The following is a 57012-nucleotide window of genomic DNA, read 5'->3' as shown; positions in this document are numbered from 1 at the left end:
CCGTCGATCTGGCGGATGTCGCGGCGCGGCTGTATGTCGCCATGGCCCAGGTGATGCAGCACCAGCGAATTGACTACCGGGTGCGATTCATACATGCGGTAATCCGGGTCCGGCAGGCCATAATCAGAGGGTTTGCCGATGATCATGCGGATCATGGCTGCATCCAGGCGCTGCTTCAGTGGGCGCGGCAGCTTGAGCTTGCCGCCGAGGGTGTCAGTGGGCCGACCCTTGATGAATTTGGGCAGGAAGTAGTAACCGCGGCGCAGGCTGATATCCACCGAGGCGGCGTGGTGGACCGCATCCACGGCAATGTCTGCACCGGAGTTGCCGCAGCCGACGATCAACACGCGCTTGCCGTTGAATACTGCGGGGCTGCGATACGCGGACGAGTGCATCAGTTCACCGGCAAACTCACCAGGCAGTGCTGGCATGTTCGGCGTATGCAGGGTGCCATTGGCGATCAGCACGCCGTCGAACAGGCGTGATTGCTGCTCGCCGTTGCATTCACTGACCACTCGCCAGCCGCTGCCTTCGGGTTCCATGCTGATGACGCGGGTGGAAAATTCGTAATGGGCCTTGAGGTAGAAATGCTCGGCGAAGTCGCGAAAGTAACGGCGCAGTTCGCTGTGATGCGGATAGAAGGCCACCGATTCGCGCATCGGAAATTCGCTGAACTCGGTCATGCGTTTGGAGGAGATCAGGTGCGCGGTGTCGTACATGGTGCTGTGCGGGTTATCAATGTCCCACAGCCCGCCGACGTCGTCGTGCAGCTCAAAACCGATGAAGGCGATGCCCTGCTTCTGCAGATTGCGGGCGGCGGCCAGGCCCATTGGGCCAGCTCCAATGACAGCGTACATGGGTGTTTCCTCTTGTTGTTCTTGTTGTTGTGGCTTTGGCGCGTATGGGAAATGCTGATTGGAAGGCTCGGGTGGTGGCGCTATTGCCCACCCGCTGTTCCAGACGCGCTACAAGTACATCCCTGTTCGCTCGGCGATGACCATCCCTGGTCATCGACGGTCTGAAACAGCGGGTGGGCAACAGCGCTTGTCTGGCTCCGTACATATCAGCATTTCCCCATCCCTGAGCCTTGTGCAATCAATCAACGTTCCCTGCATCTTTGTGCAAGGTTATGATCCTGAGTCTAGTCGAACGCCTGCGGGCGGTATCGCACCAAACGGGACAAAGGACCAGCAATTCAGGCCATGACGGATTCCGCCGAACAGAGTGTCACCCCGCGCTACGGCCAGGCCATTGTGCAGAGCGCCGAGCGTATGGGGCTGGTATTGCCTATTGAGTTGACCGAGCGTTTGCGGCATGCCGAGCGCGTGCCCTTGAGCTGGCAGGATGAGTTGTGGGAGGCGTTTTGCAGCGCTAGCGGCGACCCGCTTGCCGGGCTGCGCCTGGGGTTGGAGATTCAGGTCGGGCATCTGGATAGCGTCGGCATGCTGCTAGTGACCTGCGACACTCTGGGCGAGGCACTGGAAGAGTTGATCGAATACGCGCCGGTGATTGGTGATGGCGGTGAGTTTCAACTGCATCGAAAGGCTGAACAGGTATACATCGACTATCAACCGCACCTGTCGGTGCGTCAGCCTGAGCGGGTCGAAGCGGTGATGGCGAGTATGTTTAAGCTGACGCGCTGGGCCACGGGCGGGCGCTTTCAGCCGAGCGGCATCTGGTTCGCCCACAGCCCCCTTGCGCCGTTGGAGGACTATCGGCAACTGATCGATTGCCCGCTGTATTTCAATGCGCCCTGCAATCATCTGGGCTTTCCCGTCCGGCAACTGGCGCTGTCGCAGATACAGGCCAACAGCGCGCTGCGCGAGCATCTGCGCCGGCTGGCCGATCAGACGCTTAGTGCCCTGGGGCAGCACAGCCTGAGTGCGCGTGTGCAGCAATTGGTCAGAACGCATCCGCGCTGGGGCAAGGAACGTATTGCCGAACAACTGGAGCTCAGTGGCCGGCATTTGAACCGCAAGCTGGCCGAGGAAGGGCTGTCATTCAAGAGCCTGCGCGAGAGCGTGCAACAGCAGATTGCCTGCGATGCTTTGCAGGCGGATCGACGTGTTGCAGATATCGCCGAGCAACTGGGCTTTTCCGACGAGAATGCCTTCGTCCGTGCCTTCCGTCGTTGGCAGGGTGTGACGCCGGCGCGCTACAAGGCCCAGGGCGTTGATCGGGACTGACCCGCCCGCTTGAGTGGCGTGTCCGAACCGCGCTACCAGAAACCCACGTGCATCTGTGCGGATTCCTCCTCAAGCAAAGGACCTATGACCTCCACTTCCCGCTGGCCGGCGCCGAATACCACTCGGCAAGGTAAATCCAGTGTGGGGTTTTCCGGGTGGTTGCCGGTGAGCTCTTTTAAACGTTTCTCGCTGGCGCCATAGACCACTCGACCGATACCGGCCCAGTAGGCAGCGCCGGCGCACATGGCGCAGGGCTCGGCGGAGGTGTACATGGTACAGCGGCCCAGCAGTTCAGCCGGGTAAGTGGTGCTGGCGCGGGTCATCAGTACGCGTTCGGCATGGCCGGTCATGTCTTTGTCGGGCAGATAGGCATTGATCTGCTGCATCAGCACTTCGCCCTGATCGTCGACCAGAATGGCAGCAAAGGGATGGATGCCCTGGCGGCCGGCTTCTTCGGCGAGGCGAAAGCTCTGGCGCAGGAAGGCGATATCGCGTTCGGTTGCGGTCACGGTTGAGTCCTGTTGGTTCGTTTGAGTCATCATTTTTTCTTCGGCAGGCTCCAGGCGAAGAAGATTTGCTGGGTCCACTGCACCGATTTGAATAGCAGCAGGCTGACTGCGGCGAGGAAGAACAGCCCGGCAAAGGCTTGGGGAATCTTGAAGAACGAAGTGGAGAACTGGATGAAGTAGCCCAGGCCTTTTTCGGCGGCAACGAACTCGGCCACCACGGCCCCAATAATGGCCAGAGTAATAGCCACCTTCAAACCGCTGAAAATATGCGGAATGGCATAGGGGATACGGATTTGCCAGGTTTCCCGGCGGGTTGGTGCATCCAGTGAGCGGCTCAGCTCGATCAGCTCGGGTGGCGTTTCATTGATCCCGGTGGCAGTGGAAACCACCAGGGGGAAGAAGGTCAGCAGGCAGGTGATCAGCACGCGTGAAGGATCATCCGAGCCCATCATCACGATGATCAGCGGCGCCACCGCGACTACCGGCGTAGCCTGAATTACCACCAGCAGCGGGTACAGGGTGCGCGACAGCAGCTCCGAGCGCATCATCACAATGGCCAGCGGAATGCTGATTGCGATGGATAGCGCAAAGCCCATCAGCGCGACGCGCAGGGTGGCCCAGAGGTGATCCAGCCAGCGGCTCATTTCCACCTCGAAGAAGGCTGCGCCAATGGCGCTGGGTGCTGGCAGTACGTAAGCGGGCAGCTCGAATAGCTGGCAGACCAGCTCCCAGAGCAGAATCAGCCCGGTGAAGAACAGCCAGGGTGAAGCATTCATCATCATCTTGCGCATAGCCACCTCAGGCCTCACTCGCCGGCTCGTAAATATGCTTTCTGATCCGGTCCGTCAGGGCGCTGAACTCGGGTTGTTTGATCGTATCGGGGGAACGTGGGCGCGGCAGATCGATATCGATCAGATCGAGTACGCTGCCGGGACGCTTGCTCATGACCAGGACCCGGTCGGACAGCAGCACGGCTTCGGATATGGAGTGGGTAATGAACAGCACCGTCTTGGGTTGCTCGTCCCAAATCTTTAACAGATCGAAACCGATCTGCTCGCGGGTCATGGCATCCAGCGCTGAAAAAGGCTCGTCCATCAACAGAATGTCCGGATTAAGCAGCAGGGCGCGGACGATGCCGACCCGTTGCTGCATACCGCCAGACAACTCGTCAGGCATCTTTTCGGCAAAGGCATCCAGGCCGGCCATGGCCAGCAGTTCGTTGGCGCGTTGCTCATCGGCGCGGCCATAGCGGCCGTACTTGTGCTTGAGCGGGAAGAGCACGTTCTTGCGCACATTCATCCAGGGCAGCAGGGTCGGCTTCTGGAACACGATGCCAACATCATCGCGCGGACCGGTGACCGGCTTGCCGAACACGCTGACCTGCCCCTCGCTGGGCAACAGCAGGCCGGAGACCATGCGCAGCAGGGTCGACTTGCCGCAGCCGGACGGGCCAACCACCGCGACAAACTCGTGGCGATGGATTTCCAGGTCGATGTTGCGCACGGCCAGCGGGCTGTCTGGCGCCGGATCATAGCGGTGTCCGACGCCATCCAGCCGAACAAAAGCGCGCTCGGTGGGTTGATTCATGTTACTTCGACTCCGGCATGAATCCGCGGTTGATGATGCTTTCCGGGTCCAGCGAATCGGTGCTCAAATTGTTCGCCTGGGCTACCCATTCCCAGGTACTGGCTACGCGCTCGGGGGTCAGGGCGCCTACGCCGTCAGCCGCGCTGATTTCGTTGTCGATCAGCACCTTGGTGTCGTTGATCTGGCCCACAGCAACGGCGGGATCAACCTCGGGTACCATTTTGTGCAGGTCCTGGGCGGCCGCTTCAGGATTGGCCAGGGTGAATTCCAGTGACTTGGCATAGGCCTGCATAAAGCGTTTGGCTACATCGGGACGCTCCTTGAGGAATTTATCACTGGCGACCACCGCGGAGCTGTATAGCGACAGGCCCGCGTCTGACCAGGGTAAGACGCGAATGTCTTTGCCGGCACTGGCTGCCTGATCACGGAACAACGCCACGTTGGTAACCCAGGCGATAATCGCATCGGTATTGCCGGTGATCAGCATCGGGCCCAGCGCGCCAGGGTCGGATTTGGTCAGGGTTACCGCATCTTCGGGCATGCCGTTTTCTTTCAGTACCAGTGGCAGGAAGGCGTTGGATGAGGTGAAGGGCGAGGTGGCGACTTTTTTGCCCTGAATGTCGGTGATGCTCTTGATGTCGCTGGTCGAGAGCATGAAGAAGGCATGCGGCGCCTGGTTGAAGATGGTGTAGATGGCGCTGACGGGTACATCCTCCTGAGCCCGGGCAGCCATCAGCGCGCCGATGTCAGCGCTACCCAGGTCGGACTGGCCGGTGGCGATCTTGGTAATGGCATCAGTGGAGCCGCGTCCGCTGGCGATGCTGACCTCCAGATCCTCATCGGCAAAAAAGCCCTGCTGAATGCCGACGTACACCGGCGCCTTGTCGCCACCCGGCAGCCAGTCCAACTGATAGGTTACCTTGTCTGCAGCAGCGGCCAGTCCACTGCCCGCGATGGCGAGGGTGATCGCCAGAACCTTGAACGTGTTCTTCAACATGGGTTATTTCTCCGGGTAGATAATGTCGCTGGTCAAATATCCTGACCAGTTAGGCAGGTTTTAATTAGATGAGCAAAATATGGGCCAGCTTTCGCGGCACCAAGTGCTCTGACCGGTAAGCCTGCAAGCCAGGGGCCAGCACAGGCTTGCTACGCAGTTCCGCGAGATTGTGGGCAGGGTGTAGACGAAGGGTGCGGATGGATGCTGTGCGCAAAATCGGTGCAGGGCGATGGTTATCGCCCGAGTGGGGTGCGCGAGGCGCACAGAATGCTGTGATTACCTGGTGGTCAGGGCGGCGAGGTTTCGCGGGCAACTGCGGCACGCGAGCGAGCCGCCTGGCGACGATCGGCAAGTCCGACGACGAGGATGCCTGCGGCGATCAACAGAAAGCCGAGAACATCGGTTTGGCTCGGCCGTTCGCCGAGAAACCAGGCCGCCGACAGCAGACCCACGGCCGGCACAGAAGCTGAGCTGAGCGACAGGCTGACTGCTGGCAGAGAGCGGATTGCGGCCACTTGAGCGGCCACACAAAGCCCGGAAGCGACAGTGCCACTGAATAGCAGAGGCCAGAGGAAGGTGGTGTCCCAGATGATCTCGGCCGGGTCTTCCATCAGCAGGGCTATGGGCGTCAGTACCAGTACGGATATCAGCAACTGCCAGGGTATCAGCGAGAGGACTTCGCCATGCCAGTGATGGCGGCGGACGTGGATCAGCCCGGCCGTCCATACCAGGGTGCCGAGCATGATTAGCCCGGCACCCAAGAGTACATCGGGATTCTCCCAGCCCAGCGACAAGGGGTTGAGCACCACCAGCAGGCCGGTCATGCCCAGCCCAACGCCGATGGCTCTGGGCAGGGTAAAGCGTTCGCCCAGAAACAGTGCAGCGGCGGGCACCACCCAAATCGGCGTGGTATAGGCAAGGATCGCGGCGCGGCCGGCGGGCAGATATTGCAGGCCCAGGGTCACTAAGGAAATAAACGCCATGTTCTGCAGCACGCCGACGGAAAACAGCACCGGCCAATCTCCTCGCGCTGGCCAGCGTAAAATGCCCATGGCTGCAGCGATCAGAAACATCGTCAGGGTTCCCAGCAGCATGCGCAGGCTGGTAAACAGCAGCGGTGGGCTGTTTTCCAGCCCTAGCTTGAGGATCGGAAAATTCAGGCCCCAGCCCAGGGCGGTGCCCGCCAAAAGCAGGTAACCAAGGCCCCAGGCGTATTGCGGTGCGGGACGGGAACCGCTCGGCTGCACGCTTAATGCTCCACTTTCATTGCACTTTCATGCCAGTTGCGCAGCGCCCGGTCTGACAGCCAGACCATCAGCGCGAACAGCGCAATACCGGTTAGCGTAATCAACGCCAGCGCGGCAAACATGCGCGGAATCTGCAGGTTGTAGCCCGATTGCAGGATCATGTAGGCGAGTCCCGCCTTGGCCCCGCCGGTACCGGCGACAAACTCCGCGACCACCGCGCCAATCAGCGCCAGGCCGCTGCTGATGCGCAGCCCACCAAAGAAATACGGCAGCGCGCCGGGAATACGCAAACGAATTAGCTCCTGCCAGCGGCTGCTGCGGTACATGCGGAACATGCTCAGCAAGTTTGGATCGACGCTACGCAAGCCCAGGGTGGTATTGGAGATGATCGGGAAGATGGCAATGATCACCGCACAAACGGTCAGCGCCCAGGTGGTGTCGTCAATCCAGATGATAATCAGTGGCGCGATGGCGACGACGGGCGTCACCTGCATCAAAACCGCGTAGGGGAATAGACTCAGCTCGATCCATTTGCTTTGCACAAACAGTAAAGACGCCGCCACGCCGAGTACCACGGCAATGGCAAAGGCCATGAAGGTGACTTTCAGCGTGATCATCAGGGCCGCCAGCAGCGGGCGCCAATCATTGACCAGCGAGTCGAAAATCGCCGAGGGGCCGGGCAGAATGTAGCGAGGTACTTCCATGGCAACCACAGCCGCTTCCCAAAGCAGCAGAAACAGCAGACCGACGGCCAGGGGCGCGGCGATCTTGACGAAGTTTTCGTTCTGGATCAGGGGAGTCTTCATCAGTGAGCCTCCTGCGGCGTCGGCTCGCCCATCGTGCTGGCCCGCTCGAGCGCCTGCGATACCTGACGGCAATAGCCGGCGAACTCGGCGGATACGCGAAAATCTGCACCGCGCGGATAGGGCTCGTCGATAGGAATATCATCCACAATTCGGCCGGGCCGGGCGGCCATCACCACTACGCGGCTGGACAGATAGACGGCCTCATAGACACTGTGGGTGACAAAGACGATGGTCCAGCCGTTTTTCTGCCAGAGTTTGAGCACGTCATCGTTGAGCTTGTTGCGGGTCATCTCGTCGAGTGCGCCGAAGGGTTCGTCCATCAGCAGCAAGTTGGGTTCGGTGATCATCGCCCGGGCGATCGACGCGCGCATTTGCATGCCGCCGGACAGCTCCCGGGGGAAGGCATTATCAAAGCCGGTGAGCCCGACCATTTCCAGCGCGCGATCGATTCGCTCTTCGATATCGGGACTCTTGTGGCCTTCCAGATCCAGCGGCAAACGCACATTCTTGCGCACGCGCGCCCAGGGCATCAGCGTTGCGTTCTGGAAGACGAAGGCCAGTTTGCGGCCCTTGTCACCGATTACGTTGTAGTCATGCTCCCACCAGTTGACGGTGCCGCTGGTCACATCGCCGAGGCCGGCCATGATACGCAGCAAAGTGCTCTTACCGCATCCAGATGGGCCGAGCAGGCTGACAAATTCGCCCTGGCGCACCGTGAGGTCAGCGCCCTTGAGCGCGACGGTGCCGTTGGCGTAGATCTTGTTGACGTCGCTGACCTGCAGTACCGGTCTGCTCGTCTGGCTGGTATCGGCGGCCGTGCCTGGTGCCGGATCCGCTGCCATACCGGGGGTAGTCGGCGTAATGGGCGAAGAGTGCATGCTGTGGCTCCCAGGGTGACCTGCTGGCGCAGGGTCACCCACTCGATAGATAGGCTCAGGTTGGCTGAAGAGAGAGGTGAGGTTGAGCGCGTGCTTTACTCGATCACCGGTTCCGCAGGCAGGAAGTCCAGGGTGTAGACATCCTTGATGTCCAGGTCGGCAGACACCAGTTCGGCTTTCAGCATGAAGTCGTGCAATGCCTTCCAGCGCTCATCGGTCATTACGCCGATGCCTTGGGTTTCGGCATCGCCGCCGGTGACCAGGCCATGCTCCTTCATCTTTTCGATGCCGTAGGCGATCTGCGCATCGGTCATCTGCGGATTTTCCTGTTTAATCAGTTCGTTCCCTGGTGCTGGATCGGCAAAGTAGCTGGCCCAGCCTTCCATGCTCGCCTGCACGAAGCGGCGTACCAGCTCCGGGTTTTTCTCGATCATGGCGTCGGTTGTTTCGATGGTGGTGGCATAGGCGGGATAGCCGTAATCAGCCAGCAGGAATACCGAGGGTTCAATACCGCCCTGCTTGATCGCGTAGGGTTCGGAAGACAGGTAGCCCTGTTGGACGATCTTCGGATCAGCCATGAACGGTGCCACACTGAAGGTGTAGGGGCGGGTTACATCGTCGGTGAAGCCGTACTCGGCTTTCAACCAGGGCCAGAAGGTGGTGTGGGCGAAGGCGGCCAGGTAGACCGGCAGGTTCTCTTCCTTGATCTGCTCTATGGAGGTGACATTGGGGTGGGCGATCAGGGATTGCGGATCGCCCTGGAAGGCTGCGGCGACCGTCTTGACTGGCAGACCTTCTTCCCGGGCTTTGATATTGCCGATTGGATAGCCCATCGAAAAGTCGCGACGCCCGGCCGCCAATAGCTGCATGCCATTGACCTGTGGACCGCCCATCTGGATAGATACGTTGAGGCCGTGCTTCTCGTAGATGCCGGTGGCCTTGGCCTGATAGAAACCGCCGTGTTCGGCCTGGGCGTACCAGTTGGTGCCGAATACGACGCGGTCCAGCTCTTCGGCAGTTGCCGCAGGGGCAATTACAATGCCTGTGAGCAGCAGACCTGCGATGGTTGATAGGGAACCTTTACTGGCGGCAGAGGCCGGCTTCTTTCCGTAACGCATAAGACGCACTCCTGGTGATTTAGTTTTCTGACCAATTAATCGATATTTCGTATAGAGCAAGCACCGTGCCATAAGGCCTAATCCGCTTGTTCTCTATTTCCTGATCGTTTGGTCAGTAAATTTGTGCACCGGATTGTGTCGGCTTGGTTTGCTCATGCACTTTGATTGAACATGAATCGAGCCATTCTTGTGGCCAGACCAGGCATTTCAGAGCTGGTACAGAAACTGCTTGTCGGTTGGCAGGGAATTTCCGGGCCGAGAGAACCTCCTGGATCAGACTCCTGAGTCAAGATGACACTCCTCTGTCATAACACCGCCCTGGTGTACGGTTCTCACCTTCCGTGAAAGAGGAATAACCATGTCTGCGTCAAACGCATATTTGGTGTTGCAAGGTGGCCGGGTGATAGACCCCGCGTCGGGGCTGGATGCAGTCGCCGATGTTGTGGTGCAGGACGGACACATTATCGACTTAGGCGTAAACGCTGCGGCGCGTTATCCCGGTGCGCAGATCCGTGATGTCAGCGGCCATCTGGTGACGCCGGGCCTGATCGACATTCACACTCACTGTTATCCGGGTCTGGGCGACTTTTGTCTGCCCACTGATTTGATGGGCGTGGATTCCGGGGTGCCGGTGATCGTCGATGCGGGCACCGCCAGTACCACCATCATCGAGCTGGCCCGCCGTGCGGTCATTGACCACCCGGATACCAAAACCAAGGTCCTGGCCTTGATGGATCCCTCGCAGATCTATCTGGCCAACAAGACGTTTATCTGCCATTACCTGCGTATTGCCGACGATGAGCGCAATATTGACATTGAATCCGCCAGGCAAGTGGTGGATGCCAACCGGGACGTGATAGTCGGCTTCAAGGTCCGGCCAACGATCACCAGCAATCCGGATCGCTCTCCCTTTCTCGATGCGGCACATGAAATCGCCAGCGATCTGCCGATCATGATTCACCTTGGCTCGTTCCCGCATACTCCGGTCCTGGACACCAACAAGCTGCTGTATCAGCTGCGTGAAGGCGACATTATTACCCACGCTTGCCGTGGCGGCGGCGGTCAGTTGGATGACAGTGGCGAGCCCAGTAAACCTTTCATCGATGCATACGAGCGCGGCGTGCTTCTGGACATTGGTCACTCTGCCGGGGACTTCCACTTTCGCACCGCGCGGCGTTTGATCGAGCGCGGTTTTATGCCCAATACGATCTCCACCGATCTCAACGTGTTCAACGTTGACGGACCGGTGTACTCGCTGTCGACTACCATGTCGAAGATCTGGGCTTTGGGTGTGCCGCTGGCGCAGGTGATCAAAATGAACACGGTTAATGCCGCGAAAGCGATCCGCCGCAGTGATCAGTATGGCGAGTTACGTGCTGGCCGCTCGGCGGAAGTCAGCGTACTGCGTATCGAAGAGGGCCGCTTCACGCTGTCCGACGGGCATGAGTCGATTGAGACCAGCCAGCGCTTGCGCGCTGTTGGCTGCCTGCGTGGCGGTGTCTGGTATGACGCAGTGCACGATCTGAAAGGTGTGACCGCGGTGCTAAAGGAGGCGGTATGAGCATGTTGGTAGAGAATGCAGCCTCGACACTGGAGTCGGTACAATTCTACGACCAGTTGGTGGCAGCTCTGACTTCGCGCCGCAAGGAACTGTCCGAAGCCGAACAAAGCTTTGGCGGATATGCGCCTATGGGCCAGGAGGAACTGGTCGAGTGGCTGCAATTTCAGTGCTGGTACGAACGCGAAGCGGCGGGCTTCATCGGTTCCTGGCTGCGCGATACGCCGGAGACGGAGGTGTTCATCGGGCTATGTCGGCAGGTGTCAGATGAGGGCCGGCATTACAAGCTTCTACTCTCGCACCTGAAGTCGTTGGGGGCCTCAATGGAGGGCTGGCAGCCCGAGCCCGAGTGGGTAGCCTGGGTCAGCGAGTTCTATGCTGCCGGTGACGATACCCTGGAGCGGGTGGCGGCGCACAACATTACCGGTGAGCTGGGGGCAATGAACGCTTTCGAAGGTTTGCTGCCTCGGGTACCGCAGGAGACCCGCGAGGTGCTGGGTAAAATTATTCCCGACGAGAAGTTTCATGTTTCCCTCGGACGTATGGCGGTTCAGCGTTTTGCCACCACAGCAGATCGTCAGTTTCGAGTTGAGCAGCGGGTATGGGATGCGTTCGAGCTCGAGCAAAAGGGCCGCCTGGCCTTCGAGCGCCGCCTGCGCGAGCGCAGTGCGGTTGCCGAGCCTGCTCCGCCAGTGTTTGAAAGCAAGCCGCAGTGGATATGTCAGGTGTGTGGCTGGATCTATGACGAAACCCTCGGTGACCCAGACTCCGGCATTGCGCCGGGCACGGCTTTTGAGGATATTCCCGATGACTGGATGTGCCCGGAGTGCCTGGTGACCAAGCTGGACTTCGTCAAGCTCAGCGTCTGAGCCGCCAAGCCAGACAAGGCGGCCCTCGGGCCGCCATTTACTTCATGGCGTCAGCTCCCGATGTATTGCGTACGGCCCCCAGGCCTGACATACCGGCACTACTTCCAGACGGTTGATGTTCATGTGCGCAGGCAAAGCAGCGATGTAGGTTACCTGCTCGGCTACGTCGTCAGCCGAGAGCGGGACGGTATTTTGGTAGACGGCCTCGGCTGCACTTTCGTTACCGGCATTGCGTACCAGGCTGAACTCGGTTTCGGCTATACCCGGTGACAGGTCCGTCACACGCACACCGGTACCCTGCAGGTCACAGCGTAGATTGAAGGAAAACTGCTGTACAAAAGCCTTGCTGGCGCCGTAAACATGGCTGCCGGGATAGGGATTGCCCGATGCGGTGGACCCTATGTTGATGACGCTGGCTCCTGCGCCCCAGGCGATCAAGCGTGGTAATACCGCATGGGTGACGTTCACCAGACCGGTAATGTTGGTGTCGATCATGGTATGCCAGTCGTTCAGATCAACCGCCTGCGCCGGTCCCGGCGCCAGCGCCAAACCGGCGTTGTTTACCAGTAACTGAATCTTGGCGAAGGCCGCTGGCAATTCATCGATGGCGCGCTTCACCGCTGTGGCATCGCGCACATCCAGTTGCAGCGCCAATACCTGAGTGCGCGGCGCCAGCTCGCTCGCTAATGCGTCGAGACGTGCCTGACGGCGACCACAAATAATCAGTGGCCAGCCCTGGGCGGCCAGATGGCGCGCGCTGGCCGCGCCAAAGCCAGAGGTGGCACCGGTAATCAAAGCTACACCTTGCATGCATATATCCTGTTGTCTGTTCTCGGAGCGCAAGCGTTTTTCAACGGCGTTCCTCACGAATGAAGGGTTCACCGAGCGCACCCGGCTGGCTACTGTTGTCACGGCTGACAATGGCCACCCAGACCATTACACCAAGGGTGACCGCATAGGGCGTCATGAACACAAAGTACTGCGGCAGACGAATGCCCGAGGCCGCCAACTGCGGAATCAGCGCCTCGATACAGCCGAACAGCACGGCGCCGGCCAGCGCCTTCCATGGAGCCCAACGGGCAAAAATCACCAGCGCAACGGCGATCCAGCCGCGACCACCGACCATGTCGGCAATCCACATTTTGGTGCTCAGTACCGATATATAGGCGCCGGCCAGCCCGATCAGCGCCGAGCCTGCGGCAATCGCTGCGCAGCGGTAGGCGAGTACCGGAATGCCGGCAGCGTCGGCGGCCTGGGGGTTTTCGCCGACGGCGCGCATGCGCAGACCCAGCACACTCCGATTGAGCATCAGGACCACCAGCAGGAAAATGACGGGCGTCAGAAACACCACTGGATTCTGCACGAAGAGCTTGCCTACCACCGGCAGTTCTGACAGCGGCCAGAACGACAGTGATTGCAGTCCGGGCACTGGCTTGTTGGTCCAGTTCATCAGCGTGCCTAGCAACCCCGTCAAGCCCTGGCAGAAGAACACCAGCGCCAACCCGGCGATGACCTGATTGATGCGCATCACCAGCACCATCAGCGCAAACAGCAGCGACACTATGGCCGCAGCAGCCATGGCCATGACCAGTGCCCAAGAGGTAGAGCCACCGGTTAGCAGCGAAGCACCGATGCCGGACATGGCCCCCACCAGCATCAGCCCCTCGGCGCCCAGGGCCAGTACACCTGTACGCTCAATGATGATCAGACCCAGGGCGGCAAGCGCAAAGGGCACGGCAAAATCGGGGATGTTGCCGATCCAGCTTGCAATAATAGTCATTAGCCCTGCCCTCCCTGAATACGGCGAATACGGTGGCGGATGAAGAACTCCGAAGAGGCCACGCAAATCACCAGAATCGCCTGGATCAACTGCACCATCGAGAAGGGAATCTGATAGAAAACCTGTAGGCTGCGCCCGGCCACAAACAGCGTTGCTACCAGTAATGCGACTGCCGTTGCTGCAATCGGTTGGTTGCGCGCCAGAAACGCAATCAGGATGCCCGAGAAGCCGTAGCCGACATAGAACGAGTGGGTAAGGCGGCCCTCCTGGCCCGCCGTGATCATCAGTCCGGCCAGACCAGCCAGCGCGCCAGAAAGTAGTACCGTGCCGAGAATCACCCGCTTTACCGGTACCCCGACTGCCCGTGCGACACCCGGGCTATTGTCGACAAAGCGCAGGTACAGACCGGCGCGCGAGACGCCGGTAAACCAGAGCACAAAGAGTGCTACCAACATAGCGATCACTACCGCCAGGCTGAAGCCGTCAAACAGGTCAGGCAGGCGTTCGAAGACGCGGTACTGCGGCGAATAGGGGAAGGAGTCACGCGGGTCCTTCCAACTGCCGTAGACCAGATGCAGCAGAAAGTTCAGAGCAATGTAGTTGAGCATCAGGGTCGAGATGATCTCATTGACCTTCAGATGCAGTTTCAGCAGCGCAGGCGCCAACGCCCAGAACAGGCCGCAGGCCAGCGCACAGAGAATCATCAATGGCAGACGTAGCGCTGGCGGCCCGATCTCGAACAGAGAGATGGCGGTGGCGCCGATCGCGCCCCAGATCATCTGGCCCTCCAGCCCGAGGTTCCAGAATCGCGCCCGAAATGCCAGACAGCCGGCTAGGCCGACCATGATCAATGGCGCCGCCTGGAACAGCACGGCCCGCAGACTCTGGGTGTCAAACAGGGTCAGCACGACAAACTCGTTGAGCAGTTCGCCGGCCGGCACACCGGCGGCGACCAGAATCGCTGCCGAGATCAACAGGCCCACTAGCAACGCCAGGGTGATGATCAGCGCCTGCCAGTGCCAGGCCATCTGCTGACGCATTTCGAGCGTATAACGCCGCGCCAGCAAGGGTTGAAAATCAGTCGCATCAAACATGGTTCACCATGGCTTGTCCTATCGCCTGGCGGTCTGCCGGTTGAGCAAACTCACCGATAATACGTCCCGCCGACATAACGCCAATCCGGTCAGCCAGGGCCATCACTTCATCCAGGTCTTCGCTGATTAACAGCACCGCGGCCCCGGCATCGCGTGCTCGGCGCAGCCGCTCATGCACCGCCAGGGTGGCGCGCACGTCCAGTCCGCGACTTGGGCTGTGGACGAACACCAGTTGCGGTTCGCGGTTGAACTCACGGGCAATCACCAGTTTCTGGGCGTTGCCGCCGGACAACAATGCGGCTTTCTGCTGCAGTGAGCGCACGCCCTGTACGTCGAACTCGGCCACCGCCGCGGCCGTATCGGCCTCAATGCGTTTGCGGCGCAGATACCAGAAGGGGCCGTAGCGGCCGCTGTGGATCTCGCCCATGGCAAAGTTGTCGCTGATTGACAGCGGGGCTGCCAGTGCCGCGCTGTAGCGGTCCGCCGGAATACAGGCAATCCCCAGCTGCCTGCGGCGTGCCGGACTCAGCGTGCGCAGGTCACCCTCGCCGGTTAATTGCATGACCCCCGTCACGGGTTCCGGCATGCCCATCAGCGCATTGGCCAGCTCGCTCTGACCATTGCCGCCGACGCCGGCGATACCATAGATTTGGCCCGCCCGCAGACTCAAATTGACACCCCGCAGCACTGGGGCGTGGCCAGCACTGGAGCGCAGGTCACGTATCTCCAGTCTGACCTCGCCGGCCTCCCGGCTGGCGGGGATCTGGGCCGGTGTGGGCGCGTCGCCGACGGTCAGTTTGACCAGCTCGCCGACTGACACCGATTGCGGTTTGAGGCTGGCTACCGTGCGCCCGCTGCGCATTACCGTTACCTGGTCGGCGTAGCGCATGACGTCGTTCATCTTGTGCGTCACCAGAATCACCGCAGCGCCTTCCTGGTGAGCAAAATTCTGTACCGTGGTCAGCAGGTTTTCTGCTTCCGCATCAGTTAGTACCGCAGTAGGTTCATCGAGAATCAGAATGCGCGCGCCAGCTAGCAGTACCTTGAGGATCTCGACTCGCTGCTGTTCGGCGACCGATAGCTGATCGACCCGCGCAAACGGGTCGATACTGAAACCCAGCTTCTGCGCTGTGGCTTTGATCTGCTCGGCGGTTTGTTGCAGGCGCTGGCGAAAACTGCCTGTCTGTTGTGTACGCAGGCCAAGCAGGATGTTTTCCGCCACGCTGAACGGTTTAACCAGCTTGAAGTGCTGGTGCACCATGCCAATGCCCTGGCTTGATGCGTCCAGCGGACCCCGCAGGCGGATCAGGTTGTCATCGATAAACAGCGACCCGGTCTCTGGTGCGTACAGCCCTGCGGCAATGTTCATCAGTGACGACTTGCCCGCACCGTTCTCGCCCAACAGGGCGTGGACTTCACCCCAACTGGCGGTGAAGTCGGCTTCGGACAGTGCTTTGAAGCCGTCAAAGGACTTGCTGACGGCCTCCAGTCGGATCGCGTTCTGGGTACTCATTGCTGGGTAACGACTCCCTTGACGAACCAGTCCATCGACCAGAGTTCGCCGTCGGACAGTGCTTCGCCTTCCGCTGCCTTGAGGTTGCCATCACGGTCGGAGAGGGGGCCGGCGTAGATCAGTTTCGCGCCCTTGAGCAGCTCGTCGCGGGCGGCCATGATCTTGGCCTCGTTTTCCTCACTTACCGCCTTGCCGCAGCAGCTCACGTCGGTGCCGCCCTGTTCCATTGATAGGAGCGCGCCATTCTCAGTGGGCTTCCAGTTACCGGCCATGATCTTCTTCAGCTCGGGAGCCAGAAAACGATCCCATACCCAGACTGATGAGCAGACGGTCGCTTCCGACGCAAACTCGCTCATGTCACGGTGGTGACCGGTACCCTGTACACCGCGCTCCTGGGCAACGATCTGCGGAGTTGGGCTGTCCACGTGCTGACCGATGACATCGGCGCCCTGATCAATCAGGGCGGTAGCGGCAGCACGCTCTTTGACCGGATCATTCCAGGCACCGGTGTAGATCACCGTCACTGTGGCGTCAGGGTTGATCTGCTGCGCGCCCATGGCGAACGCATTGACGGTCCAGTTCACCTGACCGAAGGGGTTGGCTGCGACAAAACCCAGCTTGCCGGTCTTGGATGCTGCGCCCGCGGCCATGCCGCACAGATACTGGCTCTCGTAGGTGCGGCCATAGAAGGACTCGAGGTTGTCCGAGTTGGTGGTGCCGGAGCCGTTCAGAAAGGCGACTTCCGGGTACTTGTCAGCCAGTTCCTTGAAAGTATCGGAGTAGCCAAAGGCGGTCCCGATGATCACGTTTGAACCGCGCTGAATCAGCCGCTCGACCGTCGGGCGGATCGCCGAGGCGGTTTCCGGCACGCTTTCCACATACTGGATCTTCTGATCCAGTTCGTCCTCCAGGCGCATGCGTGCTTCATCAAAGGCTTGAGTCCAGCCGCCGTCGTTGCGCGGGCTGATGTAAAGCATGGCGATCTTTGCTGGTCCCTTGAGGGTAAAGCCGTCTTCGGCAGCCGAAGCGGAGGTCGTCAGGCCGCACGCGGCCAGGGCACATAGTGTACCCGTGAGCAGTTTCTTCATTGCCAAAATCCTTCTTGCGGTGGGTCGTGAGGGTTAAACAGGGCTGGAATAGTTAAAGCATGTGATTGATTCGGAACACGTTGCCTTCCGGGTCCATCAGTACCGCCTGATACCAGTCGTAATACGTCTTGTACGGCGGCTTGACCAAAGTGGCGCCGGCCTCACAGGCAACCGGCACCATGCGGTCGACTTCTTCGGGACTGTCGACGTCGATGTTGAGCAGGAACTTGCAACCGTGGGTGTCTGCATGCTCGTTTAGATGCAGCAGCTCATAGGCATCCGGCGCGTTGAAACCGATGCAGCAGGTACCGGCATCCAGGCCACGGAATATGGGGGAGCGAATTGCTTCCACCTCCGGGAAGCCAAATACCCGCTGATAAAACCCGCTGAGCGCTTCTATGTCGCGGGCAAACAGGTTCACATAGGAGAGTTTGCTCATCTCATGCCACCTTGCTGCCGCCAAAGGTGGTCTGGCGCACGAACTTTGACTGCAGGTGGTCACCCGAGGTGACTGGTGCATAGCGAGGCTGTTTGCCCTCGGCCACGCAGCTGGGCAGACACTCCACCACAACGTCATAGTTTGGCTGGTGGAAGAACACCAGTGACTGGCGTTGCTGGTCGCCGGCGGCGTCTTCCGGAGGGTTGACCACCCGGTGCAGGGTGGATATCCACTGATCGTTGGTCCATTGCATCATCAGGTCACCGATGTTGACTACGAAGCCGTCTTCTACAAAGGGTACGTCAACCCATTCGCCCTCGCGGTTGCATACCTGCAGACCCCCTAGCGCGCCGTCCGGTTTGACGATGGTCAGGCTGCCATAATCGGTGTGCGCGCCGGCACGCAGTTGGCCTTCCTCGATGCCGTTCCGAAGGTGTGGATAGCGCAGGCTGCGAAACATGCTGATGTGTTTGTCGATCTTGTCATCGAAGAAGCTTTCCGGCAGCTCCAGGGCTAGTGCGAAGATGCGCATCAAGCTGCACGCCAGGTCACCCATGGCCTCGAAGTACTCAGCGTAGGCCTGTTCAAAGCCTGGCACTGCGGTCGGCCAGACGTTGGGGGCAAAATGCGGGCCGGCCAACGCTTCGGAGTAATATGGTTCATCCGGGATATTCTGCGGCCCGATCGAAAAAGACTCTTTCAAATCACCCGGCGCCGCTTCTTCCATCGAGTATGAAAGGCTTTCTTCGGCCACCGCACTGTATCCGCGCACCATATCCGGGCGCGGCCTGTTTGCTTTGCGTTTTTCGTCCATGGGCAGATCGAAGAATAGGCTGGTCAGCCTGCTGACCCGTTCAATCAGCTCAGCGGGAATCTGGTGTTGGGTGATCACCAGAAAGCCGATATCGCGGCACGCCTGATTGACTGCCTTGGCCACGCCGGCCTTGCCTTCGGCGCTGCCATCGAAATAGGGGCCAAGATCGATGATGGGTACATACTGAAGTGTCATACGACTATCACCTCCGATTGAATATCGGGAAACGGCTCAGCGGCGCGCCCGACCTGAAGAATCCGTAGGCGACTCAAAATCGCCCGGCATTCCAACGGAGGAAATATTTGCAGCAACTATGCCAATACCGCTTTTTTATTGAATAACAATAGGTTGGCGTTTCAGGCAGGCTTAAATTTGATCAAATGGTCTGGTTCAGAGCACCTGGTTTGGGCGCGTAGCCCAAAAACAGGGCGGCCACCCGCGATCAAGGACGCGGGCGTATACCCTGCAGTACCAGCAGCTTGAGGTTTGCCAGGGTCTCGGCAAAGAAAGCCGGATCATCCAGGGTGCGACCGGACACCGCCTCCACCTGTACACGAAAGTCGGCATAGTGCTGGGTGGTCGCCCAGAGCGAGAAAATAAGATGATGGGGCTCAATCGGGGCCAATTTGCCCGCAGCGATCCAGGCATTGATGACCGCGACCTTGGACTCGACGATCTCGCGTAGCGACGAGCGCAGCTCATTCAGCAGCAATGGCGCGCCCTGAATCACTTCAAGGCAGAACAGGCGTGACTCGGCCGGGTGGTCGCGGGACAGTTCCAGCTTGACCTGCAGGTAATCACCAATGGCCTCCATCGGGTCCTGCTCAACGCTGAAAGCCTGCAGCGGTCGCAGCCATACCTCCATTAACTGTCGTAGCACGTTTATGTACAGCTCTTCCTTGGAGGCGAAGTAGTACAGCAGATTGGTCTTGGACACATCCGCCTGACTGGCTACCTGATCGAGGCTGGTACCGTGCAGGCCGTAGCGCGAGAAGATATCCAGCGCGGCCTCCATGATCGCGCTGCGCTTGGTTTCCATCAGTCGCTTGCGTCGGTTCAGCGTCGCTTCGCTCGGGACCCGGCTGCGGGCCTTGGGCTTTTTTGCTGGCGTACCTGGCCGCCGTATCTGTTTGCTCACTGGATCATCTGCCTCGTTCCCTGGTGTGCGCATTCTACCCCTGTTGATGCCTCGCAGCTCAAGCGCCTGGGCGTGCCCCAAAACGCACCGGCGTGCACAAACCAAGTGCTCTAATTCAGACTAGTTGGTCTGCTATAAAGCGTGATAATTTCCCAAGATGTTGAAATTTAACAATAAAGCAAACATGGCCTGCTTTGTGCTTTTGCCTGTTCAATGGTCGGCGGTGATACCGATCACCCTGTTAAACGTACCTCAGAGGGCAATCCAATGAATGTAGGCATCTTCATACCTATCGGTAACAACGGCTGGCTGATCTCAAAAAACGCCCCCCAGTACATGCCGACCTTTGATTTGAACAAGGCCATTGTGCAACGTGCCGAGCACTACGGCTTCGAGTTTGCGTTGTCGATGATCAAGCTGCGCGGCTTCGGTGGTGAGACCCAGTTCTGGGAACACAACCTTGAATCCTTCACCCTGATGGCCGGCCTGGCCGCCGTGACCGAACGCATCCAGCTATTCGCCACCGTCGCCACCCTGACCATCCCGCCCGCGATAGTGGCGCGCATGGCCTCGACCATTGACTCCATCTCCCATGGCCGCTTCGGCGTCAACCTGGTCACCGGTTGGCAGAAGCCGGAGTACTCGCAGATGGGCCTGTGGCCCGGTGACGAGTTCTTTGCCAATCGCTACGAGTACCTTAGTGAGTACGCTACCGTCCTGCGCGATCTGTGGAGCACTGGTACCAGCGACTTCAAGGGCGAGCATTTTAAGATGGAAGATTGCCGTGTGAGCCCTAAGCCGCAGGCCGATATGAAGATCATCTGCGCTGGCCAGAGCGAAGCCGGCATGGCCTTTACCGCCAAGTATGCAGACTACAACTTCTGTTTTGGCAAAGGTGTGAACACGCCCAAGGCCTTCGCGCCTACCGTGGAGCGCCTGGAAAAGGCCACTGCCGAGAGCGGGCGCGATGTCACCTCGGTTGCCCTGTTCATGGTCATCGCCGACGAAACCGACGAGGCTGCACGCGCCCGTTGGGAGTTCTACAAGGATGGCGTAGACGAAGAAGCCGTGGCCTGGCTGGGCCAACAGGGCGCCGCAGACACCAAGTCCAAGGGCGATACCAACATACGGCAGATGGCCGATCCCACCTCGGCGGTCAATATCAACATGGGCACGCTGGTGGGCTCCTACGAGTCGGTCGCGCGTATGCTCGATGAAATCGCCGAGGTGCCGGCCACCAGCGGCGTCATGCTTACCTTCGATGACTTTGTGCAGGGCATCGAAGACTTCGGCCAGAAGATTCAGCCGCTGATGAAAAGCCGCAAGCATGTGACCGACATGCTGGAGAGCGCCTGATGAGCTGCCTGAGCAAGCCGATTGTCGGGTATGCGCCGAACCGCAGCCAGGACACTAGCGTGATTCTCCCCGCGCGCCCCGAGTCGCTGGCAATCAATACCAGCGATACGGCGCTGATCGTGGTCGACATGCAGAACGCCTACTCCACCAAGGGGGGTTACCTTGACCTTGCCGGATTTGATATTTCCAGCACCGGTCCGGTTATCGCCGCTATCGCTAAAGCGATCAAAGCCGCACGCGCGGCCGGCGTACAGGTCGTTTTCTTCCAGAACGGCTGGGATCCGGAGTACACCGAAGCCGGAGGCCCTGGCTCGCCCAACTGGCACAAGTCCAATGCCATGAAGACCATGCGCAAGAATCCCGAACTGATGGGCAAGCTGCTGGCCAAGGGCACCTGGGACTATGATCTGGTGGATGAGCTGCAGCCCCAGCCCGGCGATTTGGTGGTGCCCAAGCCCCGTTACAGCGGCTTCTTCAATACCGCCTTCGATAGCCTGTTGCGTAGCCGTGGTATCCGCAATCTGGTGTTTACCGGTATAGCCACCAATGTCTGTGTGGAATCCACGCTGCGTGACGGATTTTTTCTCGAGTACTTTGGCGTGGTTCTCGCCGACGCCACTCACCAGGCCGGCCCGGATTACGTTCAGCAGGCCTCGCTGTACAACATTGAAACCTTCTTCGGCTGGGTCAGCACTGTGGATGATTTCTGCAGCAGCCTCGCTGCTAACGCGATTCCCCAAGGAGCAACTGCATGAGCAAACAGACCGTACTACCCGCCGGCACCGGGAAACCCCTGGCGCCCTACGTTCCGGGCTCAATGGCCGATGGCATTCTTTACGTGTCCGGCACCCTGCCCTTCGACAAGGACAACAATGTGGTCCATGTTGGCGACGCTGCAGCGCAAACCCGCCACGTTCTGGAGACCATCAAGGGCGTGGTCGAGGAAGCGGGCGGCAGCATGGATGACGTCACTTTCAACATGATCATGTTGCGTGATTGGAGCGATTATGCCGCCATTAATACAGTCTACGCCGAGTACTTTCCTGGCGAGAAGCCGGCGCGCTACTGCATTCAATGCGGACTGGTAAAGCCCGACGCCTTGATCGAAATCGCCAGTATTGCCCATGTCGGCTGAGACGGCAGCGGGGATGCATATCGAAATCCATGGCCGGTGTGACGCGGCCGCCCCGACGCTGGTCTTCAGCTCGGGGCTTGGCGGTACCGCGCAGTTCTGGACACCGCAGCTGGCTGCACTGGTAGATGATTATCGGGTGGTGCTGTACGACCAGATGGGTACCGGGCGCAGCCCTGCCGTGCTACCGGACGATTACAGCATCGCTGCCATGGCCAGCGAGCTGCGCGAGCTGCTGGCTGCCAAGGGTATCGACGAATATCACCTGATCGGTCACGCATTGGGTGGGCTGATCGGGCTGGAGCTGGCGTTGCAGAAGGCTCCAGGCCTGCGCAGCCTGACGCTGATGAACGCCTGGGCGGTGGCCAGCCCGCATACCGCCCGCTGCTTTTCAGTACGCAAGCAGCTGTTGGTCGCTGCCGGACCTGCCGCCTACGTTGAGGCGCAAGCGCTGTTTCTCTATCCACCGAGCTGGATTGCCGAGCACATCACGCAGCTGGAGGCCGAGGATCGGGGGCACGTCGAGGGATTTCCGCCAACCGCGAATCTGTTGCGCCGTATCGCCGCGCTGTTGGCTTTTAAGCCCGGCTCAGAGGCGCTGGCTGGCATTCGCCAGCCTACTCTGCTGATCGCCAACCGCGACGACATGCTGGTGCCCTGGACCTGCTCGCAACAATTGCAGGAGCAACTGGCCAACGCGCAACTGGAATGCTTTGAGTACGGTGGCCACGCCTCGAGCGTGACTTGCCCCGAAACGATCAACACGACGCTGAAGCGCTTCCTCCTCAGCGTTTTCACGATACCCACTACGGCGCCTGAGTGAGGGCAACCATGCACGATTCACTGGATCAAAACGCATTGCAGCAACTGTTTACCGAAGCACGTAGCCACAACGGCTGGGTTGATCAGCCGGTGCCGGACAGCTTGCTTGAAACGCTCTACAACCTGACCAGAATGGGGCCGACCTCAGCCAACTGCAGCCCGGCTCGCTTCGTTTTTGTGCGTACCCGTCAGGGCAAGGAGCTGCTCAAGCCGTGCCTGTCTTCGGGCAATCTGGAGAAGACCATGAGCGCGCCGGTGACCGTGATAGTCGCCTATGACAGTCGCTTTTATGATCGCTTACCCGAGCTTTTTCCGCACGCGGATGCGCGCAGCTGGTTTACCGGCAGCCCGGAGATGATCCACGAAACCGCCTTCCGTAACAGTTCCATGCAGGCGGCCTATCTGATCATGGCGGCGCGGAGCCTGGGCTTGGATACCGGCCCCATGTCCGGCTTTGACGCCAAGGCGCTGGACGCAGCCTTCTTCAGTGATAGCCACTGGAAATCCAATCTGCTGATCAACCTCGGTTACGGCGACAGCAGCAAGGTATTCGACCGTTTGCCGCGTCTGAGTTATTCCACAACCTGCATTCTGACCTGAAGGAGTAAGCCATGTTGGCCGCCCAAGCACCTGATTCAATAACTATGGAAGTAAGCCGCGAGGCTTTTCGTAATGCCATGTCGGTCCTTGCTGCTGCGGTCAACGTGGTCACCACCGACGGGCCGGCTGGCCGTGCCGGCTTCACCGCGACCGCAGTCTGCAGCGTATCGGATGAGCCGCCCAGTCTGTTGGTGTGCCTTAACCGCAGTGCTTCGGTATACGAAACCTTCTGCGCCAACGGGCATTTGTGCGTCAATACCCTGACCGCCGATCAGCAGGCGCTATCGAATCTGTTTGGTGGCAAAACCTCCATGACAGAGCGTTTTGCTACCGCTGACTGGAGCACTGAATGCACCGGTGCGCCGCTGCTGGATGACGCATTGATCAATTTTGACTGTCGCATTACCAATCGCGTAGCGGTTGGTAGTCACGATATTCTCATCTGCGAGATTGTCAGTATTCGTCAGCGCGAATGCGGCGATAGCCTGATCTATTTCCAGCGCAGTTATTGCAACGCCATACAACTCATGTCAGCGCAGCATGGATAACGAGAGATTGCTGCTCTGCACTGGGGCGCGATCATAAAGGTGACAGAGCTCCCTCCTCATGCTCAGCCAACCAGGCAGCGCGGCGCTCGAGCAGGGCGCGGCAGGCGTGCTCGGCCTCGTTCATATAGCGTGGCAGGTCGCCGTTGAGTAACTGCTGGTTCTGCATCACGATGCGTCCGGCGACCATGGTCATACAGACATCACCGCCCAGCGCGCCGTGTACCAGATTATGATGCACGTTCATGAACGGGCCTTCTGTAAGGAAAGGCGTCATGCGCGGCGTATCCGCGCGCACGGCGATGATGTCAGCCTGCTTGCCTGGCTGCAGCGAGCCTATCTGGTCATCCATGCCGATCGCGCGGGCGCCCTCAATGGTGGCGCTACGCAGTACGTTCCAAGCGCCATAGGCCGCGGCATCCATACAGCGTAACTTGGCCAGCAGCGAAGCAATCTTGATTTCCTCGAGCATGTCCAGATTGTTGTTCTCTTTTTCACCGTCAGTACCGATGCCAACCGCAACGCCGGCGGCGATCAATTGCTCGATAGGTGCCGAGCCGCTGGCCAGCTTCATGTTGCTGGACGGATTATGCGCAACACCGATGTTTTTCTCGGCGAGCAACGCGATTTCGTCCTCGTCCAGCCAGACGCAGTGCGCCAGTAGCACCCTCGCTGGTTCCAGTAGCCCAAGACGCTCAAGCGCGCGGATGGGGCTGCAACCGAAACGCTTCATGGCTTCGCCGATTTCCGCCTCGGCTTCGTTGGAGTGGGTGTGCAGGCCGGTGTTGTAGCGTGTACAAAGCGCGACTGCGCGGCGGCAGGCTTGCGGCGTGGCATAGTACATGTGCTCCAGGCCGACCCAGACGTTGATGCGGCCGTCTGCCTTACCGTGCCACTGCTGGATCAGCGCTTCGTTGTCATCTAGCGTGTCGAAGTAATCGTAGCCTTCCGCCTCGCCGACATAAGGCACCATGACTACCCGGTTGCCGAGGGTTTCTGCGGCGCGCGCGGACCCTGCCATGTGCCGCCACATGTCGACCGAGGTGGTGGTGCCGGAAAGCAGGCTTTCGGCGTAGCACAGCCAGGAGGCAATTTCTGCATCCTCGGCGGTGAGTACCCGGTGCATGGGGTCGATGTACAGGCGCAGCCATTCCCAGACCGGCAGGTCTTCGGCGGTGCCACGTAGAAAACCGGAATGGCTGTGGGTGTTGATAAGGCCAGGCATCAGTACGGCGCGGCCATAGTCGTGCCAGACCGCCTCCGGCGCCATCGCCATTATCTCTTCCCGGGTGCCGGTGGCGATGATCTTCTGCCCCTGCACCAATACAGCACCTTGCTGGATGACCGGGTTATCGGCGGTCATAGGCAGAAGAATGTCGGCTGTCAGTACCTGCTGTTCGCTGGCCGTTGTTGCCTGAGTCTGCATGATATTCCTGAGCGTGGGGCTGCCGCAGCCAGCTACTGACTGCGACAGCGGTTGCGGTTAGTTAGCTGCCGACGCGGCAACCGCCGGGTATTTGGCCACTAGCGCCTTGATCGTATCGGTACCGATAAATCGGGTAGTGAAAGCCTTGGTATAGTCAGTGTCCGGCTTGACCAGGCCAATACTTTTCAGCTGCTCACTGGCGGCTTTCCAGCGCGCATCGTTCATGGAACCGATGCCGTTCTCCAGGGCGTCTCCGGAAACCAGGATGCCGCGGTCGCGCATCTCGCTCAGTGAGTTGGCCATCTGGCCTTCGGTCTGGCTTTCATTCAACTGGTTGATCACCTTATTGGTCGCGCTGGGATCACTCAGGTACTGATACCAGGCATCAATGGAGGCCGTCACAAAGCGCTCAACCAACTCGGGTTTGTTTTTCACGGTATCGGTGGTGGTAACGATGAGAGTTGAATAGGACTGCCAGCCATAATCGGATAACAGGAACAGATTAGGGTCGATATCGGCCTGCCTTACCGCATAGGGCTCCGAGGTGATGTAGCACTGCTGGCTGAGGCCGCTGTCGGCTATAAAGGGGCCCATCTGGAAGGTATAGGGACGAACCTGATCATCGGTGTAGCCATACTTCTGCTTAAGCCATGGCCAGAATGATTGATGCGCGTCCTGCGAGAGCAAAATCGGTTGGCCCTTGAGATCTTCCAGGCGATCATGCCCTACACCCTTGTGGGTCATAATCGCCTGCGGATCCTTTTGATAGAATGCGGCAACGGCGACTACGGGCAGATCCTCCTCAATGGCTTTCAGTACTTGCCCGCTGGAATGCAACATGACGAAATCGGCGCGGCCGGAAACCAGCAATTGCAGATTATTGATCTGGGGGCCACCAGGCTGCTGATCTACTTCCAGGCCGTATTGAGCATAGATGCCGGCGTTGGCCGCCTCATACCAGCCGCCGTGTTCGGCTTGCGGAAACCAGTTGGTACGATAGCTGATCTTTTCCAATGCAGAGGCCGCTGTCGGCAAGGCCAACATAGCTGACCCCAAGAGAACGACACCGGCCTGCTTGAGCATCCGGCGGCTTAGCGCAACTGGTTCATGGAATGCCTTGTTCATCAATTACCCCTTTCTGGTTGGTATAAAGGTGGGCGGGCGTTGATGGAACCTGAGACAGGTTCAGTTGTTCATCGCCATGAACTTGTTATTCTGCTTCCAATAAGCTGACCGAATAATCAACTTTCTGGATGGCGAGGCAATAGCGAAAGCAATAGGCATGCCATGGATTGCAGGGGCTCTGTTTTTCATTTCCTGATCAAAGGGTCAGCTAAATGCATGCACTGCCTTGCAGCGTTTTCGTCGCTGCTGCACTGCAAAGGTTCAGAATGCAAGCGGCCACGACGTGGCGCGGCTCAGTGCAACTGGCTGGCGGCTAAGTCCACTGAGGCCGGTTCCGGGATCACCTGGCCTGCTATACGAGCCACCCGAGCCCCCAGCGCGTAGCCGATAGCCAGTTCTCCCGGGTCCACACCCAAGCGTCCGTCAAAGCCGGTTACCACCGAAGCACCATAGGGCGAGCCGCCGCTGCGGGTGTGCACCAGTTCGGGTACGCTGTGGGGCACGCCGATGATGATCATGCCGTGCTGCATAAAGGGCATCAGCAGCGACATCAGCGTCATTTCATTGCCTGAGTGCATGCCGCCGGTCGACGTGAAAGCCGCGCCGACCTTGCCTATCAGCGCACCTTGGCGCCACAAGGGTGCTATCTCGTCGATAAAGGCGCGCAGCGGCGTGCTCATCAAGCCATAGCGGGTCGGCGAACCCCAGATGATCCCGGTAGCCCATTCAAGATCCTCTGCACTGGCCTGCGGCAGTGCCTGGAATTCGGCCTGGGCGGCGATAAAATCTGCCCGCGAGGTATCGACACTGAACTCGGGATCGCTCAGCGCCACACGACACAGGCGCACTTCGGCGCCCTCAGCCAAAGCACCCTCGGCAATTGTCCGGGCCAGGGTCAGGGTGCTGCCGTAGCGCGAGTCCACTATCACGGTGATGCGTGAGGTCATCAGTTGCTCCAGTTATTCAACAAGGGGTTGGTCAATAAGCAGAATTTGCAACCTGCATGCCATGAACTGGCATATATCGTGAATATCTGACCGTTCGGACATGAATTTAATGGGAGGCACGAAATCATGCTGGTAACTGATGCGCCCTCGGCGCTACCGGTGATCGATCTGTCAGCGTTGCGTGGCGACGTGGAGGCGGACAAGTTGGAGACCGGGCGACAATTGCGCGATGCCTGTCTGCACACCGGGTTTTTCTATATTGCCGGGCACGGCATTCCCGACGCGCTGATCGATCAGGTGTTTACCGAGTCGCGGGCGTTCTTCGAGCAGTCTGTGACGGAAAAGCAAAAGGTCGACAAGGCCAGCTCTGCGGCCAATCGCGGCTACGAGATGCTCGGTGGGCAGACGCTTGAGCCCGGCATGCCGCCGGACCTGAAGGAAGGCTTCTATATCGGTGAAGAGCTGCCTGCGGATGACCCCAAGGTGCTGGCCGGCGGCTTTAATTTGGGCCCGAATCAATGGCCGCCCGCGCTGTCGGGCTTCCGTCCGGTCATGCAGAGCTACTTCACCGCCATGCTGGCGCTGAGCGAGCGCATCATGGCGGGTCTGGCGCTGTCGCTGGATCTCCCGGAGGCTTTCTTCGCAGATTTTTGCCAGGACCCTCTGGCCACGCTGCGTCTGCTGCACTACCCGCCGCAGCCGGCAAAACCACTGCCAGGGGAAAAGGGGTGCGGCGCCCATACCGATTTCGGCGGCATCACTATCTTGCTGCTGGATGATAAACCCGGCTTGCAGGTCTGGGATGCGGCACATGATCGCTGGCTGGACGCGCCGCCCATCCCCGGCGCCTTTGTGGTCAATCTTGGCGATATGATTGCGCGCTGGACCAATGATCGCTACCGCTCAACCCTGCACCGTGTGGTCAATACCTCGGGCACCGAACGCTATTCGGTGCCCTTCTTCTACAGCGGTGCGCTGGGTCACGAAGTGCGTTGCCTGCCGGTATGTCTGGCCCCTGGCGAGACGGCAAAATATCCGTCCACCACTGTGGGTGAGCACCTGAAGGAGATGTACCGGAGGACCTATGTCTGAGTGCAGACCGACGCTGTTATTGATCCATGGTGCTTGGGCCGGCAGTTGGGTATGGGCGCAACTGACGCCGTTGTTGCAGGCGCAGGGGTATGCGGTGCTGACGCCGGATATGCCGGGCTCGCCCCAGCACCCAGCGGAGCCAGAGAAGGTATCGCTGCAGGGCTGCGTTGATCATGTGGTGGACTGCTGCGCCGGGATCGCCGGACCAATCATGCTGGTTGGGCATTCCGGTGGTGGCGCCATCGTCACCCAGGCGGCGGAGCGTATGGCGGAGCGGGTTGCAGGGGTGGTCTATATTGCCGGCATGATGCTGCCTTCCGGCAGCGGATTTGCCGGGCTGGTCGCTGAGCTGGTCAAGCGTGAGCCCGCCGCTTCGGGCATAGGCCCTCACCTGCAATGGTCCGCTGACCGCAGCGCCTCCTGGGTGCCGGTTGAGGCCATCCGCGAGATATTTCTGCAGGACTTGCCTGATGATCTGGCCCTGGCGGCGGCTGAGCGCTTCTCCTTGCAGCCCGAAGGTGCGCGTACCCTGGTGCCGGTCTGGACGCAGGAGCGTTTCGGGCGCTTGCCGCGCTTGTATGTTGAAGCGCTGCAGGACCGCTCGGTGGTCCTGGCCGCGCAGCGGCGCATGCAGGCGCTGGTGCCCGGGGCCGAGGTGGTCAGTCTGGATACCGGCCACGTGCCCCAGGCATCAGCGCCCGCTGCGTTGGCCAAGGTGATGGTCGCTTTCGCTTCCCGGCATGCCGGAGCGGACTGAAGGCAATCCATCGAGCTGGCTGGCGCGCTATGGCCGGGCGTCAGCACAGCGTTCAGCCGCAAATACGGGCAATTTACGCTGCCCAGCGGTCGGCCCTGGCCTGGTATGAAAGCTACTCTGCAAGGTTACCCAACACGCCTGAACTGGCCATACGCGGCCAGGGGCATCGCCAAGGAATTCACTCATGAGCAAGACCCTGTTACTCAAGAACGCGCGCCTGGTTGCGACCATGGACAATCAGCAGCGCGAGATTGCCGGAGGCTCGGTACTGATTCGCGGCAATCGCATTGAGGCGGTTGGCCCCAGCGCCGACCTGCCCGATACGGCTGACCGGGTGATTGATATGAGTGGGCATATTCTGCTGCCTGGCCTGATCAATACCCATCACCACATGTTCCAGTCACTGACCCGAGCCCTGCCAGCGGCGCAGAATGCTGAGCTCTTTGACTGGCTGACGGCGCTGTTTCCGGTCTGGCAGAACATCACCCCGGCGATGCAGCGCGCCGCAACGCGTACGGCTATGGCCGAGCTGATGCTGTCGGGCTGCACCACCGCAGCCGACCATGCCTATCTATACGTCAATGGCACGCGGCTGGATGACAGCGTTCAGGCCGCGCAGGAAATGGGCATGCGCTTTCATGCGGCGCGGGGCGCAATGAGCCTCGGCCAGAGTCAGGGTGGCTTGCCGCCGGATGCGCTGGTCGAGCAGGACGAACAGGCGATTCTGCGCGAGATGCAGCGGGTCATCGAAGAGCTGCACGACGCCCGCCCCGATGCGATGATTCGCGTGGCGCTGGCGCCCTGCTCACCCTTTACCGTGACCACCGATCTAATGCGCGAGGCGGCCAGCCTGGCCCGCTCCTACGGCGTGGGGCTGCATACGCACACTGCGGAAAACAGCAAAGATCTGGCTTTCAGCAAGGAGCGCTACGGGATGACGCCGACCGAGTACACCGAGTCGGTCGGCTGGGTAGGCCCGGATGTCTGGCACGCCCACTGCGTGCATCTGGATGAGCCGGGTATTGCCCTGTTCGCCCGCACCGGCACCGGGGTCGCCCATTGCCCCTGCTCCAACATGCGTTTGGCCTCGGGCATTGCGCCGATCCGCAGAATGCGCGATGCCGGCGTCAAGGTGGGGCTGGGTGTCGACGGCAGCGCTTCGAATGACAGTAATCATCTGCTCGACGAAGCGCGTATGGCAATGCTCTCGGCTCGCGTAAGAGATGAAAATCCCGGCGCGATGACCGCTCGCGAGGCGTTGTATATCGCGACCAGAGGCGGTGCCGAGGTGCTCGGCCGTGATGACGTGCTTGGCCGCATCGAGCCGGGCTACTGCGCCGATATAATCGCTTTTGGTACGGATGACATCAGCATGGCAGGTGCCCAGAGTGATCCGCTGGCAGCGCTGGTGTTCTGTACGCCGCCACGGGTAGCGCACAGCTTTATCAACGGGCGACAGGTGATAGAAGACGGTCAGCTACTGACCCGCGAGGTACCTTTGATCATCGAGGAGCATAACCGCCTGGCTCTGGAGCTGTTACAGGGCCGCTGAGTCCTCCAGCCAGCGTCGCACCTGCCGACGCTGGCTGGAGGGCGTCTATTGCTCGTGAGTGCGATGCTCGTAGGTGGCGTTGAGGCGATAGGTCAGGTAGTCGGAGCAACTGATTGGCGCATATTTGGGCTGCTGGTCAGGCAGAATATCGCGTGGGTCGACAATCGACTCTGGATTCACCTCAAGAAAAAACGCCATTGAGTAGCGCTCCTGCTCCGGCGGACGGACCCGGTGCGGGGTCGAGACGTAGGTGTCATTGCTCCAGCGCATCAGGCAGTCGCCGATATTGCAGACGAAGGCACCTGGCACATGGGGCGCCTCGATCCACTGCCCCTGCCTGTTGGCCACCTGCAACCCGGCCACCTGATCGGTGGCCAGCAGGGTCAGATTACCGTAATCGGTGTGGGCCCCGGCGCCGCCGTCCTCGCGCTGGGACTGCCCGGCACTGGCGGGATAGTGCAACATGCGCAGTGTGGCGATTGGCGATGTCAGGTGGGTATCGAAGTAGTCTTCCGCCAATCCCAAATCGATGCTGAAACCGCGATGGATCAACCGGCCCAGATCCAGGCAGGCGTCGAAATAGGTCAGCATCTCTTCGCGCCAGCCGGGTATTGCGGGCCAGAAGTTCACGCCCCGGAAAGGTTTGCCAGCGAGTACATCGGGGTGGTCGGCCGGAAAATCGGTGCCAATATTGAAAGCTTCCTTCATGTCCGCGCCGGATGCCGGGTTGAGTTTCTCATCGGCCATTGCCACGTAGCCGCGGTTGTGCGGTGAGAGCTTGATTGACAAGCCTTGCTTGTCTGCCAGAGGCAGCGCAAAAAAGCGTTTGGCATTGTTGAAGGTATCTTTTACCAGTTCAGCGCCGATGCCGTGATCGATCACATAGAAAAAGCCCACTTCACGGCAGGCAATGCCTAATTGACGCGCGACCTGGGCGCGTTCGTCCGGGTTTTGACTGCGTAGGCCGGAAACGGAAATGATGGGTAGGGATTTCATGCTGGACTCCTCTGCCTAGAGCATGCGGGTACGTAGATGGGCTATATCGCGGCATTGCTGAAACAGCTGGATTCCCTGCGCCTGCGCTTGCGCCAGCAGCTCTGCTTCACTGACCTGGGTGGCGCGGCCATTGGCGATCAGTTGGCGACCGTCGACCCAGACACTGGCGACATTCTGGCTGCCAGCGGCGAATACCAGATTCCACAGCACGTTACCGCCCTGGATATCAATCTCGGCTGGGGTCATGTTCGGCATGTTCAGATCGAGCAACAACAGGTCAGCGCGCTTGCCGACTTCCAGCGAGCCGATGTTGCGCTCCAGGCCCAACGCGCGAGCGCCGTTGATGGTCGCCATGCGCAGCATCTGTTCGGCCGGTAGTACGGTGGCATCCAGGCGGGTGGCCTTCTGGATCAGCGAGGAAAATTTCATCTCCTCGAACAGGCTCAGGCTGTTGTTGCATACCGGGCCGTCGGTGCCCAGGCCGACGGTCAGTCCGGCGGCGAGCATCTCCGGTACCCGCGCTACGCCGCTAGCCAGTTTGGCATTGCTGATGGGGCAGTGGGCGATGGCGCTGCCGGTGTTGGCCAGGCGTTGTATTTCCTCGTCATTCAACCAGACGCAATGGGCCAGCAGGGTGCGTTCGCCGAGGATGCCGTAATGATCCAGTTGGGCGATCGAACGGCGCCCGAAGTGCTGTTCCACTGCCTGGTCTTCCTCGCGCTGCTCACAGGCGTGGGTATGTATGCCGACGCCATAGTCTTGCTGGCATTGCAGTGCTTCGGCATAGGCGTCGGCCGTGCAATAGAACAGGTGCTCCAGCCCCATCCACACCTGAATGCGTCCGTTCTGGCTACCGTGGTGGCTGTGGATCAAGGCACGATTCTCCGCACGGGTAGCGAAGAAATCCTTGCCGGGCGCGTCGGCCACATAGGGTGCCAGATTAACGCGCAGACCGATGTCAGCCGCCGCGTCGGCGCAACGATGCATGAAGCGGTACATGTCCATTACGCAGGTGGTGCCGCTTTTCAATGCTTCCAGGTAGCACAGCCGTGCGGAGTGGTAGGCGTACTCCTCAGTGAGCGCGCGGTGCTCAAGCTGGTAGTACGGCAGCCAATCCATTAACTGCATATTCTCGGTAACGCCGCGCATCAGGCTTGAGTGCGAGTGGCAGTCGATGAGTCCGGGCAGTAACGCATGCCCCTTGGCTTCGATAACCGGACAACCGTCCGGTATGACTATCTCGGCCGTTTCCCCCAGCGCGCTGATGCGTCCGTGGTCGACAATCAGGGTACCGCTGGCGATCACCTGGTTATGTGGATCCACGGTAAACAGGGCGGCATCACGAATGGCGAAACGATTCAACGGGTTTACCTCTGGGCGCTGACGTTGGCGAACAGCGCGAGGCTATCGCGACTGAGCTGTCCGACGTTGATCAGGCGCATATTGTTCATGTGGGGATATCCAGGCCGCAACCACGCAGAATCACGCTGGTCAGAAAATCGGCGGCATGATCGAAGTCCTGCTTCTCATACTCCGCCTTGTTTTCCACCATCAGAATCTGCACCTGGAAGTCGGCATAATGCTGGGTTGATGACCAGATCAGAAAGATCAGCTGTACCGGGTCGACCTGAGCCATACGGCCCTCGTCAATCCATTGCTGGATGACGGTTGCACGCCCCCTGACCCAGTCACGCATGGTGCCGCGCAGATGGTTCATCAGAAAGGGCGCGCCCTGAATGATTTCCATCGCGAACAGGCGCGAGGCTAGCGGATGGGTACGGGATAGTTCGACCTTGGTACGAATAAACGCGGTTAGTGCCGTGGCCGGATCGTCTTCAGGTGCCACCGAGGTGAATACCGCATTCCAGCGCGACAGGATGTCGTCGAACATGGCGCCGTAGATTTCCTTCTTGTTGCTGAAGTAATACAGCACATTGGATTTCGGTAGCTCAGCCCGTTCGGCTATATCCTGGATGGTGGCACCGCGAAAACCATGCTGGGCAAATTCCTGCTCCGCCGCAGCCAGAATGATTTCGCGATTACGTTCGCGAATACGTCCGGGTCGGTAGGTCTTTGATCGGGTCTTGGTTGTCATGCCTGTCTCGTCACTTCTACGCGGTAGGGAGTTCGACATTAGCCGAACTCCCTGACTTGATCAAAAGTGAAATTTAACCAGGGCGCTGACGGCGCTCTCGGTGTCCATGACGGCATCGCCCAGGCCGTACTTGTTGTTCCAGTAGGAGTACTCGATACCGGCATAGAGCACGCGCGGGCTGCCGAAGTAGTTACCGATATCCAGTTTCAACTGCGGGTTAAAGTGGAAGTCGGACTTGTGGTCGTCTGCGGCGGAAGACCAATCGATATAGCCGTCAAACAGAATGCGCGTAGGGCCGAACTCCATGGGGGCGCCCCAGACCACAGTCAGTTGGTAGTCGTTATCGGTTTCGCTGTTGTTGACGTGGTAAACCCGGGTGCCGAAGTACTGCAGGCCGGGAATGTTCCAGTCCAGCCCCATCCCCAGCATGACGTTGTTGACGTTGGTGCCGCCGCCGAACTCGTATTGACCAGACAGCGTCACATCCTTGATCAGCCCGTAGCTCAGGTCATTGCCAGTCAACCAGCCAAGGCTGATGTTCGGCGCAAATTCGCCGTAAATGTCGTCGCTGTCCGAGTCCTTGCCGTGCCCCTGGTTACGGTCGACGAAGAAGAAGGTGCTGCCCCAGTTGTGGCCAGTGGCGTTCTCGAAAGTGAAGTAGGTATCGGTGCGCTTCTGCGGACCAAAGGCCTGATAGTCGTCACTGTAGAGTAAGGAAATGCTGGAGTCCGAGAAGTACTTTTCGGCGTGAGCAGCGGGAGTGAAGGAAGCTGCGATGCAGACTGCCATCAGGGTTTTGTGCAATGTTTTCATGGTCGTTTCCTTAGATGTGATTTAGTTTTTGGTTGGCATATGGGTGTTCAAGTCACTTGCTCGGCCTATAAGGTTGGCCGATTGATAAAGGGGTATTCAGTTGCGTACGGGTTGGATTCCACGACAGCAGCACCAGCACGACGATGGTCACCACATAGGGCAGCATCGCTAGCAGCTCGGTCGAACTGCGCCAGCCGAGGCCCTGTAGCACCAGATGCAGAATGCTGGCAGCGCCGAACAGATAGGCGCCGAGCAGCACCCGTTCGGGTTTCCAGGTAGCGAAAACCACTAGCGCCAGGGCAATCCAGCCGCGCCCGGAGGTCATGTTTTCGGTCCACATCGGGGTATAGGCTAACGACAGGTAGGCGCCGGCCAGCCCGGCCATGCCGCCGCCAAAGGCCACCGCCAGGTAGCGCACAGCCAGCACACGCATGCCGTTGGCGTTGGCCGCTTCCGGCGATTCACCCACCGCCCGTACGATCAGCCCTCCCCGGCTGTAACGCAGGAACACGAAGACCAGCACGAACATCAGCAGTGACAGGTAGACCAGCAGGTCCTGGCGGAACAGCACCGGGCCCAGTACGGGAATGTCGGACAGATAGGGAATGGCGATTTTCGGAAAGCCGGAGATCGATCGGCCCACGTAGCCGCTGCCGATAAAAGCGCTCAAGCCAGTACCGAAAATAGTCAGCGCCAGCCCAGCTGCGTACTGGTTGGCCGCCAGGGTTACAGCCATCAGGGCGAACAGCATCGACATGGCGATGCCGGCGGCAATGGCGACCAGCACGCCGACGGCCAGGCTGCCGCTGGTCACAGCGGCAATAAAGCCCATCACCGCGCCCATCAGCATCATGCCTTCCTGACCTAGATTGAGTACGCCGGAGCGTTCGCACACCAGTTCGCCCAGCGCCACCAATAGCAGTGGCGTGCCGGCGATGATGGTCGCGGCCAATATGTTGGTGATTAGCAGCGTATCCATCAGGCCTCCCGTGCGGTTGTCAGGGGCGACAGCGGACGACGCAGGCGCAGGCGGTAGTGGATGAAGGCGTCACAGGTCAGCAGATAGAACAGCAGTAGACCCTGGAACAAGCCGGTGATGGCTTTGGGTAGGTTCATCGCGATCTGCAGCATCTCGCCGCCCATAAAGGTGAGTGCCAGCAGCGCGCTGGCCAGGACGATGCCGAGCGCCTGCATACGCCCGAGAAACACCACGATGATGGCGGTATAGCCGTAGCCGGGGGATACTTGAGGCACCAGTTGGCCGATCGGTCCGCTGACTTCCGAGGCGCCAGCCAGCCCGGCCATCCCGCCAGCCAGCAGAAAGGCCAGCCAGGTCAGGCGCCGTGCGCCGAAACCGGCAAAGGCTGCCGCGCGGGTATCCTGGCCCAGCACCTTGAGCTGAAAGCCGACAAAGGTTCGGGTAAAGAGTACGCCGACGACCACCGCAGCCAGTAGTGCGAATAACAGACCGATATGCAGGCGCGTGTCAGGAATCAGCTTGGGCAGCAGTGCGGCGCTGGCGAACATCTCCGACTGCGGGAAGCCGAAGCCCATCGGGTCCTTGAGTGGGCCATGTACGGTGTAGAGCAGCAGGTTCAACGCAATGTAATTGAGCATGATGGTGGTGAGAATTTCATTGCAGTGAAAGTGCGTCTTCAGCACCGCCGCGATCCAGGCCCAGAGCGCACCGGCCAGCGCGCCCGCTAGCAGCACCGCGGGTAATACCCAGAAGCCGCTTTGGTCCGTTAGCTGCAGTGCCACCACCGAGGCCCAGAGCGCGCCCATCAGGAAGTGGCCCTCGGCACCGATATTCCACAGCTTTGCGCGGTAGCAGAGGGTCAGACCCGCAGCGCAGAGCAACAGCGGTGCCATCTTCAACCCCAGTTCGGCCCAGCCATGGGCGTCGCTCAAAGGCACCAGAAAGAAGAACGTCAGGCCCTCAATCGGGTCTTTTCCCAGCGCCAGAAACAGGCCCAGGGCGGTAATAACGGTTAGCACCAGGGCCAGCAACGGTGACGTCCACTGCATTAGCCGTGAGTCGGTAGCGCGGCGTTCAAGCGACAGCATGGACCGCCCCCTTATCGTTCAGTCGGGGCGTGCCCTGTGGAAAGTCCCCGGCCATCCACTGGCCGAGCTTTTCGATACTCAGTTCGGCGGTGGGCACCAGTGGTGATAAGCGCCCACTGCAGATCGCTCCCATGCGGCCGCACAGTTGGTACAGCTCGTCGAGGTCTTCGGAGATCAGTAGTACCGCAGCGCCCTGATCACGTAGCGCGACCAAGGCCTCGTGGATGGCCACCGCCGAGCCGACATCCACACCCCAGGTGGGGTGTGAGGCGACCAGCAGACGTGGCTGTTGCAGTGCTTCGCGGCCGATGATGAATTTTTGCAGATTACCTCCCGAGAGACTGGTCGCCGGGCTGTCGATACTGCTGCAGCGCACGCCGAACTGCTCGCGTATACGCGTGGCGTATTCACGAATCTTGCCGCCCTTGAGTAAACCCCCTTTGACCAGCCCGCGATCATAGGCGGTCAGCAGGGTATTCTCGGTCAGTGACATGGCGGGTACCGCGCCGCGCCCCAGGCGCTCCTCTGGCACCACCGCGACGCCAAGCCGACGGCGTTGAGCCGCGCCGCGCCGCCCAATCGGTAGTCCGTTCAGTTGCAGACTGTTGGCGGCGACCAGAACCTCTCCGGAAAGGGCGCGTAGCAATTCGTCCTGACCATTACCGGCAACGCCAGCGATACCGACGATTTCGCCGGCGCGCAGCTGCATATCGATATTGCTCAGGCTGGTGCCAAAGGGGTCGCGGCTGGTGTAGCTGAGATCATTCAACGTCAGCAGAGTCTCGCCGGGCTCTGCCGGAGCAACCTGGGTGGACAGCGGCGTATCATTGCCCACCATCATTCGCGCTATGTCGTCGGTTGATACCTCGGCTGGCCGGCATTCACCTGTGACCCGGCCCTGGCGCAATACCGTGGCGCGGTGGCACAGGTCACGCACTTCCTGCAACTTGTGACTGATAAACAGAATGCTGCAGCCCTCGCTGGACAGTTGGCGCAGCGTACGGAACAGCACCTCGACCTCCTGGGGCGTGAGCACCGAGGTGGGTTCATCGAGAATCAGCAGCGAGCTTTCCTGAATCAGGCAGCGGACGATTTCCACGCGCTGGCGCTCGCCGATGGACAGCGTGTTGACGTAGCGGCGTGGATCAAGGCTCATGCCGTAATGGGCAGAGACCTCGCGAATGCGCGCGTCCAGACGGCTGCGGTTACGCGCCTCGGCGGCGGGCAGGCTAAGAGCAATGTTCTCGGCTACCGTCAGCGTTTCGAACAGCGAAAAATGCTGGAATACCATGCCGATCCCCAACTCACGGGCGTGGGCGGGGCCCTGCAATACCAGAGGGTGGCCGTTCCAGGTCAGGGAGCCCTCGTCTGGTTGGATGACACCGTAGATGATCTTCATCAAGGTGCTTTTGCCCGCGCCGTTTTCTCCCAGCAAGGCATGGATCTCACCGGCAGTTACGGTCAACTGGACACCGTCATTCGCCCGGCAGCCCGGGTATTGTTTAACGATGTTCTGCAGTTTTAAACGTTCGGCCGTCAGCATTCAGGACCCCGGCATGTATTTGCGTGCATGTAATAAGCTGACCAGATAATCAGCATTTACTCGATGAGCAATTTGCTTGCCACATGAGCCAAAACGCAAAAAATATTTTAAATGGACTAAGTGGTCAGCTTTTTGCAGTTGTTTGCGGTGACTACCTCGAACACCGCATCATTGCTTGCTGTATTGGGTTGGTAATGGGCGGGAAAAGCGGTCAACAGTAGAGAACGCGGAGAAACCTGTGATTGAGTTCTATTTGAACGGTCAGCCCCAGACACTGGAAAGCGCTGATCCAAATCTGAGCATTCTTGAGTGGCTGCGCACCAAAATGCGGCTGACCGGAACCAAGGAGGGTTGTGCTTCCGGCGATTGCGGCGCCTGCACCGTTATGCTCGGCACGCCGACAGACGAGAATGGCTTGAGTTATCAGAGCATTAACAGCTGCATAGCGCTGATTGGCAGCCTGCATGGCAAGCATCTGGTGACCATTGATGCGTTGCAGAGTGAGCCGGCGCATCCGGTGCAGACGGCCATGGTTGAGTGCCATGGTTCGCAATGCGGCTTTTGTACACCGGGCATCATCATGTCGCTGGTGGCACTGCACCATGAGGTGGCAGATCAGCAACAGAATTGTGATCGTCATCGTCTGCTCGAAGCCTTGTCTGGCAATCTGTGCCGTTGCACCGGTTATCGTCCAATCGTGGATGCGGCCACCCGTTCGGTCATCAATGACGTGCAGGTGTGGGAAGGCGGTGGATTGATGAACACCCCAATGCCCTCAATCAAGGATATGCCGGCAGCCAGTCTGCAGGATGCTCAAGGCAAACGCTTCGATGCGCCCGTCACGTTGCAGCAACTGCGTGACCTGCTGGCCAGTTCGCCCAATGCGCGTCTGGTGGCGGGCAGCACCGATCTGGCGCTGGAAATCACCCAGCAACTCAAGACCTTGCCGCATCTGGTGTCTACCGAGCAGGTACCCGAGCTGCAGAGTATCGAATCTAGCGATGAAGGATTGTGTATTGGCGCCGCTGTTAGTTACCGCCGCGCCGGCAAGCTGCTGAGTGCGCGCTGGCCGGCCTTCGGCCCCATGCTTGAACGCCTGGGTTCGCTGCAAATTCGCAATCGCGGCACCCTGGGTGGCAATATCGGCAACGCCTCACCGATCGCCGACATGCCACCACCGCTGCTTGCGCTGGACGCGCAGATCCAGCTCGACAGCGCCGCAGGCACGCGCTGGCTGGCGCTGGAGGCGTTCTTTCTTGATTACCGCAAGACCGCCCTGCGCCCCGGTGAATTTATTCGTAGCGTGCGGGTGCCGGAGCCGCAGCGGGATGCATCTACCGCGCAAGAGCGCTTGTTTATCTACAAGGTCTCCAAGCGTCTGGATGACGATATTTCCGCAGTACTGGGGGCTTTCTGGTTCCGTTTTGATGGTCAGCAGATCATCGATTGTCGCCTGGCCTATGGCGGTATGGCCGCCATTCCCAAGCGCGCCCGCGCAGCCGAAGCCGCGCTGCGCGGTGCGACCTTTGACGATGCCAGTATCACCTTGGCGATCGCCGCACTGGCGAATGACTTTTCGCCGATCTCGGACGTGCGCGCCTCGGCGGCATACCGTGTCCAGGTGGCCGGCAACCTGCTGCGCCGCGCGTTGCTGGAACACGCTGACAGCGCTGATAGCGAATACGGATTGATGGTGACTGATTATGCGTAAGCTTCCCGAAACCCTAGCCAATCAGACCGGGCAGCCGGTCGGTCTTGCAGGGCACAACGCCCATCACGACAGTGCCTGGAAACATGTTCGCGGTCAGGCACGCTATATCGACGATTTGCCCGAGCCTGAAGGCTTGTTGCATGCGGCGGTCGGGCACAGCGAGCAGGCCCATGCGCGGGTACTGAATATGGACCTGAGTGCGGTACGCAGCTATCCCGGTGTGGTGGCGGTGGTGACTGTCGCTGATGTACCCGGGCATAGCGATATCGGCCCGGTATTCCCGGGCGACCCGGTGCTGGCCGGCGAGATCGTCGAGCATATGGGCCAACCGATTTTTGCCGTAGCGGCGACCACTCACGATGCGGCGCGCAAGGCTGCGCGTCTGGCCAAGGTCGACTACCAACCGCTGCCGCCGGTACTGACTACTGCCGAAGCACTGGAAAAGGCTTTTTATGTGCGCCCCAGCCACACTCAGCAGCGCGGCGACCCGGACAAGGCGCTGGCGGAGGCACCGCATCGTTTGCGCGGGCAGATCAATGTCGGTGGGCAGGAGCACTTCTATCTTGAAGGCCAGGCTTGTCTGGTCGAGCCAACCGAGGACGGTGGCATGTTCGTGCATACCTCCAGCCAGCATCCTTCGGAGGTGCAGAAGCTGGTGGCCGAAGTGCTCGGCCTGCCGCTTCACGAAGTGCAGGCGGAGGTCCGGCGTATGGGCGGCGGCTTCGGCGGCAAGGAAACCCAGGCCGCTGCGCCGGCCTGTATCGCCGCGTTGCTGGCGCATGTCACCGGCAAACCGGTGAAGTACCGGCTAGCGCGCGCCGATGACATGGTACAGACCGGCAAACGGCATGATTTTTTCAATACCTATGACGTCGGCTTTGATCAGGATGGCTTGCTACACGGCGCTGACCTGATGGTCGCCGGGCGCTGCGGTTTTTCGCCGGACCTGTCCGATGCCATTGTCGACCGCGCCATGTTCCATGCCGACAACGCCTACTTTCTCGATCAGGCGCGGGTAACCGGTCACCGCTGCAAGACGCATACGGTGTCCAATACCGCCTTCCGCGGTTTCGGCGGGCCCCAGGGCATGATGGTGATCGAGCAGGCGATGGACGATATCGCCCGCCATCTTGAGCTTGATCCGCTGACCGTGCGCAAGCGCAATCTGTACCGCGAAGGGCGCGATACCACTCACTACGGCCAGATCATCGAACAGCATCTGCTGCCGCGACTGATCGACGAACTGGAGGCCAGCTCCGACTATCAGGTGCGGCGTGAGCAAATCAGCGCTTACAACCGCAAGAGCCCGATACTCAAGCGCGGTCTGGCGCTGACGCCGATCAAGTTCGGCATCTCCTTTACCGCCAAACATCTGAATCAGGCTGGCGCGCTGGTGCTGATCTATACCGACGGCAGCATCCACCTGAATCACGGTGGCACCGAGATGGGCCAGGGGCTTTACGTAAAAATCGCCCAGGTGGTGGCCTCGGCCTTCCAGGTCGATCTGGCGCGGATCAAGGTCTCCGCCACGCGTACCGATAAGGTGCCGAATACCTCGCCCACCGCAGCGTCCTCGGGGTCGGACTTGAACGGTATGGCGGCGCTGGATGCCTGCGAGAAAATCAAGGCCGGACTGGTCGCCTTCGCCGCGCAGCACTTTGCCTGTGAGCCGGGCGAAGTGCGCTTTGAAAACAATCAGGTTATTGCTGGCGAGCAGCGGATCGACTGGGCCAAATTTGTCCAGACTGCCTATATGCATCGGGTGTCGCTGTCGTCCACCGGCTTCTATGCCACGCCGAAGATCTATTACGACCACGAGAAGGGTCAGGGCCACCCGTTTCTGTACTACGCCAACGGCGCAGCCTGCTCCGAGGTGGTGGTGGATACGCTGACCGGCGAATACCGCGTGCTGCGTACCGACATCCTGCACGATGCCGGACAGTCGCTGAATCCGGAAATCGATATCGGCCAGATCGAAGGCGGCTTTATTCAGGGTATGGGTTGGCTGACCACCGAAGAACTGGTGTACAGCGATACCGGCCGACTGCTGACCACCGGTCCTGCGACCTACAAGATTCCCGCAGTATCAGACACACCAGCGGACATGCGCGTAACGCTAATGGCCTCCAGCCCTAATCCGGAAGCCACCGTTTTTCGCTCCAAGGCTGTGGGCGAACCGCCGTTGATGCTCGGCATTGCGGTCTGGAGTGCGCTGCGCGACGCGGTTGCCAGCCTGGCTGATTATCGTTTCAGCCCGCCGCTGGATACGCCGGCGACACCGGAACGCATGTTGGCGGCAATGAATGCCGCACAGGCCTGGGTCGCGCAGCAACGGGAGGATAAGCCATGCAGCATCGGATGATGTGGTACCAGGCGGTCGCCGAGTGCGAGCGTCAGGGCGAACCCTATGTGCTGGTGACCATTCTGGGCGTAGCTGGCTCAGTGCCGCGCGAGCCCTCAAGCAAGATGGTCGTCACTGGTGAGCACAGTTACGACACCATCGGTGGAGGGCACCTGGAATATCAGGTCATTGCCCGAGCCCGCGAACAGCTGGCTGCTGGCCGCTTCGAGTCGCAGATGCAGCACTTTCCGCTCGGGGCCAGCCTGGGGCAATGCTGCGGTGGCAGCGTGAGCATTCTCATGGAAGGCCAGCGTGGCAGCGATGCCCGGCTGGTGGTGTTTGGCGCCGGGCATGTGGCTCGCGCGCTGATGACCATCATGGGGCAACTGCCCTGGCGCGTGACCTGGGTCGACTCGCGTGAGGACGGCTTTCCGCAGGAGGTGCCGGACAACGTCAGGGTGCATTACAGCGACGATCCTGCAGGCGATGCGGCTGGCCTTTGTGTCGGCGCGCACGCATTGATTCTGACGCACAACCATCAGCTTGATTACGAACTGTGCCGCGCCCTGCTTAACGCAGGTAATGCGCTGAGCATTGGGCTGATTGGCTCGCAAACCAAAGCTGAGCGCTTTCGCCAGCGGCTTGAGCACCGCGGTCACAGCGCGCAGCAGATTGAGCGCATTCGTTGTCCGGTAGGCCGTGATGATGTGCCCGGCAAGCGGCCGATGGAGGTCGCGGTATCCATCAGTGCAGAGCTGCTGGCGCTGGCCGGCGCTCAGCTGCCAGCCGCACAGAAGCGCCGCGGTGTGAGCTGGCCACAGTTGCGCGGCCTGATGCAGACAGACAAGCCCAGTGACAGCAAAATAACGGAGCATTCATGACCCTGGAACAACTCAACCAGTTACCCGACGCTCAGGCAGAAACGCTGATGCGCGACTGTTGCGCAGCCGAAGCCTGGGTACGCGGCATGGTCGGCGCACGGCCCTTTGCCTCGCCGGAGGCGCTGCACGGTACCGCACGGGCGCTGTGGCCCAGCCTGATGGAAAGCGATTGGCTGGCGGCCTTTGAAGCTCACCCGAAAATCGGCGACATCAAAAGCCTGAAGGCGCGCTATGCCAGCACTGAAGCCATGGCCAGCGGCGAGCAGGCCGGGGCGAGCGTTGCCTGCGAAACCATCCTGCAAAGGCTGAAAGACGGCAACGATGCCTACTTTGACAAGTTCGGCTTTATCTTCATTGTCTGTGCAACCGGCAAGTCGGCAGAGCAGATGCTCGAACTGCTTGAGGCGCGTCTGCCCAATGAGCGCGCTGAAGAGATTCTTATAGCTGCTGCCGAGCAGGCCAAGATCACCCATCTTCGACTGGATAAATTGCTATGAACACCCGCAGTCAGATCACCACGCATATTCTCGATCTCGGTTCCGGCCAGCCTGCCGCCGGGGTTAGCGTCAGCCTGGAGCAGCAGACCGATACCGGCTGGCACAGCCTGGCTAGCGCCATGACCGACGCCGATGGGCGCATTTTCAATGCTTTCCCGCCCGAGGTAGATGCCGGTACTTACCGCCTGACCTTCGACACCCAGGGCTACTTTCAACACCAGGGCAAGCGCTGTTTCTATCCCTCGGTGACCATTGTCTTCTGCCTCGATGATGCCGACGCCCACTATCATGTGCCGCTGCTGCTCAACCAGTGGGGCTATTCGACTTATCGGGGGAGCTGATGACTGATTCCAACTCCACTGCCGGCTTTGCCGTTGGCTGCACAGCCTTTCGCGGCCCGTTACTGCATTTTCTCGGCGATCCAGGCCTTGGCCAGCCTAACCCTGCCAGTTATGAATACCTGCAGGACGGCCTGCTGGTCGTCGCTGACGGCCGCGTGCTGGCGACTGGCGCTGCCGAGCAGTTGATCCCGGCTCTGCCCGCCTCGACTAGCGTTGAGCACTGGCCGAACAGCCTGATTGTGCCGGGCTTTATCGACACCCATGTGCATATGCCGCAGCTGCGCGTTATGGCCAGTTATGGCACGCAGCTATTGGAATGGCTGGAAACCTATACCTACCCGACCGAATCCAGGTTCGCTGATCCGGACTGGTCAGCCAGCCAATCGCAGATATTCCTCAATCTGCTGCTGGCGCACGGCACTACCTCGGGATTGGTGTTCGCCACTTCGCATCAGGTCTGCGCCGACGCGCTTTTCGCTGCCGCCGATCATTACAACATGGCCCTGACCACCGGCAAGGTGATGATGGACACTCACGCGCCGGATGGGCTGCGCGATACCGCCGAGGCCAGCTATCGGGAAAGCCGCGAACTGATTGACCGCTGGCACGGCAAGGGGCGTCAACGCTACGCCATTACCCCGCGGTTTGCTGCCACCTCGTCGGTGCAGCAGCTGAGCTATGCCGGCCAACTGCTGGCCGATTGTCCGGGTGCGCTAATGCAGACCCACTGGGCGGAAAATCATGCCGAGATCGCCTGGATCAGGGAGCTGTTTCCTGAGCGCAAGGACTACCTGGACGTTTACGACCATTTCGGCCTGCTCGGTGATCACAGCGTGCTCGCGCATGGCATTCATATCAGCGACGAGAACCGCCAGCGCCTGGCGCAAACCGGCACGCGCATTGCCTTCTGCCCGACCTCGAATACCTTTTTGGGCAGCGGCCTGTTCGATCTGCGCAGTGCGGTCGATGCGGGCGTGCAGGTGGGCCTGGCATCCGATGTCGGCGGTGGCACCAGTCTGTCGATGCTGGTCACCATGGCCGAGGCTTACAAGGTCTGCCAACTGCGCGGGCAATCGTTGAACCCGCTGAAGGCGTTCTATATGGCCACCCTGGGTAATGCCGAAGTGCTGCATCAGGCTGACCAGACGGGCAATTTGCAGGCCGGCAAATATGCCGACTTTCTGGTTCTGGACCGCGCTGCCGGTCCGATTATGAAGCTCAAGGGCACGCCCGATTCGGACCTGTCTGCTGTGCTTTTCGATCTGATGATTCTCGGCGACGACCGCGCCATACGTCGCACCTATATTGCCGGGCAGTGCCGGTACGATCGCGATACCGTAGAAGGAGCTGCGCTCAATGCATGCGTATCTGGCTGATTGGCTGAGTCTGATTATTCGTTGGTTTCATGTGATCGCCGGGGTGGCCTGGATTGGCGCGTCTTTCTATTTTGTCTGGCTGGACAATCATCTGCGCGAGCCGCCGGAATGGAAGAAGCAGAAAGGCATCAAGGGTGACCTATGGGCAATCCACGGCGGCGGCATTTACGAGGTCGCCAAATACCAGCTGGGGCCGGAAGAAATGCCGCGCAAGCTGCACTGGTTCAAGTGGGAAGCCTATAGCACGCTGATGAGCGGCCTGGCGTTGCTATTTGCCGTCTACTACTTTGGCAATCCCGGCTACCTGATTGACACCAGCAAGCTGGCATTGAGCACTGGCGGCGCGATTGCCATCGGTATGGGCACGCTGATTGGCGTGATGCTGATCTACGAAGCGCTGATCCGCAGTCCGCTGTCGCGCAACGGGCTGGCATTCGGTGCTGTGCTGTTGGTGATTCTGGTGGCGGTGTCCTGGGGCATGTTCCAGGTATTTGCCGGACGTGGCGCCTTTATCCATGTGGGCGCGGTGATCGGCACCATCATGGTCGCCAATGTCTTTCTCGGTATCGTTCCGGCCCAGCGGGCACTGGTTAACGCCATACAGCAGGGCGTGGAACCGGATGCCCGGGTAGCGCTGCTGGCTGAACGGGCGAAACTGCGCTCCACGCACAACAACTATCTGACGCTGCCGGTCATCTTCATCATGATCAGCAACCACTATCCGATGTTCTACGGGCACGCCCATGGCTGGGCGGTGCTGGCGGCGATCGGTTTCATTACCGCCTTCGCCCGGCACTTCTTCAACCTGCGCCACCAGGGCATTACTCGGCCCTCGATTCTGGTTGTCAGCGCGCTGCTGACCCTGGCGCTGATTTGGGCGATGGCGCCCAGCCGACCGGACACTCGCCTGACCGCCAACGCCCCTGAGGTGAGCGATCAGCAGATCAGGGTCTTGGTAGAAGCCCATTGTCAGGGCTGCCATGTCGAGAATCCGCCGCACCCGGCCTTCCAGGCACCACCGGCAGGTATCTCGCTGGCCACGCTCGAGCAGCTCAAGGATCACCGCGATCAGGTCTATCAGGCCACGGTGGCGACTGAGTACATGCCGTTGGGCAATACCACCGGTATCACGCGCGAAGAACGCGATCTGATCGGGACCTGGCTAAGACAGGTGGGCCCGGAGTAAATCGGTTTATTGATGGCGTCGTTGCACTTTACGGAAATATCTAACGGAAATATTCATACCAGGAGACGTACCTATGCAGCAGACAAAAAGCAGTCGTTTGAAGCGGTTTGGCCGGGGTATCACACTATTGGCCGGGCTGGGTGCCTTGGCTTTGAGTCTAGGCGCCAAGGCCGACACCGATATTCGCTTCACCCTGGACTGGCGCTTTGAAGGTCCGTCGGCGCCCTTTCTGATGGCGCTGGAAAAAGGCTACTTCAAGGATGAAGGCCTTAACGTGAGTATTGATTCGGGTAGCGGCTCTGCGGGCGCGGTAACGCGTCTGGCGACCAACGCCTATGACATGGGCTTTGCCGACTACAGCGCGTTGACCGAAACCACGGCGAATAATCCCGGTACCAATGTGACGGGTGTCTATATGGTCTACAACGCCATGCCAGCCGCGGTATTTGCATTGAAAAGCTCTGGTATCAAGGAGCCAGCGGATCTGAAGGGCAAGACCCTGGGCGCGCCGGTATTCGACGGTGGCCGCAAAGCCTGGCCGTCTTTCGCACGGCACAATGGTCTGGAGGTGGGTGATGTGACCTGGCAATCGGTCGAGCCGGCGATTCGTGAGACGCTGCTGGCGCGCGGTCAACTGGACGGTATCACCGGCTTTTACTTCACCAGCCTGCTGAACCTTGAGGCGCGTGGCGTTGATCCTGACGACATCGTCGCGTTGAAGTACCCCGATTACGGCGTCGAGTTCTACGGCAACACCATTGTCGCTCGCAATGACTTGCTCGAGAGCAACCCGGAAGCGGTCAAGGGCTTTTTGCGTGCGTTCAACAAGGCACTGCAGGAAACCATCGCCGATCCTGATAGTGCGATTGCCTATGTCAAAAAACGCGATCAGTTGATCGACGAGAAGCTTGAGCTGCGGCGCTTGAAGCTGGCGCTGGATACCAACGTGGTGACTGATGAAACCCGTGCCGAAGGCTTAGGCGCCGTTACCGAGGAGCGTATGCAGCGGGCCTTGGCAGACATGGTTGCCTCCTATGGTTTGACTGCAACGCCGGAGCTGGCCGCGCTGTTCGACAGCAGCTATCTGCCGGCTGAAGCCGAGCGGCAGATTCCCTGAGCGGTGTTGCCATGACAGGGCCGGCCGGGATGGCGGCCCTGCTTATTTCTAAACGGAGTTGAAGATGGATCTGGTGCAATTTGAGCACGTCAGTATGCGCTATGGCGAGGATGGCCCCATGGCCATTGAAGACATCAGCATGACGGTAAAGCAGAACGAATTCGTCGCGGTGGTGGGTCCATCCGGTTGTGGCAAATCCACCCTGATGAAGCTGGTCACCGGGCTGGCACCACCGAGCGAGGGCAATATCCTGCTCGGCGGACAACCGGTAACCGGCCCGCAGCAGAATGTGGGTATGGCATTTCAGGCATCCAACCTGTTGCCCTGGCGCAGCACATTGGAAAACATTCTGCTGCCGATGGAAATCGTCAAGCAGTACCGGCATCGCTTCAAGGCGGAAAAGGCGCTGTTCGAGGAGCAGGGCCGCGCGCTGCTCAAGCGGGTCGGGTTGGCCGGGTGTGAGGACAAGTTTCCCTGGGAGCTATCTGGCGGTATGCAGCAGCGTGCTTCCATCTGCCGGGCGCTGATCCACAAGCCTGGCCTGCTGATGCTCGATGAGCCCTTTGGCGCACTGGATGCCTTTACCCGCGAAGAACTCTGGTGCATGGTCCGTGACCTGTGGCAGGAGGAGCCCTTCACGGTGATTCTGGTAACCCATGATTTACGCGAGGCAGTGTTCCTTGCCGACACCGTGTACGTGATGAGCAAGGGCCCCGGACGTCTGCTGGTGCGTAAGCCAATTGATCTGCCACGGCCGCGCGAACTGGCGGTGACTTACACCGATCGCTTCGCCGAATTGGTGTTCGAACTGCGTGATCATATTGGACGTATACGGGAGGGCGCGGCATGAGCAGTAGCCTACTCGGCATGACACGCGCACAACGCAGGAAATGGCTGATCAAGGCCTCGCCTTGGCTGTTGCTGGTATCCCTCACCCTGTTCTGGGAGTTGGTGTGCAAGCTGTTTAGTATTCCAACCTATCTGTTTCCCGCGCCCACGGACATCTGGGCGGCCTGGCTAGAGTATCGCGCTCCTATCATGCAGCACGCTTTGCATACCCTGTTCACCACGTTGGTGGGGTTCGGTATTGCTGTGGTGTTTGGCCTGTTCCTGGGCATTCTGGTCGGCTCTTCTCCGATCATTTACAAAGCGCTTTATCCGCTGCTGGTCGGTTTCAACAGCGTACCCAAGGTGGCCTTTGTGCCGGTGCTGGTGGTCTGGTTCGGTATCGGTACAGTACCGGCGATTCTCACCGCCTTCCTGATTTCGTTCTTCCCGGTGGTGGTCAACATGGCCACGGGCCTGGCAACCCTGGAGCCGGAGTTACAGGATGTACTGCGTTCACTCGGTGCCAGCAAACTGGACATCCTCAAGAAGGTCGCCCTGCCACGCTCCATGCCCTATTTTTTCGCTTCGCTGAAGGTGGCGATCACCCTGGCGTTCGTCGGTTCGGTCATTTCCGAAACCGTGGCGTCCAACCTGGGTATCGGCTATCTGATGATTTCTGCCAGTTCGTCGATGAACATGGGGTTGGTGTTCGCAGGCCTGGTGGTGATCGGTATCATGGGGGTGGTGATGTACGAGCTGTTTGCATTGGTGGAGCGCCGCATGACGCGTTGGGCTACCAGAGGCTCGGAGGCAGCGTTCTAACTTTCCCGTCAGGAGCAGTAAGAGATGACCAGCCAAAGCGGCCTCTGCTCAAGAGGCCGCTGCCGTTAGCAGCTCAGCTCGGCTTTTTTTCGGCGAAGTTGGCCTGGATGCGCTGTAACAGATAGTCCGCTGCAGAGATCGGTGGGTACTTTCCGCCGGGTCCCTGGATTATCACCTCCTTGTTGGCCTGGCAGAAGAACGCCAGGCTGTAGCGCGGGCCACGGTACTCGCCGGGTTTTGGCATGCGCACGCGGTGCAGGGTGGACTTGAGCTGATCGTCACTCCAGCGCATTAACATATCGCCGATGTTGCAGGTAATGACGCCATCACGCGGGATCACGCTACTCCACTCGCGATTATCGCCAGCGCCTTCAGCATCCTTGCCGGGGCTAACCTGCAGGCCACCCTGACCTTCCTGCTGGAAGACCATGGTCAGGCAATCGAAATCGGTGTGCGCACCGGCGCGCCACAGGCTGTCATCCTGCGATTCTTCCGGCATGGCCAGGTAGTGCAGCAGGCGCAGGGTGCTTTGATAGTCAGGCTTGCGGCGATCATGTGCCTGGCTGAAGAAGTCGCGTTCGAACCCAAGCCGGTCGGCAAAACAGGAGAGTACCTGCATGCCCAGTTGCCAGGCGCGGTATTCAAAGTCCAGCATCACCCGGTGAAACTCTGGAACGACTGTCTGGTTCGGCCAGAGATCATCCATATGCGGCAGGGTAATCTGGAAAGATTCCTTTTGATCGGCGGTGCGCGTGGACGGGCGTACCTGAGACATGAACTCCCAGCCGGCATTCAGTCCTTTCTTTAACGGGAAGGCCTGCTTTTGTTCGCTGGGCAGGGCGAAGAAGGCTTCCGACAGTTTGAACGCGTCGCGTACGGAGTCGAGATCCAGCCCGTGGTTGATCAACTGGAAAAAGCCTACTTCGGTCGCCGCCTGCCACAGTTGAGCGGTGATCTCCTGGCGGCGATGGTCGAAATTGCTGAGATCGATAAGCGGTATGTCCTTGCTGGTCTCGCGGCCCATGCCACCGAAGGTGGTTTCCAGTTGCAGTTCTTTCAAGCCGTATTCGGGCGTGGCGGTATTGTCAGTCATGATGATGCTCCAAGTAGTACCCGTGCCAAGCACAGGGCAGACAAAGGGTCGGAACGCATCGGACGGCACTGGGAAAGCGGACGGAAGGCGAGTCAGCGGAACTGGCAGGTCAGTCCGGTCCGTTCGTTGTGCCTGGCACAGCGTCCGACCATGAACTGAGCAATGACCTGGGGTTTGGCCCCCTGACAGCTTCTACTCATCGGGCAGAGCTTAATGGCTCCGCTCTGAATATCAAGCAGGAAGCGCGCCAAGATGGCATTTTTGGACCAAGGCAGCGGTGCTGCGGCGCCACCGCCGTTTCGCCTCTTTCTTGTGCATGGAAAATCTGCACCGAGGATGTGCAAAAAACTGACCATCTGCACTGCTTTTGTTCGAGCCAGCCTATTTCATGCTTTCTTGAACCCGTTATCACGAGGCTTCGAGGGCTGCCGGGGTTGGTGAGAAAATTGCAGAGCTGAATCGGGCAGTGATAGTGAAGATGCTGTTCATTTCATTCGGGCTGACTGCCCGACAACGCTTTTTTACCAACGTACCAGAGTAGAAGCGGTCAGGGGCCCCGCCCCGGGACATTGCTCTTTGACCAACAAAGGAGCACCGCAGTGGCTTATCTGATCAAACATGCCGAAGCCGTATTTTCCCCCAGCCAGCCCGATGTAACCGATATTCGTATCCGTGATGGACGGATCACCGAGATGGGCCGTGACCTGCGCCCGGCTATCGATGGTGCCGAAACACAGATCGACGCCCGCGGCTGTGTGGTTTGGCCGGGACTGGTCAATACCCATCATCACCTCGCCCAATCCGTCATGAAGGGTGTGCCGGCAGCGCTGAACCAAGGGCTGGGTGACTGGCTCAGTTCGGTGCCCTACCGGTTCTGGCCAAAGGTCACGCCGCAGCTGATGTATCACGCCGCGCGCCTGGGACTGTATGAGCTGTTGCGCTCGGGCGCCACCACCTGTGCGGATCACCATTACCTGTACCACGACACTACCAGCCCGGAGCTGGAAGACGCGGTATGGCAGGCGGCAGACGAACTGGGCATGCGTCTGGTGTTGTGTCGCGGCACTGCCACCGAGCAGGGCAGCCACCAGGGCATGATCGACAACGGCATTCGGCCGGAAACGCTGGATCAGGTGCTGCAGCGTCTGGAGCAGACGCGGGTGCGCTATCACCAGGACGGTGGGGATGCCATGCGCAAACTAGTGGTCGCGCCCACCAGTCTGATCCATTCCAGCTCGCCGGATGGGCTGCGGGTGCAGGCTGCCTACGCTCGGGAAATGGGCCTGGGCATGCATTCGCATCTGCTGGAAGTCGGGTTTGACGAGCAGCAGGCGCAGGCTAAGTATGGCAAAAGCGCAATCGATCACGCCGAAGATTGTGATTGGCTTGGCGAGGAGGTCTGGTTCGCGCATCTGGTGCACAGCGATGCGCATGCCATCGAACGCCTAGCGGCTTCGGGTACGCGTATCTCCCATTGCCCTACTTCCAACTGCCGTTTGGGCAGTGGCGTGGCGCCGGTGATCGCCATGCAGCAGGCCGGTGTGAGCATTACCATGGGCGTCGACGGCTCCGCCTCTGCCGAATCCGGATCCATGTTGCAGGAACTGAACATGGCCTGGCTGCTGCACCGCGCGCTGCACGGTCCATCCGCGACCACATTGGAACAGGTGCTGACCTGGGGTAGCCGTAACGGCGCTCAACTTCTGGGGCTGGGTGAGGTGGGTGAGCTGAAGGTCGGCATGGCCGCTGACCTGGTGCTCTATGATATTCATCAGCCTCGCTTGGCCGGGGTGCATACCCCGTTGCTGGCGCCATTGATGTGCGGTGAACCGGTGTTGATCAAGCACAGCTTCATTCAGGGCAGACCGGCGATCAGCGGTGGCGATATTCAGGGGCTGGACGAAGCAGAGTTGACGGCCCGCGTGCAGGAAGCGGTACAGCAATTGCTGCGCACCTGACCCGCTGAGGCACAGGCAAAAAAAGGCCCGGACAAGTCCGGGCCTGTTGCCAACACAGGTGCTTATTGGGGGATGGTTGCGTCTATACCCTCCACGTACCAGTTCATGCCAGCGAGTTCTTCGCGGGTCATAGTCGTGCCTTCCGGCACCTTGAGCTCACCGGCCTGATTTTTCAGCGGGCCAGCGAACGGATGCAGTTCACCGCTGCCGATCGCGGCAGTCAGTTGCTCGATCTTACTGCGCTGCTCGTCACTCAGGCTCTCGTTGACGGCGACGATCTTGATCACGTCGTCATGGATGCCGCCCCAGTAATCACCTGACTCCCAGGTGCCGGTCATGACTTTGTCCACGGTATCGATATAGTAGGGAGCCCAGTCATTAACTACGGATAACAGGTGCGCCTTGGGACCGAAGTGGCTCATATCCGATGCCTGTCCCACGCCCCAGTGGCCGCGTTTCTCTGCTGCCAGCAGCGGTGCCGGGCTGTCGGTGTGCTGCACGATAACGTCCGCGCCCTGGTCCATCAGCGTGTTGGCAGCATCGGCTTCCTTGGCCGGATCGAACCAGGTGTTGACCCAGATGACCTTGATTTCGGCCTCGGGATTGACCGAGCGTGCGCCGAGATAGACCGCGTTGATGTCGCGGATCACCTCTGGAATAGGGAAAGAGGCGATATAGCCAATGGTGTTGGATTCGGTGACCATGCCGGCCGCCGCGCCGGTCACATAACGACCTTCGTAAGTAACGGACAGATAGGTGCCCAGATTCTCGGATTGCTTGTAGCCGGTGGCATGCAGGAACGTCTTGTCTGGATAGTCAGCCGCGACCCGTGCTGTGGGATTCATAAAACCGAAAGAGGTGGTGAAGATCACATCATTGCCGGCCTGGGCCAGGCGGCGAATGGTGCGCTCGGCATCGGCGCCTTCGTTGACATTTTCCACATAGGTGGTCTGCACCTTGTCACCAAAGTGCTCCTCCATGGCCAGACGGCCCTGGTCGTGCTGATAGCTCCAGCCGTGATCGCCAATGGGGCCAACATAGACAAAGCCGACTTTCAGAGGATCATCTGCCATGGCCTCGGCCGACAGGATTAGGGTTGCCGCCAGTGCCAGACTGCGTTTAAAGCTCATGGATACTTCTCCTGAAATAGGTAGTTGAGAGCCGCTCGCTTCCGCTGTCGAGCGCGCCTGTCTATTCACAGCAAAAAGCTGGCCATTTGTTCAGGAAATCTGCAAAGCGGGTTTATTCGCGACCTTTTCGGCTGTCTGGTGGCGGATAAAGACCCTGGGAGATGGCCATCGGTGCACGATGGCGGAGCATCAATACGCTGACTGCACCAGCAAGGTGGTGCAGATCGCACTTTGTAGCGCTAGCTGCTGGGTGCGGGCCTTGGCCAAGGTTGTGGGTTTCAACATCAGTTGCTGGCCCGGAGCGCACTGGGCCAGCCGCGCGACACTGGCCGGGCTCAATGCGCCGAGGCGCGGATAGCCGCCGATGGTCTGGCGGTCGTTGAGCAGAATGATCGGTTGACCGTCGGCAGGCACTTGAACCGTACCCAGCGGGATGCCTTCGGAGATGATCGGTGGTCCTTGATAGCGCAGCGCCGGACCGAGCAAGCGCAACCCCATGCGGTCGGTTCGCTGATCCACCTGCCAGGGCTGGTTGAACAGAGCAAACAGGCTCTGACCGCTAAACAACGCAATCTGGGCGCCGAGTATCAGTTCTAGGCAAACCGCTGCTAGATAGTCCGGAATATGTTGCTGTGGGACTGCTGCGGGGGCGGGTTTGGCGCTACCGAATGCCAGTAGATCGCCTGGGCCTAGCGGGCTACCATCCCCATGCAGCCCACCCAGTTGTTCGCGGCGCACTTCGCTGCGCGAGTTCAGCACCCGCGGCGCGTCGAATCCGCCGGGCGCAGCCAGGTAACCGCGCATACCGCTGCGGGGTGGGCCTAGGGTCAGAGTTTGTCCGGGGGCTACCCTAAAGCTCTGCCAGGCAGGTAGCGGCTGCGTATCCAGCGTTGCCTGCAGATCTGCACCGGTCAGTGCCAGGGTAGTGTGTTGCTGGCAGCGCAGAGTGACGCCGCCAAACGGCAGTTCGATCAGTGCGCAGTCAGGGCTATTACCCAGCAGCTGATTGGCCCAGCTAGCGGCGATCCAATCCAGAGCCCCGCCCTGGGTTACACCCAGATGCCGGACACCAAAGCGGCCACGGTCCTGCAGTTGCGCCAGACCCAGGGTTTTCTCGACGGTCAGCCCGCTCATTGCTCAACGGCCATCGGCGTGATATCGCCGCCTAGATCTACGAAAGCATCACGGTCGATGGCAACAAACCGCACGCGATCACTGGGTGTGAGCAGGCTATAGCCTTCGCGCTGCGGGTCGAACAGACGGGTGGCGGTTCGGCCCAATAGATTCCAACCACCCGGCGATACCAGTGGATACACCGCCGTCTGGCGTTCGGCAATGCCGACGCTGCCAGCGGGCACCTTCTTTCGTGGGGTGCTCAGACGCGGGGCGGTCAATTCGGGTTCGACCAGGCCCATATAGGCAAAGCCGGGCACAAAGCCCAGCGCAAATACGCTGTAATCGCGGACGCAGTGACGCTCTATGACCTGCCGGATGGACAAGCCGCTGAGCTGGGCCAAACGCGGGAGGTCTGGCCCGACGCTGATGTCATACCAGACCGGAATCTGGTGTAGTTGGCCGTGGGCCTCGGCGTTAGCGGGCTGTAATCCATCCAGCGCGGCATGCACACGCCGCCGCGCTTCGGCTTCACTGAGTTGCTGGCCATCATAATGGAGCATTAGCGTGGTATAGGACGGCACCAGATCGATCAGATCGGTGCCGAAAAGCGTGCGTAATCGTTGTCCGGCGGCGATCAGCCAGGGCATGTTGGCTTCGTCGATATGATCGAACAGACGCAGGGTGAGCACGTCCAGGGCGGCGATCTCAATCCGTAGTTTCATGTCTGGCCAGGCGTGGCCCGACCGAGCGCGGCCCGGATGCGCTTGACCGCCTCTACCGCCGCCGGATTGTCGCCGTGTACGCACAGGGTATCGGCAGCCAGTTGCAACTGGCTGCCATCATCGGCGGTAAGCGGTTGTCCGTTGGCGAGCTTCAACGCCTGTTGCACTACCTGCTCGCAATCATGCAATACGGCGCCGGGCTGTGAGCGCGGCAGCAGGTAGCCATTGCGGTCATAGGCACGGTCGGCGAAGGCTTCGAACAGCAGTTCAATGCCGTATTCGGCGGCCAGATCAAGGCTTGGCTGGTTGTCGCGCCGGGCCAGTAGCATCAGCGGCAGTGCTGGGTTATAGGTGGCGATCGCCTGCATAACGGTGCGCAGCAGCTCGGGGCTTAGCATCATGTCGTTGTACAGCGCGCCATGCGGTTTGACGTAACTCACCTGCCCGCCCTGGGCGCGACAGATGCCGTCCAGGGCGCCGACCTGGTAATGCAACAGATCAGTCACTTCCTGTGCACTACACTGCATGGAGCGGCGACCAAAGCCGGCTAGATCCGGGTAGGCCGGATGCGCGCCGATACGCACGCCATGTGCCAGCGCCAGGCCTACGGTCTGGCGCATTACACCGGGGTCCGAGGCATGGAAGCCGCAGGCAATATTGGCGTAGTCAATATGCGGCATGACCTGATCATCCAGGCCCATGGTCCAGGCGCTGAAGCTTTCGCCCATGTCGCAGTTAAGCAGTAATCTTTTCACACATCCGCTCCTCGCTGATGCTGAACAAACTAACGCAGTTCCAGTCCAACGGCCACATGCCGCAGTAACATACGAGGTACACAATGAAGATTCTGATGGTACTCACCTCCCATGATGAACTGGGCGATACCGGCAACAAAACCGGCTTTTGGCTGGAAGAGTTCGCCGCACCTTATTACGCTCTCAAGGATGCTGGAGCGCAGGTCGTGCTGGCCTCGCCCAAAGGCGGTCAGCCGCCGTTGGACCCGAAGAGCGATGAGCCGGACGCGCAGACAGAGGCGACCAAACGCTTCAAGACAGACGATCTGGCGCAAAAGCAGTTGGCCTCAACCCTGCCGCTGGCGGACGTTTCGGCAACCTTTTTTGACGCCGTGTTCTATCCCGGCGGCCATGGCCCGCTGTGGGATCTGGCCCATGACAGCCATTCCATCGCGCTGATCGAAGCCTTTGTACTGGCCGACAAGCCGGTCGGCGCGGTCTGCCACGCTCCGGCGGTGTTGCTCAATGCCCGCGGTACCGACGGCGAGCCATTAGTCAAAGACCGCCAGGTCACCGGTTTCACTAATTCCGAGGAAGATGCGGTTGGCCTGACCGATGTGGTGCCCTTCCTGCTGGAAGACAGCCTGAAGGACAAGGGCGGGCTGTACAG

The 57012-nt window shown here is 59.9% G+C and carries 56 protein-coding genes (2 of these 56 cut by a window edge); 24 read left to right on the top strand and 32 right to left on the bottom strand.

Annotated features, from left to right (window positions below):
* Positions 1-857, bottom strand: the 5' portion of a protein-coding gene (locus tag K787_RS0107510) for a flavin-containing monooxygenase (protein ID WP_022962179.1). The gene continues 472 nt to the left of window position 1, outside the view; only the first 857 of its 1329 coding nucleotides appear in the window; the start codon lies at positions 855-857; its stop codon lies off the left edge, out of view.
* 345 nt (positions 858-1202) lie between these two features.
* On the opposite strand from K787_RS0107510, the gene K787_RS0107505 reads away from it, so the two are divergent.
* Positions 1203-2186 (top strand): AraC family transcriptional regulator, encoded by a 984-nt coding sequence (locus tag K787_RS0107505; protein WP_022962178.1) that lies wholly within the window; start codon positions 1203-1205, stop codon positions 2184-2186.
* Between the two features lie 32 nt (positions 2187-2218).
* Here K787_RS0107505 and K787_RS0107500 read toward each other — a convergent pair whose 3' ends face one another.
* The 8 genes from K787_RS0107500 to K787_RS0107465 form a co-directional block, all read right to left on the bottom strand.
* Positions 2219-2728, bottom strand: a complete 510-nt coding sequence (locus tag K787_RS0107500) for a nucleoside deaminase (protein ID WP_022962177.1) — start codon at positions 2726-2728, stop codon at positions 2219-2221.
* A complete protein-coding gene (locus K787_RS0107495; protein WP_022962176.1) occupies positions 2725-3486 on the bottom strand; it encodes an ABC transporter permease in 762 nt (253 codons plus the stop codon). The genes K787_RS0107500 and K787_RS0107495 overlap by 4 nt, the downstream gene beginning before the upstream one ends.
* Before the next feature lie 7 nt (positions 3487-3493).
* On the bottom strand, positions 3494-4282 hold the full coding sequence (locus tag K787_RS0107490; RefSeq protein WP_022962175.1) for an ABC transporter ATP-binding protein: 789 nt from the start codon (positions 4280-4282) through the stop codon (positions 3494-3496).
* Between the two features lies 1 nt (position 4283).
* Positions 4284-5279 carry an ABC transporter substrate-binding protein gene (locus K787_RS0107485; protein ID WP_022962174.1) on the bottom strand — a complete coding sequence of 332 codons (996 nt, stop codon included), beginning with the start codon at positions 5277-5279 and terminating at the stop codon, positions 4284-4286.
* 287 nt (positions 5280-5566) lie between these two features.
* On the bottom strand, positions 5567-6526 hold the full coding sequence (locus K787_RS0107480) for a DMT family transporter (protein ID WP_022962173.1): 960 nt from the start codon (positions 6524-6526) through the stop codon (positions 5567-5569).
* A 2-nt stretch (positions 6527-6528) separates the two neighbouring features.
* Entirely contained in the window at positions 6529-7332 is an 804-nt protein-coding gene (locus K787_RS0107475; protein ID WP_022962172.1) for an ABC transporter permease, read from the bottom strand.
* Complete coding sequence (locus K787_RS0107470) at positions 7332-8210, bottom strand: ABC transporter ATP-binding protein (RefSeq protein ID WP_084671975.1); 879 nt, start codon at positions 8208-8210, stop codon at positions 7332-7334. Before K787_RS0107470 ends, K787_RS0107475 begins: the two co-directional genes overlap by 1 nt.
* Positions 8211-8305: 95 nt before the next feature.
* Positions 8306-9328 carry an ABC transporter substrate-binding protein gene (locus K787_RS0107465; RefSeq protein WP_022962170.1) on the bottom strand — a complete coding sequence of 341 codons (1023 nt, stop codon included), beginning with the start codon at positions 9326-9328 and terminating at the stop codon, positions 8306-8308.
* 358 nt (positions 9329-9686) lie between these two features.
* Between K787_RS0107465 and K787_RS22520 the strand changes: the two genes are divergently transcribed.
* Positions 9687-10889: an amidohydrolase/deacetylase family metallohydrolase gene (locus K787_RS22520; protein WP_022962169.1), complete on the top strand. Its 1203-nt coding sequence runs from the start codon at positions 9687-9689 to the stop codon at positions 10887-10889.
* Positions 10886-11755: a rubredoxin gene (locus tag K787_RS25830; RefSeq protein WP_052185327.1), complete on the top strand. Its 870-nt coding sequence runs from the start codon at positions 10886-10888 to the stop codon at positions 11753-11755. Before K787_RS22520 ends, K787_RS25830 begins: the two co-directional genes overlap by 4 nt.
* A 42-nt stretch (positions 11756-11797) precedes the next feature.
* Here K787_RS25830 and K787_RS0107445 read toward each other — a convergent pair whose 3' ends face one another.
* From K787_RS0107445 to rutR, 8 genes are all read right to left on the bottom strand, one after another.
* Positions 11798-12565, bottom strand: coding sequence for an SDR family NAD(P)-dependent oxidoreductase (locus K787_RS0107445; protein WP_022962168.1), 768 nt, complete (start codon positions 12563-12565; stop codon positions 11798-11800).
* 40 nt (positions 12566-12605) lie between these two features.
* Positions 12606-13535 carry an ABC transporter permease gene (locus tag K787_RS0107440; RefSeq protein ID WP_022962167.1) on the bottom strand — a complete coding sequence of 310 codons (930 nt, stop codon included), beginning with the start codon at positions 13533-13535 and terminating at the stop codon, positions 12606-12608.
* Positions 13535-14629, bottom strand: a complete 1095-nt coding sequence (locus K787_RS0107435; RefSeq protein WP_022962166.1) for an ABC transporter permease — start codon at positions 14627-14629, stop codon at positions 13535-13537. The genes K787_RS0107440 and K787_RS0107435 overlap by 1 nt, the downstream gene beginning before the upstream one ends.
* Positions 14622-16142 (bottom strand): ABC transporter ATP-binding protein, encoded by a 1521-nt coding sequence (locus K787_RS0107430; RefSeq protein ID WP_022962165.1) that lies wholly within the window; start codon positions 16140-16142, stop codon positions 14622-14624. The genes K787_RS0107435 and K787_RS0107430 overlap by 8 nt, the downstream gene beginning before the upstream one ends.
* Complete coding sequence (locus K787_RS0107425) at positions 16139-17230, bottom strand: BMP family ABC transporter substrate-binding protein (protein ID WP_022962164.1); 1092 nt, start codon at positions 17228-17230, stop codon at positions 16139-16141. The genes K787_RS0107430 and K787_RS0107425 overlap by 4 nt, the downstream gene beginning before the upstream one ends.
* 52 nt (positions 17231-17282) lie before the next feature.
* A complete protein-coding gene (locus K787_RS0107420) occupies positions 17283-17669 on the bottom strand; it encodes a VOC family protein (RefSeq protein ID WP_022962163.1) in 387 nt (128 codons plus the stop codon).
* A gap of 1 nt (position 17670) precedes the next feature.
* Positions 17671-18678, bottom strand: coding sequence for an isopenicillin N synthase family dioxygenase (locus K787_RS0107415; RefSeq protein ID WP_022962162.1), 1008 nt, complete (start codon positions 18676-18678; stop codon positions 17671-17673).
* 247 nt (positions 18679-18925) lie between these two features.
* Positions 18926-19654, bottom strand: a complete 729-nt coding sequence (rutR, locus tag K787_RS0107410; RefSeq protein ID WP_022962161.1) for an HTH-type transcriptional regulator RutR — start codon at positions 19652-19654, stop codon at positions 18926-18928.
* 234 nt (positions 19655-19888) lie between these two features.
* Here rutR and rutA point away from each other — a divergent pair, with 234 nt between their 5' ends.
* The 6 genes from rutA to rutF are packed head-to-tail and all read left to right on the top strand — an operon-like array spanning position 19889 to position 24079.
* Complete coding sequence (rutA, locus tag K787_RS0107405) at positions 19889-20977, top strand: pyrimidine utilization protein A (RefSeq protein WP_028614708.1); 1089 nt, start codon at positions 19889-19891, stop codon at positions 20975-20977.
* The gene (gene rutB / locus K787_RS0107400) at positions 20977-21732 is read left to right on the top strand and encodes a pyrimidine utilization protein B (RefSeq protein ID WP_022962159.1); all 756 of its coding nucleotides are present in this window, start codon (positions 20977-20979) and stop codon (positions 21730-21732) included. Before rutA ends, rutB begins: the two co-directional genes overlap by 1 nt.
* A complete protein-coding gene (rutC, locus tag K787_RS0107395) occupies positions 21729-22112 on the top strand; it encodes a pyrimidine utilization protein C (RefSeq protein WP_022962158.1) in 384 nt (127 codons plus the stop codon). The genes rutB and rutC overlap by 4 nt, the downstream gene beginning before the upstream one ends.
* 13 nt (positions 22113-22125) lie before the next feature.
* Complete coding sequence (gene rutD / locus K787_RS22510) at positions 22126-22932, top strand: pyrimidine utilization protein D (RefSeq protein ID WP_022962157.1); 807 nt, start codon at positions 22126-22128, stop codon at positions 22930-22932.
* Between the two features lie 8 nt (positions 22933-22940).
* The gene (locus K787_RS0107385) at positions 22941-23531 is read left to right on the top strand and encodes a malonic semialdehyde reductase (RefSeq protein ID WP_022962156.1); all 591 of its coding nucleotides are present in this window, start codon (positions 22941-22943) and stop codon (positions 23529-23531) included.
* Positions 23532-23542: 11 nt separating this feature from the next.
* Positions 23543-24079 carry an NADH-dependent FMN reductase RutF gene (gene rutF, locus K787_RS0107380; protein ID WP_022962155.1) on the top strand — a complete coding sequence of 179 codons (537 nt, stop codon included), beginning with the start codon at positions 23543-23545 and terminating at the stop codon, positions 24077-24079.
* Positions 24080-24110: 31 nt separating this feature from the next.
* On the opposite strand, the gene K787_RS0107375 is transcribed toward rutF, so the two are convergent.
* The 3 genes from K787_RS0107375 to wrbA all read right to left on the bottom strand — a co-directional run bounded on the left by K787_RS0107375 (position 24111) and on the right by wrbA (position 27574).
* Positions 24111-25502: an amidohydrolase family protein gene (locus K787_RS0107375; protein WP_022962154.1), complete on the bottom strand. Its 1392-nt coding sequence runs from the start codon at positions 25500-25502 to the stop codon at positions 24111-24113.
* 57 nt (positions 25503-25559) lie between these two features.
* Positions 25560-26627, bottom strand: coding sequence for an ABC transporter substrate-binding protein (locus tag K787_RS22505; RefSeq protein WP_022962153.1), 1068 nt, complete (start codon positions 26625-26627; stop codon positions 25560-25562).
* A gap of 293 nt (positions 26628-26920) precedes the next feature.
* Positions 26921-27574 (bottom strand): NAD(P)H:quinone oxidoreductase, encoded by a 654-nt coding sequence (gene wrbA / locus K787_RS22500; RefSeq protein ID WP_022962152.1) that lies wholly within the window; start codon positions 27572-27574, stop codon positions 26921-26923.
* Between the two features lie 126 nt (positions 27575-27700).
* On the opposite strand from wrbA, the gene K787_RS0107355 reads away from it, so the two are divergent.
* The 3 genes from K787_RS0107355 (at position 27701) to K787_RS0107345 (ending at position 30975) form a co-directional block, all read left to right on the top strand.
* A complete protein-coding gene (locus K787_RS0107355) occupies positions 27701-28666 on the top strand; it encodes an isopenicillin N synthase family dioxygenase (RefSeq protein ID WP_022962151.1) in 966 nt (321 codons plus the stop codon).
* Complete coding sequence (locus K787_RS0107350; RefSeq protein ID WP_022962150.1) at positions 28659-29423, top strand: alpha/beta fold hydrolase; 765 nt, start codon at positions 28659-28661, stop codon at positions 29421-29423. Before K787_RS0107355 ends, K787_RS0107350 begins: the two co-directional genes overlap by 8 nt.
* 184 nt (positions 29424-29607) lie before the next feature.
* Positions 29608-30975 (top strand): 8-oxoguanine deaminase, encoded by a 1368-nt coding sequence (locus K787_RS0107345; RefSeq protein ID WP_022962149.1) that lies wholly within the window; start codon positions 29608-29610, stop codon positions 30973-30975.
* Positions 30976-31020: 45 nt separating this feature from the next.
* Here K787_RS0107345 and K787_RS0107340 read toward each other — a convergent pair whose 3' ends face one another.
* The 7 genes from K787_RS0107340 to K787_RS22495 all read right to left on the bottom strand — a co-directional run bounded on the left by K787_RS0107340 (position 31021) and on the right by K787_RS22495 (position 38489).
* Entirely contained in the window at positions 31021-31971 is a 951-nt protein-coding gene (locus K787_RS0107340; protein ID WP_022962148.1) for an isopenicillin N synthase family dioxygenase, read from the bottom strand.
* Between the two features lie 15 nt (positions 31972-31986).
* On the bottom strand, positions 31987-33333 hold the full coding sequence (locus K787_RS0107335; protein ID WP_022962147.1) for an amidohydrolase family protein: 1347 nt from the start codon (positions 33331-33333) through the stop codon (positions 31987-31989).
* Positions 33334-33418: 85 nt separating this feature from the next.
* Positions 33419-34066 (bottom strand): TetR/AcrR family transcriptional regulator, encoded by a 648-nt coding sequence (locus K787_RS0107325; RefSeq protein ID WP_022962146.1) that lies wholly within the window; start codon positions 34064-34066, stop codon positions 33419-33421.
* A 60-nt stretch (positions 34067-34126) separates the two neighbouring features.
* Complete coding sequence (locus K787_RS0107320) at positions 34127-34879, bottom strand: outer membrane protein OmpK (protein ID WP_022962145.1); 753 nt, start codon at positions 34877-34879, stop codon at positions 34127-34129.
* A 52-nt stretch (positions 34880-34931) separates the two neighbouring features.
* Entirely contained in the window at positions 34932-35858 is a 927-nt protein-coding gene (locus K787_RS0107315) for an ABC transporter permease (protein ID WP_022962144.1), read from the bottom strand.
* Positions 35858-36946: an ABC transporter permease gene (locus K787_RS0107310; protein WP_022962143.1), complete on the bottom strand. Its 1089-nt coding sequence runs from the start codon at positions 36944-36946 to the stop codon at positions 35858-35860. The genes K787_RS0107315 and K787_RS0107310 overlap by 1 nt, the downstream gene beginning before the upstream one ends.
* Positions 36933-38489 (bottom strand): ABC transporter ATP-binding protein, encoded by a 1557-nt coding sequence (locus tag K787_RS22495; protein ID WP_022962142.1) that lies wholly within the window; start codon positions 38487-38489, stop codon positions 36933-36935. Before K787_RS22495 ends, K787_RS0107310 begins: the two co-directional genes overlap by 14 nt.
* A gap of 238 nt (positions 38490-38727) precedes the next feature.
* Here K787_RS22495 and xdhA point away from each other — a divergent pair, with 238 nt between their 5' ends.
* The 10 genes from xdhA to K787_RS0107255 all read left to right on the top strand — a co-directional run bounded on the left by xdhA (position 38728) and on the right by K787_RS0107255 (position 49589).
* Positions 38728-40200, top strand: coding sequence for a xanthine dehydrogenase small subunit (gene xdhA, locus K787_RS0107300; protein ID WP_022962141.1), 1473 nt, complete (start codon positions 38728-38730; stop codon positions 40198-40200).
* On the top strand, positions 40193-42562 hold the full coding sequence (xdhB, locus tag K787_RS0107295; protein ID WP_022962140.1) for a xanthine dehydrogenase molybdopterin binding subunit: 2370 nt from the start codon (positions 40193-40195) through the stop codon (positions 42560-42562). The genes xdhA and xdhB overlap by 8 nt, the downstream gene beginning before the upstream one ends.
* Positions 42547-43422, top strand: coding sequence for a xanthine dehydrogenase accessory protein XdhC (gene xdhC / locus K787_RS0107290; RefSeq protein ID WP_022962139.1), 876 nt, complete (start codon positions 42547-42549; stop codon positions 43420-43422). The genes xdhB and xdhC overlap by 16 nt, the downstream gene beginning before the upstream one ends.
* Entirely contained in the window at positions 43419-43919 is a 501-nt protein-coding gene (gene uraD, locus K787_RS0107285) for a 2-oxo-4-hydroxy-4-carboxy-5-ureidoimidazoline decarboxylase (protein WP_022962138.1), read from the top strand. Before xdhC ends, uraD begins: the two co-directional genes overlap by 4 nt.
* Positions 43916-44260 carry a hydroxyisourate hydrolase gene (uraH, locus tag K787_RS0107280; RefSeq protein WP_022962137.1) on the top strand — a complete coding sequence of 115 codons (345 nt, stop codon included), beginning with the start codon at positions 43916-43918 and terminating at the stop codon, positions 44258-44260. Before uraD ends, uraH begins: the two co-directional genes overlap by 4 nt.
* On the top strand, positions 44260-45636 hold the full coding sequence (gene guaD, locus K787_RS22490; RefSeq protein ID WP_022962136.1) for a guanine deaminase: 1377 nt from the start codon (positions 44260-44262) through the stop codon (positions 45634-45636). Before uraH ends, guaD begins: the two co-directional genes overlap by 1 nt.
* Positions 45617-46822, top strand: coding sequence for a urate hydroxylase PuuD (locus K787_RS0107270; RefSeq protein WP_022962135.1), 1206 nt, complete (start codon positions 45617-45619; stop codon positions 46820-46822). The genes guaD and K787_RS0107270 overlap by 20 nt, the downstream gene beginning before the upstream one ends.
* A 73-nt stretch (positions 46823-46895) precedes the next feature.
* The gene (locus tag K787_RS0107265; protein WP_022962134.1) at positions 46896-47939 is read left to right on the top strand and encodes an ABC transporter substrate-binding protein; all 1044 of its coding nucleotides are present in this window, start codon (positions 46896-46898) and stop codon (positions 47937-47939) included.
* 64 nt (positions 47940-48003) lie between these two features.
* Positions 48004-48789, top strand: a complete 786-nt coding sequence (locus K787_RS0107260; protein ID WP_022962133.1) for an ABC transporter ATP-binding protein — start codon at positions 48004-48006, stop codon at positions 48787-48789.
* Positions 48786-49589: an ABC transporter permease gene (locus K787_RS0107255; RefSeq protein ID WP_022962132.1), complete on the top strand. Its 804-nt coding sequence runs from the start codon at positions 48786-48788 to the stop codon at positions 49587-49589. The genes K787_RS0107260 and K787_RS0107255 overlap by 4 nt, the downstream gene beginning before the upstream one ends.
* A gap of 73 nt (positions 49590-49662) precedes the next feature.
* Here K787_RS0107255 and K787_RS0107250 read toward each other — a convergent pair whose 3' ends face one another.
* Positions 49663-50682, bottom strand: coding sequence for an isopenicillin N synthase family dioxygenase (locus K787_RS0107250; RefSeq protein WP_022962131.1), 1020 nt, complete (start codon positions 50680-50682; stop codon positions 49663-49665).
* A gap of 599 nt (positions 50683-51281) precedes the next feature.
* Here K787_RS0107250 and K787_RS0107240 point away from each other — a divergent pair.
* Positions 51282-52640, top strand: coding sequence for an amidohydrolase family protein (locus tag K787_RS0107240; RefSeq protein ID WP_022962129.1), 1359 nt, complete (start codon positions 51282-51284; stop codon positions 52638-52640).
* A gap of 62 nt (positions 52641-52702) precedes the next feature.
* Here the strand turns inward: K787_RS0107240 and K787_RS0107235 are convergent, their stop codons facing one another.
* The 4 genes from K787_RS0107235 to K787_RS0107220 form a co-directional block, all read right to left on the bottom strand.
* Positions 52703-53770, bottom strand: coding sequence for a BMP family ABC transporter substrate-binding protein (locus tag K787_RS0107235; protein WP_022962128.1), 1068 nt, complete (start codon positions 53768-53770; stop codon positions 52703-52705).
* A 189-nt stretch (positions 53771-53959) separates the two neighbouring features.
* Positions 53960-54904, bottom strand: coding sequence for a 5-oxoprolinase subunit C family protein (locus K787_RS22485; protein ID WP_022962127.1), 945 nt, complete (start codon positions 54902-54904; stop codon positions 53960-53962).
* Positions 54901-55608: a 5-oxoprolinase subunit PxpB gene (gene pxpB, locus K787_RS0107225; RefSeq protein ID WP_022962126.1), complete on the bottom strand. Its 708-nt coding sequence runs from the start codon at positions 55606-55608 to the stop codon at positions 54901-54903. Before pxpB ends, K787_RS22485 begins: the two co-directional genes overlap by 4 nt.
* Positions 55605-56363, bottom strand: coding sequence for a 5-oxoprolinase subunit PxpA (locus K787_RS0107220; RefSeq protein ID WP_022962125.1), 759 nt, complete (start codon positions 56361-56363; stop codon positions 55605-55607). Before K787_RS0107220 ends, pxpB begins: the two co-directional genes overlap by 4 nt.
* An 83-nt stretch (positions 56364-56446) precedes the next feature.
* Here K787_RS0107220 and K787_RS0107215 point away from each other — a divergent pair, with 83 nt between their 5' ends.
* Positions 56447-57012: the 5' portion of a type 1 glutamine amidotransferase domain-containing protein gene (locus K787_RS0107215; protein ID WP_022962124.1), read on the top strand. Its footprint extends 112 nt past the window's final position; 566 of the gene's 678 nt are visible here — the first part of the coding sequence; its start codon is at positions 56447-56449; the stop codon falls past the right edge of the window.

This window comes from Halopseudomonas pelagia CL-AP6 (assembly GCF_000410875.1).
Taxonomy (GTDB): domain Bacteria; phylum Pseudomonadota; class Gammaproteobacteria; order Pseudomonadales; family Pseudomonadaceae; genus Halopseudomonas; species Halopseudomonas pelagia.
The sequence above is the reverse complement of the archived record's forward strand: the minus strand, read 5'-3'. Positions and strand labels throughout refer to the sequence as shown.

Bases quoted from the DNA above. Each gene is read 5' to 3' on its own strand.
- K787_RS22520 (WP_022962169.1), top strand. From the start codon at position 9,687: ATGTCTGCGTCAAACGCATATTTGGTGTTGCAAGGTGGCCGGGTGATA.
- rutR (WP_022962161.1), bottom strand. From the start codon at position 19,654: ATGCGCACACCAGGGAACGAGGCAGATGATCCAGTGAGCAAACAGATA.
- K787_RS0107355 (WP_022962151.1), top strand. From the start codon at position 27,701: ATGCTGGTAACTGATGCGCCCTCGGCGCTACCGGTGATCGATCTGTCA.
- K787_RS25830 (WP_052185327.1), top strand. From the start codon at position 10,886: ATGAGCATGTTGGTAGAGAATGCAGCCTCGACACTGGAGTCGGTACAA.
- rutD (WP_022962157.1), top strand. From the start codon at position 22,126: ATGCATATCGAAATCCATGGCCGGTGTGACGCGGCCGCCCCGACGCTG.
- K787_RS0107490 (WP_022962175.1), bottom strand. From the start codon at position 4,282: ATGAATCAACCCACCGAGCGCGCTTTTGTTCGGCTGGATGGCGTCGGA.
- rutA (WP_028614708.1), top strand. From the start codon at position 19,889: ATGAATGTAGGCATCTTCATACCTATCGGTAACAACGGCTGGCTGATC.
- K787_RS0107500 (WP_022962177.1), bottom strand. From the start codon at position 2,728: ATGATGACTCAAACGAACCAACAGGACTCAACCGTGACCGCAACCGAA.
- K787_RS0107385 (WP_022962156.1), top strand. From the start codon at position 22,941: ATGCACGATTCACTGGATCAAAACGCATTGCAGCAACTGTTTACCGAA.
- rutC (WP_022962158.1), top strand. From the start codon at position 21,729: ATGAGCAAACAGACCGTACTACCCGCCGGCACCGGGAAACCCCTGGCG.
- K787_RS0107375 (WP_022962154.1), bottom strand. From the start codon at position 25,502: ATGCAGACTCAGGCAACAACGGCCAGCGAACAGCAGGTACTGACAGCC.
- K787_RS0107465 (WP_022962170.1), bottom strand. From the start codon at position 9,328: ATGCGTTACGGAAAGAAGCCGGCCTCTGCCGCCAGTAAAGGTTCCCTA.
- pxpB (WP_022962126.1), bottom strand. From the start codon at position 55,608: ATGAAACTACGGATTGAGATCGCCGCCCTGGACGTGCTCACCCTGCGT.
- K787_RS0107320 (WP_022962145.1), bottom strand. From the start codon at position 34,879: ATGAAAACATTGCACAAAACCCTGATGGCAGTCTGCATCGCAGCTTCC.
- K787_RS0107350 (WP_022962150.1), top strand. From the start codon at position 28,659: ATGTCTGAGTGCAGACCGACGCTGTTATTGATCCATGGTGCTTGGGCC.
- K787_RS0107495 (WP_022962176.1), bottom strand. From the start codon at position 3,486: ATGCGCAAGATGATGATGAATGCTTCACCCTGGCTGTTCTTCACCGGG.
- K787_RS0107475 (WP_022962172.1), bottom strand. From the start codon at position 7,332: ATGAAGACTCCCCTGATCCAGAACGAAAACTTCGTCAAGATCGCCGCG.
- K787_RS0107265 (WP_022962134.1), top strand. From the start codon at position 46,896: ATGCAGCAGACAAAAAGCAGTCGTTTGAAGCGGTTTGGCCGGGGTATC.
- guaD (WP_022962136.1), top strand. From the start codon at position 44,260: ATGACTGATTCCAACTCCACTGCCGGCTTTGCCGTTGGCTGCACAGCC.
- K787_RS0107315 (WP_022962144.1), bottom strand. From the start codon at position 35,858: ATGGATACGCTGCTAATCACCAACATATTGGCCGCGACCATCATCGCC.
- K787_RS0107310 (WP_022962143.1), bottom strand. From the start codon at position 36,946: ATGCTGTCGCTTGAACGCCGCGCTACCGACTCACGGCTAATGCAGTGG.
- K787_RS22505 (WP_022962153.1), bottom strand. From the start codon at position 26,627: ATGAACAAGGCATTCCATGAACCAGTTGCGCTAAGCCGCCGGATGCTC.
- K787_RS0107440 (WP_022962167.1), bottom strand. From the start codon at position 13,535: ATGACTATTATTGCAAGCTGGATCGGCAACATCCCCGATTTTGCCGTG.
- K787_RS0107420 (WP_022962163.1), bottom strand. From the start codon at position 17,669: ATGAGCAAACTCTCCTATGTGAACCTGTTTGCCCGCGACATAGAAGCG.
- uraH (WP_022962137.1), top strand. From the start codon at position 43,916: ATGAACACCCGCAGTCAGATCACCACGCATATTCTCGATCTCGGTTCC.
- K787_RS0107250 (WP_022962131.1), bottom strand. From the start codon at position 50,682: ATGACTGACAATACCGCCACGCCCGAATACGGCTTGAAAGAACTGCAA.
- uraD (WP_022962138.1), top strand. From the start codon at position 43,419: ATGACCCTGGAACAACTCAACCAGTTACCCGACGCTCAGGCAGAAACG.
- K787_RS0107445 (WP_022962168.1), bottom strand. From the start codon at position 12,565: ATGCAAGGTGTAGCTTTGATTACCGGTGCCACCTCTGGCTTTGGCGCG.
- K787_RS0107470 (WP_084671975.1), bottom strand. From the start codon at position 8,210: ATGCACTCTTCGCCCATTACGCCGACTACCCCCGGTATGGCAGCGGAT.
- K787_RS0107340 (WP_022962148.1), bottom strand. From the start codon at position 31,971: ATGAAATCCCTACCCATCATTTCCGTTTCCGGCCTACGCAGTCAAAAC.
- rutB (WP_022962159.1), top strand. From the start codon at position 20,977: ATGAGCTGCCTGAGCAAGCCGATTGTCGGGTATGCGCCGAACCGCAGC.
- K787_RS0107235 (WP_022962128.1), bottom strand. From the start codon at position 53,770: ATGAGCTTTAAACGCAGTCTGGCACTGGCGGCAACCCTAATCCTGTCG.
- xdhC (WP_022962139.1), top strand. From the start codon at position 42,547: ATGCAGCATCGGATGATGTGGTACCAGGCGGTCGCCGAGTGCGAGCGT.
- K787_RS22485 (WP_022962127.1), bottom strand. From the start codon at position 54,904: ATGAGCGGGCTGACCGTCGAGAAAACCCTGGGTCTGGCGCAACTGCAG.
- wrbA (WP_022962152.1), bottom strand. From the start codon at position 27,574: ATGACCTCACGCATCACCGTGATAGTGGACTCGCGCTACGGCAGCACC.
- K787_RS0107415 (WP_022962162.1), bottom strand. From the start codon at position 18,678: ATGACACTTCAGTATGTACCCATCATCGATCTTGGCCCCTATTTCGAT.
- rutF (WP_022962155.1), top strand. From the start codon at position 23,543: ATGTTGGCCGCCCAAGCACCTGATTCAATAACTATGGAAGTAAGCCGC.
- K787_RS0107435 (WP_022962166.1), bottom strand. From the start codon at position 14,629: ATGTTTGATGCGACTGATTTTCAACCCTTGCTGGCGCGGCGTTATACG.
- K787_RS0107325 (WP_022962146.1), bottom strand. From the start codon at position 34,066: ATGACAACCAAGACCCGATCAAAGACCTACCGACCCGGACGTATTCGC.
- K787_RS0107425 (WP_022962164.1), bottom strand. From the start codon at position 17,230: ATGAAGAAACTGCTCACGGGTACACTATGTGCCCTGGCCGCGTGCGGC.
- K787_RS0107505 (WP_022962178.1), top strand. From the start codon at position 1,203: ATGACGGATTCCGCCGAACAGAGTGTCACCCCGCGCTACGGCCAGGCC.
- xdhB (WP_022962140.1), top strand. From the start codon at position 40,193: ATGCGTAAGCTTCCCGAAACCCTAGCCAATCAGACCGGGCAGCCGGTC.
- K787_RS0107260 (WP_022962133.1), top strand. From the start codon at position 48,004: ATGGATCTGGTGCAATTTGAGCACGTCAGTATGCGCTATGGCGAGGAT.
- K787_RS0107430 (WP_022962165.1), bottom strand. From the start codon at position 16,142: ATGAGTACCCAGAACGCGATCCGACTGGAGGCCGTCAGCAAGTCCTTT.
- K787_RS0107485 (WP_022962174.1), bottom strand. From the start codon at position 5,279: ATGTTGAAGAACACGTTCAAGGTTCTGGCGATCACCCTCGCCATCGCG.
- K787_RS22495 (WP_022962142.1), bottom strand. From the start codon at position 38,489: ATGCTGACGGCCGAACGTTTAAAACTGCAGAACATCGTTAAACAATAC.
- K787_RS0107345 (WP_022962149.1), top strand. From the start codon at position 29,608: ATGAGCAAGACCCTGTTACTCAAGAACGCGCGCCTGGTTGCGACCATG.
- K787_RS0107255 (WP_022962132.1), top strand. From the start codon at position 48,786: ATGAGCAGTAGCCTACTCGGCATGACACGCGCACAACGCAGGAAATGG.
- K787_RS0107270 (WP_022962135.1), top strand. From the start codon at position 45,617: ATGCATGCGTATCTGGCTGATTGGCTGAGTCTGATTATTCGTTGGTTT.